The organism is Arenicella xantha (genome assembly GCF_003315245.1).
GTDB classification, from domain to species: Bacteria; Pseudomonadota; Gammaproteobacteria; order Arenicellales; family Arenicellaceae; genus Arenicella; species Arenicella xantha.
The window spans coordinates 234,916-292,586 of record NZ_QNRT01000002.1; the positions used below are offsets into that span (position 1 = coordinate 234,916).

Annotated in this window: 53 protein-coding genes (2 of these 53 only partly in view); 15 read left to right on the forward strand and 38 right to left on the reverse strand. The window is 47.6% G+C overall.

Annotated features, from left to right (window positions below; translation table 11 throughout):
- Nucleotides 1-1,560, forward strand: partial view of a polyphosphate kinase 1 gene (ppk1, locus tag DFR28_RS06975; RefSeq protein WP_113953621.1) — the 3' portion only. 540 nt of this gene lie to the left of the window's left edge; only the last 1,560 of its 2,100 coding nucleotides appear in the window; its start codon lies off the left edge, out of view; it ends in the stop codon at nucleotides 1,558-1,560.
- Between the two features lie 73 nt (nucleotides 1,561-1,633).
- Here the strand turns inward: ppk1 and DFR28_RS06980 are convergent, their stop codons facing one another.
- On the reverse strand, nucleotides 1,634-3,223 hold the full coding sequence (locus DFR28_RS06980) for a Ppx/GppA phosphatase family protein (protein WP_211316919.1): 1,590 nt from the start codon (nucleotides 3,221-3,223) through the stop codon (nucleotides 1,634-1,636).
- Nucleotides 3,224-3,462: 239 nt separating this feature from the next.
- Between DFR28_RS06980 and DFR28_RS06985 the strand changes: the two genes are divergently transcribed.
- Together DFR28_RS06985 and DFR28_RS06990 are read left to right on the forward strand one after the other, a co-directional pair.
- On the forward strand, nucleotides 3,463-4,113 hold the full coding sequence (locus DFR28_RS06985) for a c-type cytochrome (protein ID WP_113953622.1): 651 nt from the start codon (nucleotides 3,463-3,465) through the stop codon (nucleotides 4,111-4,113).
- 133 nt (nucleotides 4,114-4,246) lie between these two features.
- Nucleotides 4,247-4,591: a hypothetical protein gene (locus DFR28_RS06990; RefSeq protein ID WP_113953623.1), complete on the forward strand. Its 345-nt coding sequence runs from the start codon at nucleotides 4,247-4,249 to the stop codon at nucleotides 4,589-4,591.
- Between the two features lie 175 nt (nucleotides 4,592-4,766).
- Here DFR28_RS06990 and DFR28_RS06995 read toward each other — a convergent pair whose 3' ends face one another.
- Both DFR28_RS06995 and DFR28_RS07000 read right to left on the reverse strand, forming a co-directional pair.
- Complete coding sequence (locus DFR28_RS06995) at nucleotides 4,767-6,512, reverse strand: phosphoenolpyruvate carboxykinase (GTP) (protein ID WP_113953624.1); 1,746 nt, start codon at nucleotides 6,510-6,512, stop codon at nucleotides 4,767-4,769.
- A gap of 252 nt (nucleotides 6,513-6,764) precedes the next feature.
- Nucleotides 6,765-8,624: a LysM peptidoglycan-binding domain-containing protein gene (locus DFR28_RS07000; RefSeq protein WP_113953625.1), complete on the reverse strand. Its 1,860-nt coding sequence runs from the start codon at nucleotides 8,622-8,624 to the stop codon at nucleotides 6,765-6,767.
- A gap of 415 nt (nucleotides 8,625-9,039) precedes the next feature.
- Here DFR28_RS07000 and DFR28_RS07005 point away from each other — a divergent pair, with 415 nt between their 5' ends.
- Nucleotides 9,040-9,567, forward strand: a complete 528-nt coding sequence (locus tag DFR28_RS07005) for a DUF2878 domain-containing protein (RefSeq protein WP_113953626.1) — start codon at nucleotides 9,040-9,042, stop codon at nucleotides 9,565-9,567.
- Nucleotides 9,568-9,651: 84 nt separating this feature from the next.
- Nucleotides 9,652-10,725, forward strand: coding sequence for a 3-deoxy-7-phosphoheptulonate synthase (locus DFR28_RS07010; RefSeq protein ID WP_113953627.1), 1,074 nt, complete (start codon nucleotides 9,652-9,654; stop codon nucleotides 10,723-10,725).
- On the opposite strand, the gene DFR28_RS07015 is transcribed toward DFR28_RS07010, so the two are convergent.
- The 5 genes from DFR28_RS07015 to DFR28_RS07035 form a co-directional block, all read right to left on the reverse strand.
- Nucleotides 10,706-12,043, reverse strand: a complete 1,338-nt coding sequence (locus DFR28_RS07015) for a sodium-dependent transporter (protein WP_113953628.1) — start codon at nucleotides 12,041-12,043, stop codon at nucleotides 10,706-10,708. The genes DFR28_RS07010 and DFR28_RS07015 overlap by 20 nt on opposite strands.
- 78 nt (nucleotides 12,044-12,121) lie before the next feature.
- The gene (locus DFR28_RS07020; protein ID WP_113953629.1) at nucleotides 12,122-13,318 is read right to left on the reverse strand and encodes an amino acid aminotransferase; all 1,197 of its coding nucleotides are present in this window, start codon (nucleotides 13,316-13,318) and stop codon (nucleotides 12,122-12,124) included.
- Nucleotides 13,319-13,367: 49 nt separating this feature from the next.
- A complete protein-coding gene (gene yjgA / locus DFR28_RS07025) occupies nucleotides 13,368-13,904 on the reverse strand; it encodes a ribosome biogenesis factor YjgA (RefSeq protein WP_113953630.1) in 537 nt (178 codons plus the stop codon).
- 146 nt (nucleotides 13,905-14,050) lie between these two features.
- Nucleotides 14,051-15,394, reverse strand: a complete 1,344-nt coding sequence (locus DFR28_RS07030) for a sensor histidine kinase (protein WP_113953631.1) — start codon at nucleotides 15,392-15,394, stop codon at nucleotides 14,051-14,053.
- Between the two features lie 194 nt (nucleotides 15,395-15,588).
- Entirely contained in the window at nucleotides 15,589-16,278 is a 690-nt protein-coding gene (locus DFR28_RS07035) for a response regulator transcription factor (protein WP_113954528.1), read from the reverse strand.
- Nucleotides 16,279-16,336: 58 nt separating this feature from the next.
- Between DFR28_RS07035 and DFR28_RS07040 the strand changes: the two genes are divergently transcribed.
- Nucleotides 16,337-16,837: a BPSL0067 family protein gene (locus tag DFR28_RS07040; protein WP_113953632.1), complete on the forward strand. Its 501-nt coding sequence runs from the start codon at nucleotides 16,337-16,339 to the stop codon at nucleotides 16,835-16,837.
- A 39-nt stretch (nucleotides 16,838-16,876) separates the two neighbouring features.
- Here DFR28_RS07040 and DFR28_RS07045 read toward each other — a convergent pair whose 3' ends face one another.
- From DFR28_RS07045 to hrcA, 7 genes are all read right to left on the reverse strand, one after another.
- Nucleotides 16,877-18,232 carry a sensor histidine kinase gene (locus DFR28_RS07045; RefSeq protein WP_113953633.1) on the reverse strand — a complete coding sequence of 452 codons (1,356 nt, stop codon included), beginning with the start codon at nucleotides 18,230-18,232 and terminating at the stop codon, nucleotides 16,877-16,879.
- A 61-nt stretch (nucleotides 18,233-18,293) separates the two neighbouring features.
- Entirely contained in the window at nucleotides 18,294-18,971 is a 678-nt protein-coding gene (locus DFR28_RS07050) for a winged helix-turn-helix domain-containing protein (protein ID WP_113954529.1), read from the reverse strand.
- Nucleotides 18,972-19,096: 125 nt separating this feature from the next.
- Nucleotides 19,097-20,719 carry a DegQ family serine endoprotease gene (locus DFR28_RS07055; RefSeq protein ID WP_113953634.1) on the reverse strand — a complete coding sequence of 541 codons (1,623 nt, stop codon included), beginning with the start codon at nucleotides 20,717-20,719 and terminating at the stop codon, nucleotides 19,097-19,099.
- A 270-nt stretch (nucleotides 20,720-20,989) separates the two neighbouring features.
- A complete protein-coding gene (locus DFR28_RS07060; protein ID WP_113953635.1) occupies nucleotides 20,990-22,165 on the reverse strand; it encodes a saccharopine dehydrogenase family protein in 1,176 nt (391 codons plus the stop codon).
- 72 nt (nucleotides 22,166-22,237) lie between these two features.
- Entirely contained in the window at nucleotides 22,238-22,660 is a 423-nt protein-coding gene (locus DFR28_RS07065; RefSeq protein ID WP_113953636.1) for an MAPEG family protein, read from the reverse strand.
- A 22-nt stretch (nucleotides 22,661-22,682) separates the two neighbouring features.
- Nucleotides 22,683-24,875: an FdhF/YdeP family oxidoreductase gene (locus DFR28_RS07070; RefSeq protein WP_113953637.1), complete on the reverse strand. Its 2,193-nt coding sequence runs from the start codon at nucleotides 24,873-24,875 to the stop codon at nucleotides 22,683-22,685.
- A 148-nt stretch (nucleotides 24,876-25,023) separates the two neighbouring features.
- On the reverse strand, nucleotides 25,024-26,070 hold the full coding sequence (gene hrcA, locus DFR28_RS07075; RefSeq protein WP_211316920.1) for a heat-inducible transcriptional repressor HrcA: 1,047 nt from the start codon (nucleotides 26,068-26,070) through the stop codon (nucleotides 25,024-25,026).
- A gap of 259 nt (nucleotides 26,071-26,329) precedes the next feature.
- Between hrcA and DFR28_RS07080 the strand changes: the two genes are divergently transcribed.
- The 4 genes from DFR28_RS07080 to DFR28_RS07095 all read left to right on the forward strand — a co-directional run bounded on the left by DFR28_RS07080 (nucleotide 26,330) and on the right by DFR28_RS07095 (nucleotide 29,886).
- A complete protein-coding gene (locus DFR28_RS07080) occupies nucleotides 26,330-27,208 on the forward strand; it encodes an NAD(+)/NADH kinase (RefSeq protein ID WP_113953639.1) in 879 nt (292 codons plus the stop codon).
- Between the two features lie 30 nt (nucleotides 27,209-27,238).
- The gene (recN, locus tag DFR28_RS07085; RefSeq protein ID WP_113953640.1) at nucleotides 27,239-28,924 is read left to right on the forward strand and encodes a DNA repair protein RecN; all 1,686 of its coding nucleotides are present in this window, start codon (nucleotides 27,239-27,241) and stop codon (nucleotides 28,922-28,924) included.
- An 18-nt stretch (nucleotides 28,925-28,942) separates the two neighbouring features.
- On the forward strand, nucleotides 28,943-29,410 hold the full coding sequence (locus DFR28_RS07090) for an N-acetyltransferase (protein WP_113953641.1): 468 nt from the start codon (nucleotides 28,943-28,945) through the stop codon (nucleotides 29,408-29,410).
- A gap of 80 nt (nucleotides 29,411-29,490) precedes the next feature.
- Nucleotides 29,491-29,886 (forward strand): outer membrane protein assembly factor BamE, encoded by a 396-nt coding sequence (locus tag DFR28_RS07095; protein WP_170132006.1) that lies wholly within the window; start codon nucleotides 29,491-29,493, stop codon nucleotides 29,884-29,886.
- 120 nt (nucleotides 29,887-30,006) lie between these two features.
- On the opposite strand, the gene DFR28_RS07100 is transcribed toward DFR28_RS07095, so the two are convergent.
- The 11 genes from DFR28_RS07100 to DFR28_RS07150 form a co-directional block, all read right to left on the reverse strand.
- Nucleotides 30,007-30,720 carry a DUF1499 domain-containing protein gene (locus tag DFR28_RS07100; protein ID WP_113953643.1) on the reverse strand — a complete coding sequence of 238 codons (714 nt, stop codon included), beginning with the start codon at nucleotides 30,718-30,720 and terminating at the stop codon, nucleotides 30,007-30,009.
- Nucleotides 30,721-30,752: 32 nt separating this feature from the next.
- Nucleotides 30,753-31,790 (reverse strand): beta-N-acetylhexosaminidase, encoded by a 1,038-nt coding sequence (gene nagZ / locus DFR28_RS07105; RefSeq protein ID WP_113953644.1) that lies wholly within the window; start codon nucleotides 31,788-31,790, stop codon nucleotides 30,753-30,755.
- Nucleotides 31,791-31,795: 5 nt separating this feature from the next.
- Entirely contained in the window at nucleotides 31,796-32,287 is a 492-nt protein-coding gene (locus DFR28_RS07110; protein WP_113953645.1) for a L,D-transpeptidase, read from the reverse strand.
- Entirely contained in the window at nucleotides 32,280-32,762 is a 483-nt protein-coding gene (locus tag DFR28_RS07115) for a low molecular weight protein-tyrosine-phosphatase (protein WP_113953646.1), read from the reverse strand. Before DFR28_RS07115 ends, DFR28_RS07110 begins: the two co-directional genes overlap by 8 nt.
- A gap of 89 nt (nucleotides 32,763-32,851) precedes the next feature.
- A complete protein-coding gene (gene kdsB, locus DFR28_RS07120; RefSeq protein WP_113953647.1) occupies nucleotides 32,852-33,583 on the reverse strand; it encodes a 3-deoxy-manno-octulosonate cytidylyltransferase in 732 nt (243 codons plus the stop codon).
- A 12-nt stretch (nucleotides 33,584-33,595) separates the two neighbouring features.
- Entirely contained in the window at nucleotides 33,596-33,766 is a 171-nt protein-coding gene (locus DFR28_RS07125) for a Trm112 family protein (RefSeq protein WP_113953648.1), read from the reverse strand.
- A 3-nt stretch (nucleotides 33,767-33,769) separates the two neighbouring features.
- Complete coding sequence (lpxK, locus tag DFR28_RS07130; protein WP_245941740.1) at nucleotides 33,770-34,708, reverse strand: tetraacyldisaccharide 4'-kinase; 939 nt, start codon at nucleotides 34,706-34,708, stop codon at nucleotides 33,770-33,772.
- A gap of 65 nt (nucleotides 34,709-34,773) precedes the next feature.
- On the reverse strand, nucleotides 34,774-36,591 hold the full coding sequence (gene msbA, locus DFR28_RS07135) for a lipid A export permease/ATP-binding protein MsbA (protein WP_113953650.1): 1,818 nt from the start codon (nucleotides 36,589-36,591) through the stop codon (nucleotides 34,774-34,776).
- Nucleotides 36,592-36,606: 15 nt separating this feature from the next.
- Nucleotides 36,607-37,041 carry an ExbD/TolR family protein gene (locus tag DFR28_RS07140; protein ID WP_113953651.1) on the reverse strand — a complete coding sequence of 145 codons (435 nt, stop codon included), beginning with the start codon at nucleotides 37,039-37,041 and terminating at the stop codon, nucleotides 36,607-36,609.
- Nucleotides 37,041-37,640, reverse strand: coding sequence for a MotA/TolQ/ExbB proton channel family protein (locus tag DFR28_RS07145; protein ID WP_113953652.1), 600 nt, complete (start codon nucleotides 37,638-37,640; stop codon nucleotides 37,041-37,043). The genes DFR28_RS07140 and DFR28_RS07145 overlap by 1 nt, the downstream gene beginning before the upstream one ends.
- Nucleotides 37,641-37,751: 111 nt before the next feature.
- The gene (locus tag DFR28_RS07150) at nucleotides 37,752-40,151 is read right to left on the reverse strand and encodes a DNA internalization-related competence protein ComEC/Rec2 (protein WP_147250948.1); all 2,400 of its coding nucleotides are present in this window, start codon (nucleotides 40,149-40,151) and stop codon (nucleotides 37,752-37,754) included.
- A gap of 448 nt (nucleotides 40,152-40,599) precedes the next feature.
- Between DFR28_RS07150 and DFR28_RS07155 the strand changes: the two genes are divergently transcribed.
- Nucleotides 40,600-41,133 (forward strand): DUF2062 domain-containing protein, encoded by a 534-nt coding sequence (locus tag DFR28_RS07155; RefSeq protein WP_113953654.1) that lies wholly within the window; start codon nucleotides 40,600-40,602, stop codon nucleotides 41,131-41,133.
- 115 nt (nucleotides 41,134-41,248) lie between these two features.
- Here DFR28_RS07155 and lolD read toward each other — a convergent pair whose 3' ends face one another.
- From lolD to rnd, 11 genes are all read right to left on the reverse strand, one after another.
- Entirely contained in the window at nucleotides 41,249-41,932 is a 684-nt protein-coding gene (lolD, locus tag DFR28_RS07160) for a lipoprotein-releasing ABC transporter ATP-binding protein LolD (protein ID WP_113954530.1), read from the reverse strand.
- Nucleotides 41,933-41,945: 13 nt separating this feature from the next.
- Nucleotides 41,946-43,199, reverse strand: a complete 1,254-nt coding sequence (locus tag DFR28_RS07165) for a lipoprotein-releasing ABC transporter permease subunit (RefSeq protein WP_113953655.1) — start codon at nucleotides 43,197-43,199, stop codon at nucleotides 41,946-41,948.
- Between the two features lie 8 nt (nucleotides 43,200-43,207).
- The gene (gene lysS, locus DFR28_RS07170) at nucleotides 43,208-44,725 is read right to left on the reverse strand and encodes a lysine--tRNA ligase (RefSeq protein WP_113953656.1); all 1,518 of its coding nucleotides are present in this window, start codon (nucleotides 44,723-44,725) and stop codon (nucleotides 43,208-43,210) included.
- A 48-nt stretch (nucleotides 44,726-44,773) separates the two neighbouring features.
- Nucleotides 44,774-45,869 (reverse strand): peptide chain release factor 2 gene (prfB, locus tag DFR28_RS07175; RefSeq protein ID WP_113953657.1). Its coding sequence is split into 2 segments (ribosomal slippage): nucleotides 44,774-45,796 and nucleotides 45,798-45,869, totalling 1,095 coding nucleotides; the frame shifts between segments, so codons are not numbered across the junction.
- 316 nt (nucleotides 45,870-46,185) lie between these two features.
- The gene (locus DFR28_RS07180) at nucleotides 46,186-46,524 is read right to left on the reverse strand and encodes a P-II family nitrogen regulator (RefSeq protein WP_113953658.1); all 339 of its coding nucleotides are present in this window, start codon (nucleotides 46,522-46,524) and stop codon (nucleotides 46,186-46,188) included.
- A 97-nt stretch (nucleotides 46,525-46,621) separates the two neighbouring features.
- Complete coding sequence (locus tag DFR28_RS07185; RefSeq protein WP_113953659.1) at nucleotides 46,622-47,581, reverse strand: NAD(P)H-dependent flavin oxidoreductase; 960 nt, start codon at nucleotides 47,579-47,581, stop codon at nucleotides 46,622-46,624.
- 242 nt (nucleotides 47,582-47,823) lie between these two features.
- Nucleotides 47,824-49,167 (reverse strand): ATP-binding protein, encoded by a 1,344-nt coding sequence (locus DFR28_RS07190; RefSeq protein ID WP_113953660.1) that lies wholly within the window; start codon nucleotides 49,165-49,167, stop codon nucleotides 47,824-47,826.
- Nucleotides 49,168-49,185: 18 nt separating this feature from the next.
- Entirely contained in the window at nucleotides 49,186-49,869 is a 684-nt protein-coding gene (locus DFR28_RS07195; protein WP_113953661.1) for a response regulator transcription factor, read from the reverse strand.
- 26 nt (nucleotides 49,870-49,895) lie between these two features.
- Nucleotides 49,896-50,180, reverse strand: coding sequence for a PepSY domain-containing protein (locus DFR28_RS07200; protein WP_113953662.1), 285 nt, complete (start codon nucleotides 50,178-50,180; stop codon nucleotides 49,896-49,898).
- A 101-nt stretch (nucleotides 50,181-50,281) separates the two neighbouring features.
- A complete protein-coding gene (locus DFR28_RS07205; RefSeq protein ID WP_113953663.1) occupies nucleotides 50,282-50,908 on the reverse strand; it encodes a glycine zipper 2TM domain-containing protein in 627 nt (208 codons plus the stop codon).
- A gap of 183 nt (nucleotides 50,909-51,091) precedes the next feature.
- Nucleotides 51,092-52,198, reverse strand: a complete 1,107-nt coding sequence (gene rnd, locus DFR28_RS07210) for a ribonuclease D (protein WP_113953664.1) — start codon at nucleotides 52,196-52,198, stop codon at nucleotides 51,092-51,094.
- Nucleotides 52,199-52,301: 103 nt separating this feature from the next.
- Between rnd and DFR28_RS07215 the strand changes: the two genes are divergently transcribed.
- The 4 genes from DFR28_RS07215 (at nucleotide 52,302) to ppnN (ending at nucleotide 56,452) form a co-directional block, all read left to right on the forward strand.
- The gene (locus DFR28_RS07215; protein ID WP_113953665.1) at nucleotides 52,302-52,850 is read left to right on the forward strand and encodes a hypothetical protein; all 549 of its coding nucleotides are present in this window, start codon (nucleotides 52,302-52,304) and stop codon (nucleotides 52,848-52,850) included.
- Nucleotides 52,847-54,208, forward strand: a complete 1,362-nt coding sequence (gene mpl, locus DFR28_RS07220; protein ID WP_113953666.1) for a UDP-N-acetylmuramate:L-alanyl-gamma-D-glutamyl-meso-diaminopimelate ligase — start codon at nucleotides 52,847-52,849, stop codon at nucleotides 54,206-54,208. Before DFR28_RS07215 ends, mpl begins: the two co-directional genes overlap by 4 nt.
- A gap of 111 nt (nucleotides 54,209-54,319) precedes the next feature.
- Nucleotides 54,320-54,979 carry a thiol:disulfide interchange protein DsbA/DsbL gene (locus DFR28_RS07225; RefSeq protein ID WP_170132007.1) on the forward strand — a complete coding sequence of 220 codons (660 nt, stop codon included), beginning with the start codon at nucleotides 54,320-54,322 and terminating at the stop codon, nucleotides 54,977-54,979.
- Nucleotides 54,980-55,111: 132 nt separating this feature from the next.
- Nucleotides 55,112-56,452, forward strand: a complete 1,341-nt coding sequence (ppnN, locus tag DFR28_RS07230; protein WP_113953668.1) for a nucleotide 5'-monophosphate nucleosidase PpnN — start codon at nucleotides 55,112-55,114, stop codon at nucleotides 56,450-56,452.
- Between the two features lie 211 nt (nucleotides 56,453-56,663).
- On the opposite strand, the gene dnaJ is transcribed toward ppnN, so the two are convergent.
- A protein-coding gene (gene dnaJ, locus DFR28_RS07235; protein ID WP_113953669.1) for a molecular chaperone DnaJ crosses the window boundary here: on the reverse strand, nucleotides 56,664-57,671 show its 3' portion. It continues 135 nt past the right edge of the window; only the last 1,008 of its 1,143 coding nucleotides appear in the window; its start codon lies off the right edge, out of view — the gene reads right to left on this strand; its stop codon occupies nucleotides 56,664-56,666.

A 57,671-nucleotide genomic window follows, 5' to 3' on the forward strand; every position in this document is an offset into this window, starting at 1 on the left:
GATGAAACACATAATATTGCGATTGTGCCCGCGCCAAGAGCGCTCCCGCGCTACATTCGACTTCCGCCAGAGCTGTGCATTAACGAATACGAATATGTCTACTTATCATCAATCATTTCAGCCAACGTGGGCCGCCTATTCAGCAACGCTGAGGTGCTAGGTTGTTACCAGTTCAGAATTACTCGTAACAGCGATTTATACGTTGACCTTGAAGCGGTCGAAGATTTAGCGCGCACACTTGAAGGCGAGTTGCCACGGCGTCTCTACGGCGAAGCCATTCGGCTAGAAGTCTCAGAAAATTGCCCCAAAAAGATATTAAACTTTCTCAAAGAACGTTTTCAAATTAGCGACGACTACATATATGCGGTTGACGGCCCAACCAATTTGAATCGCTTGATTACACTACCCGACTTGGTCAATCGCCCACATATTAAATACCAAGGCTTCACGCCTTCAGCGCCAGATAATTTAAGTCAACAAAATAATATTTTTGACACAATCAACAACGCTGACGTACTGCTGCATCATCCATTTCAATCATTCGCACCGGTCGTCGAATTATTGCGTCAGGCAGCTAATGACCCAGAGGTCCTTGCGATTAAGCAGACGCTGTACCGCACCGGTTCAGACTCAGTCATGGTTGAATATTTAGAAGATGCCGCACGCGCTGGCAAGGAAGTGACTGTAATCGTAGAGCTAATGGCGCGCTTTGACGAACAAAACAATTTGGATACCGCGCAAAAACTTCAGTCTGCTGGCGCGCATGTGGTGTATGGCATGGTCGGCAAGAAAACTCATGCAAAGATGTTACTCATTGTACGCCGAGAAGGTAAAAAGCTCCGTCGCTATGTACACTTGGGCACCGGGAATTACCATCAAGGCAACACTCGCGTATACACCGATTACGGCCTGCTAACCAATCAGCGTGAAATAACCCAAGACGTGCATGAGCTATTTATGCAGCTGACCACGCAAGGCTCCAACCCAACGCTGATTCGCCTATTCCAATCACCAATGGGCATCAGCGACATGTTGGTGAAAAATGTACTCCGCGAGGCTGACAATGCGCGCGCTGGCCGGCCAGCGCATGTTATCGCCAAGGTAAATGGTTTATCCAGCCCAGCCGTAATCAACGCTTTATACGAAGCATCTCAGGCCGGCGTCAAAATAGACCTTATCGTGCGTGGCATATGCTGTTTACGCCCCGGTATCCCTGGCTTATCCGAAAACATTGAAGTCCGCTCCATTGTTGGCCGTTTCCTCGAGCATGGCCGAGTATTTTACTTTTTAAACAGCGAAGCAGAAAGTGAATTATTCCTATCGAGCGCAGACCTGATGCCGCGCAATCTTCGCAACCGAATTGAACAATGCACACCGATTCTTGATTCCAATATCAAAGAAACCATCTTGGCAGATCTGCACGTGTATCTTGCCGACAATCGAAACTCATGGTTAATGCAAGCCGATGGCCGGTATGTGCAGACGATCAAGAAAACGCCGGACGAGCCCGATCTAAATGCGCAGCAAGTTTTACTAGAAGCCCATGCCGACACCTACTAAAGTATTATTAGAGCACTCTTAAAGACTCTGCTAGCACACAACTAAAAGCGGTGGCGGCTTAAGCTGCCATACGTTATCGAAAACTAAGTTTAAGCCCTATCGATTTAAGCCAAATTCGCTCTTGGCGAAGATCTGCTTCGGTCAACGGGTTACTCTCAAGCCAGTTCGGCTCGAATTTGAGAACGATTTGCTGCGCCTCTACGCTCATATCAATTGAGCTTGGCACATGGCTGCCTCTACCTCGATGCAACAACACCGCCAACCGCAGCACGACGGCAACACGCTTAGCCGGCGTAACCATCGTGGACGGCAGATCCTCAAAGGTGTCCGATGGGAATTTACGTCGATGGCCCCGCACTAAGGCCGCAAGAAGCAATTGATCGCGGCGCGCAAAACCAGCAAGGTCCGCATTACCCACTAGGTACGCGCCATGTTTGTGATATCCGTCATGACTAATCTGTAAGCCAACCTCGTGCAATTGCGCCGCCCAGCCCAAAGCTGACCGAAACAAGCTGTCACGAATATCCCAAGCCGAAGCGACTTGATCATAGAGATCAATCGCGGTATTTCGCACGCCAGTGGAATGCTCGGTGTCGACCGACCATCTCAACAACATTGAAGCCACGGTCGTGTCGCGAATATCCTCCGCGGCGCTACGCCCAACCAAGTCGTACAACACACCTTCACGCAGCGCAATATCAGAAACCATCATTTCTTGGATATCAAACAGCTCGAACAATGCGAGAAGAATAGCCAATCCGCCGCCAAACACTGGCAAACGGTCTGAATTCACGCCAGACAAATTAAGTTTATCCACATGACCAGCCTCAATGGCATGATCACGCAGCCGGAATAAGCCTTCGCGATTCAAGCGATCTTTTGACCAGCCTCCTTGGATTACCGCCTCAGCCATTGACTTCATGGTTCCGGAACAGCCGATCACCTGAGTCCAACCGTGCAAACGAAACTGTTCGACCACGGGTTGAATGGCCAATTCAGCCGCCAACATCGCGCGCTTAAAGCGTCGATTGCTCAGCTTGCCTTCGGAAAAGTACTGCCGACTTAACACCACACAACCAACTTCGAGACTCTCGCGACACACGGCCGACTCACCACGACCCGCAATAATCTCGGTGCTACCGCCACCGATATCGATCACTAAGCGAGATTCGTCGCCGTAAGCTGACCATTTAGAAACCCCGAGATAAATGAGTCGGGCCTCCTCACGACCAGCAATAATTTCAATATTATGGCCAATCGCCGCTTCAGCTCGCTCCATGAAGCCTTTCTTGGCATTCAATCGGCGTAACGCATTGGTGCCAACCGCACGCACATTGGCCGGCGGCAGAGTTCTTAACAATTGACCAAACCGAGACAAGCAATCAAGCGCACGCTGCGCAACCTCTTCGGACAAATTATTATTGTCATCCAAGCCCGCCGCTAGACGTACCACCTCTCGCTGCCGGTCTAGCACCACAAATTCGTCGTGAACATATCGCGAGATCACCATATGAAAACTGTTTGAACCCAGATCAACCGCCGCATAGCAATCATCGCCTAGACCACCAGCGCCTAGCGACAAGCTGCTGCCCGCCTCGGTGTTAAAGGGGTTTACTGTCTGGTCGCCGACAATTGACGCGTTACTACTAGGTTGATCTGACAATCTGTTTTTCTCGTAGGCTATTGAGTTAGCTATTGTAACTAAGTTTACGGCACTCGGCGAACTCTGAGTTTAATCTATGCTTAGGAAGCAATTGCGCAGCAACAAATTCCAATTAATTCCCGAAATTACTTGAGTTTGGCGCCAACCTTCCTTAAAGTCCGCCTAGCATTTTCAAACAGTCGTTTGATCCAAACCCGTGATCGAGAAATCGTTTTTCACTGATTCAGCGTGCTTTACTTATGTCGAATAATATTTGCAAATCTATCTTATTAGTAATGACCTTAACTGGCATTTTCACTTCACCTGCGTGGGCCGAAGGCGATCCCGTACGAGGTGAAAACCTAGCGCAGACCTGTAATGGCTGTCATGCTGGTGAGGGTTATCGCAACCCCGGCCCAGTCTATAACATCCCCAAAATTGGTGGTCAACACGCTGAGTACCTAGTGTCTGCGCTAAAGGCTTATCGTTCTGGAGAACGCTCACATGGCACTATGCGCGCTCAAGCTGCCAACTTATCCGATCAAGATATTGCTGACATCGCCGCGTTTTACGCTGCCATGTCTGGCCACAAACGCTCAGCGGTAGTCAACAAAGCGCAGGCAATGAAAGGCCAAAAAGCTTCAGCAACATGCGCGACGTGCCATGGAGCAACTGGTGACGGCGACCAACCTAGTTTTCCAAAGCTAGCTGGTCAGTACGAGAGCTACCTTGTTCAAGCACTTAAAGATTACCGCGCCGCTGCAACATCTGACGGAGCTACCGGCCGCAACAATGCTGTGATGAAAGGTTTCGCCTCAGGGCTCAGCATCGAAGACATCGAAGCACTTGCGGCATGGTTTGCATCTCAAGACGGTGAACTTTCCGCGCCAGGGGTTAAATTGTTCAAATAGTCGAACAATTGCTCAGTCTGTATAAAAAGGCTCGCCCAGTGCGAGCCTTTTTTATTGATTTGACAGACCATCGCACAATGATCACAATTGCATTAGTATCTAATTATCGCCATAACTTCTGACCATCAATACCATGACTAAAAGACTCTCTATTCTTACTGCTATCTTACTCACATTAACTAGCCAAGCATCTATTGCTGAGTGTATTGCGCCTACTAACACACCAATTATCCCGGATGGCCACGTTGCTAGCCAAGACGAGCTAATTGCTGCGCAAAACGCGGTTAAGGCGTTCCAAGAACGAAACCTAAGCTTCTTACTTTGCCTTGATGAACAGCGCGCGGCATTGACCCCAGAAGCCGAAGGCAACGAAGAAAAAATGGCCGCATTTAAACAGGCTGAAGATGACGCAATTGAACTCGAAAAGTCAGTTGCGAATGAGTTCAATACGGCGCGTAAAGCCTTCATGGCGCGTTAAAGGTAGTTATGCTAATAGGTAGGTAAGGTAGCTCGTTAGGCGATCGCCCTACCATCAGTGGACTAGCCCCGATTAACAATTTAAAAAGGCGTACCGTGATTACGGTACGCCTTTTTTTATACTACTGATAGTTAACATCGTTGAGATAGCACTGCCTCAACGATGCTAGCAACTACTAGCTCGCTAAAGCAGCCTTAACAAGTTCATGCTGCGCTTTGAGCTTAGCCGGCAAACGATCGCCAAAGCTGGCCAAATACTCGCCAAATTCATCCATTTCTTGTCGCCACTGCTCAGGCTCGATCGAAATCAGCGACTGCCAGACGGCTGGGTCGATACCTAAATCATCAATATTCAGCCCTTCAGCGTTCGGCAAATAGCCAATAGGTGTTTCGTCTGCATCGACTTCGCCCTTGCAGCGCTTAATAATCCACTCAAGCACGCGCAAATTATCACCAAAACCAGGCCAAAGAAAATCACCGTCCTCATTCTGCCGAAACCAATTCACGTGAAACACCTTTGGCAATTTATCTAGGCGCTCAGAGAAACTCAACCAATGCCCCCAATAATCAGCGAAGTTATATCCACAAAACGGTTTCATCGCCATCGGATCACGTCGCACAACACCAACCTTTCCAGTCGCAGCCGCAGTCGTTTCTGATGCCACGCTGGCACCGACTAATACGCCGTGCTCCCAAGATTTAGCTTGATAAACAAGCGGTGCAAGTTCGCGTCTACGACCGCCGAAAATAATCGCGGATATAGGCACGCCATCAGGTGCTTCAGCCAGCGATGAATAGGCTCGATTTTCAGTCGCGGCCACCGTAAAACGTGAGTTTGGATGCGCCGCAGGACCATTGCTAGATTGATAGGCATCGCCCTTCCAGTCAATGCTTGGCACGCCCTCTTTCTTGTCTTCCCACCAAGGTTGACCATCTGCGGTTTGCGCCACATTGGTGAAAATGGTGTTTCGTTGAATCATGTCGAAGGCATTGCGATTAGTCTTGGCATTGGTACCCGGCACTACGCCAAAATACCCAGCCTCTGGATTAATTGCGCGCAACTGACCATCGTCACCTGGATGCAACCACGCAATGTCGTCGCCCAATGTCCAAATTTTCCAATCCTTATATTCCTCTGGCGGAATCAACATGGCAAGATTGGTTTTTCCGCAGGCTGAGGGGAATGCCGCTGCAATATAGTGAATCTCGCCGGCCGGGCTTTCTAAGCCCAAGATCAACATATGTTCGGCTAACCAGCCTTCGTCTTTAGCTTGCCAACTAGCGATACGTAAGGCGTGACATTTCTTACCAAGCAATGCATTGCCACCATAGCCCGAACCATAACTCATAATGCTGAGTTCTTGCGGGAAGTGCATGATGAAACGGCGCTCTGGGTCTAACTCACCGATAGAATGCAAACCTTTAACAAAGCCGCCCTCTTGCTCGATTCTGGCTAACGCCGCTGCGCCCATCCGAGTCATCAATTTCATATTGATAACGACGTAAGGACTGTCGGTTATTTCAACACCGCAGCGCGAGTAAGGTGAGTCAATGGGGCCCATACAATACGGCACAACGTACATCGTTCGACCCTGCATACAGCCGTCGAACAAAGCATTCATTTTCGCCTTTGCATCGGCAATCGGCATCCAGTTATTGTTGTCACCAACAGTGTCTGGCGCGTCAGTACAGATATACGTAAGATGTTCAACCCGCGCAACATCCTGCGGGTCAGAGAGATGTAGATAACAATTTGGATGTGTCTCAGGGTTAAGCGACGACAACGTGCCGTCTTCCAACATCATATCAATAATATGTTGGTACTCTGAATCACTGCCATCACACCAAACAATTTCTTGCGGTTGTGTTTGCGCAGCAACGGTAGACACCCAATTTGCCAATTCTTGATTTTTCGTGGTCATAATCAGCGATTTGGTTGGGTTTCAGGATTGTCTTGGTACGCTTTTTTTACGCGAACAATGCTCCCACTAGAGGGGATCCCGAGGAAGTGATATTCCTTGCTGGCACGTGTTGGTTGCCGAGGATTGCACAAAGCTGACGTTGTACCTATTTTTGTCAGCAGGAGTCTAACAATCAGGCACGTCGTTGCCTAGTGCTAAGCGCAATTACTCGGTATTCATCCTAAAAATTCGAGGCACCGCAGGCACCAGATACTAATAACCTTTGCTCGGTACCCGCAAGCGCTGTCCAACCTGAATAATCGACGAGCGTTGCAGTCGATTTGCATCCAGCAACGCACTGCATCGAACACCGTATATATCGGCAATTCCGCAAGGAGTTTGACCTCGCAATACAGTGTGCCAACTATTAGCTGAACTAACACGAACTTGTTGGCCCACCTTAATCACACTGCGAGTTGTTAAACCGTTAACCGCGAGAAATTCCGCGCAACGCATTCCAAACCGTTCAGCGATAGCACATGACGTATCCCCTCGCTTAACGCGATAACTCTGCACCTTGGCATCACTTGATGCGGATGCCGAAGACGCCATTGTCGATGACGTCTCAACCGCGGGAGACCTAGATGATTTAGCCACTGAAATACCGCCGGTTGCGGTAGGCACCTTAATTCGATCACCGACATAGATAGTGCCCATTTTGTTTAGCCGGTTTAACTGCACCAACTTGCGACAGGACGCTCGATATTGCTCAGCAATACCACAAGCCGTTTGCCCGCTGCGAACCCGATGCCAGACGAAACCGGGCCGCTCAGTCTCCCTAGGCAACGCATTCATCTTATCAATTGACGCCGTCCAATTCGCATTAGTGTTCGGTAAACGTAATGGATACCCTTTAGGTATCAACGCTTTGTGCTCCCAAATTACTCTTTTTAGCGCCGGATTCAACTTTTTCAGCGTAGCCGCATCAACGTTAAGCTGTTGAGCCACGCGTTTAACCGAGGTAGCTCTCGTAAGCTCAACTGTACTAGAAGCTAGATCTTGGTCGGAATCAGGCGCTTGAATAACACCAAAGAATTTTTCACTATTTTTTGCCACATGACGAGCAGCTAAAAAGCTCGCATAAAAATTCTTAACCGCGGTTTGAAAACTTGGCGATTTATACTCGACCAATAGTCGCTCGTAGTCCAGCCCGACTTGCTTAATTGCCCGCTGCATTCCGCGAACCCCATAGTTATAGGAGGTAATGACGAATGGATTCAGGTCTTTCGCAACTACGCTGTGACCGTTCTCAAAGGCTGTCTCACTTAAGTTGTCAACGCTGTTACGAAAACACAAGGCTGCCGCAAACGTGGCGGCAGTCGGGTCATAGCGTTGATCTACCTTGGCATCAACAGTAAGGCCGAGCGTACGCCCCGTGCTTGGCATAATTTGCCACAATCCAGCGGCGCCAACGTGCGACAAAGCTTCAGGATTAAAAGCCGATTCAACAAACGGTAGATATTGCAGTTCAGGAGTCAGGTTCTGCCCCTTTAGAGCCTCTAATATTGTCGGCTGATATCGAACGTACTGGGTTAATGCTTCGCGCATTCTGTCTTTGTTACCAGACTGACAACGAATCCGCCCTGCCGCTGCACGCACTTCGCTAACCGACTCTCCCACAAACAACGAGTGTAAGAACTGCTCGCTGTCGCTCAAGGTTTGATCTTTGCTTAATTTGCTTGCCAAATTCTCAAGGTCGCGTTTTAACCTGCTCCGTTCTCGATAAATAGAGTCCCCTTTGCGCGAGCGCCTGCAGCCCTCCTCACGCTTAACAGTCGAGTAAACTCGATGTGGATTGTCTTTATCGTGGAACACGGCGGTACCTGTATCCCAACGACTAAATACCTCAACCCAAAAGGCCACACGAGGCATTAGCGAAGTTGGGCAGGAAAAAGTTTCATCACACTGTAATTCATACACGCCAACTGGAGTAAGCAGTGGCGTTGATGCGCGTGCAGCACTAACACCAAACAACACCAATAGTGTCGCGGCGGCAAGCGTGATGATGGCAGATGGGCTTGGAGCAACAGGCTTCGCGCACCGCACTCTTTGAACTACTTGTACTACTCGCACCAATTACTCCGCCTCATTCTATTGTTTTAATTTTTCTAGGTTAGTAATTTACCAACCTGACCTTGCGCAAAATATGTGCGCTAATTTGCACCATCCGAGTGCGCTTCGATAATACCCATAGAAGGCCGACGTTTACATCATTATTGCTAACAATTTAACCAAGATGACGTTAATCGAAAAATGTGAGCTTACCGCTTAATCAATATTCATCAGCATCACATTTAGCACTATGGCGCCTGATAAAATAGCTTTCTGATGCGAGCCTGACACAACACACCGCATGAAGATCGTGGCGATTATCCGTATCAGCGCTCTCCGCCTGAGTAAGCGCTATTACAGTGAGTGGCGAACCTGTAGTTAGGGTCGATCAATCAGGACTTTACAAACAAGCACACGCTAAATAGGACACACCACAATGAACAACTTATTTCGATGGTCCACGCTGATTAATGCCAGCCTATTTCAAGCCACTTGGTTTGCCTGTGTTTTGGGTAGCGCTAAAGGTCTATTGTGGCCAGCTTTCGCATGCTGCGCTGCACTCGCCTCGTATCAATTGCATAATAAACGCCGAGTTGAGAGCGACCTGCAATTGGTCGCGCTAAGTGTCTTACTCGGGTTGATGGTGGATACCTTGTGGCTTCAGCTAGGGTTCTTACAATTTACCGACCCACGCCCTGTCACGGCCATGTCGCCGGCCTGGATTATGCTCTTGTGGGTTGGTTTTGCGCTGACCATCAATCACTCTTTGTCGTGGATCAACGCTCACCCTTTACTCCCGGCGGTGTTAGGCGGGATCGGCGGCCCGCTCTCGTACCTTGCTGGTGAACGACTTGGCGCAGTGACATTCACCACCAATGTTACCGCCTTAATGATCTATATCGGCATTGCTTGGGCTATTTCCTTAACTTTGTTAGCGTTGGTAGCAAAAGACAAACAAAATTGACTATGTCGCCGGCTTGCTGTGCCATCACACAACATTCTATGGTTAAATAGCAGCAAGTAGTCATCCTAACCCCCTGCTGGACCCATGAGTCTCGAAAACACAAATATCGCCAACCTTGAACGGTTGGTTACTCCCGTTGAATTTAAAAAACGGTTACCTCTTACCCCGCAAATTGCGTCACATGTTGAAGCCAGTCGCCAGACTGTTCGAGATATTTTGGATCGCAAGGATCAACGACTGTTCGTGGTAGTAGGCCCCTGTTCGGTGCACGACACGAAGGCAGCTATTGAATATGCCTCACGCCTTAAGCTTTTGGCTGACGAATTAGCGGACGATTTATTTATTTTGATGCGCGTGTATTTCGAGAAACCGCGTACCACCGTTGGTTGGAAAGGTTTGATCAACGACCCCTATCTTGATGGCAGCTTTCAAATCGAAAAAGGCATGTCCATAGGTCGCGAGTTGATGTTAAAGATCAATGAAATTGGTTTACCCATAGCTAACGAAGCACTCGACCCTATTTCACCGCAATATATGCAAGACCTAATTACTTGGTCGGCAATCGGCGCGCGGACTACCGAATCACAAACTCACCGAGAAATGGCCAGCGGCTTGTCGGTGCCAATTGGCTTCAAGAATGGTACCGATGGCTCGCTCGGCGTGGCAATTAATGCTCTGCAGTCAGTCAGTAACGGCCATAGTTTTTTAGGTATTGACCCAGAAGGTAAGGTGTCGATCGTGCACTCCTCAGGCAACCAGTATTCACATATCGTGCTGCGAGGCGGTGGCGGCAAACAAAACTACGACTCAGTCAATGTACGGTTAACCGAACGAGCTTTACGCGAAAACCAACTTCCGATCAACATTATGGTGGATTGTAGTCACGCGAATTCGAATAAAGACCCTGAACTACAGCCATTAGTACTGGACAATATTACCCAGCAAATTCTTGAAGGAAATCAAAGCATTGTGGGAGTAATGCTGGAAAGCCATCTAATCGCTGGCAGTCAAAAACTCGGTGACGATAAGTCTCAACTCGAATATGGCAAGTCCATCACTGATGGCTGTATCGGCTGGGAAACAACCGAAGAGTGCTTAAGGCAAATGGCGCAGAAGCTGCGCCATTTCAAAAAGTCAGTTAGCCAAAACTACGTATAAGCAGCGCAACCACAATAAGCGGACACACGAATCGCACGTAGTTAGGCCAAATTTTCCAGAACAGGGTACGCTCCAGATGCGGGCTACCCTGTTTAAGTTCGGTCAAAAGCTGGTCACGACGCCAAATCCATCCGACGAAGATACAAAACAATATTCCTACCAATGGCTCACTGAATTCAGTCGCAATTCGTACTACCCAGTCGAACAACCAAGAAGCGTTCAACACAATCACAACGCTAAACGCAAAGATTGCCATTCCGACGACCCAAGCGGCTTTTTTACGATTCATGCTACGACTATCAGTGGCGTATGCTACCGGTACTTCGAGCATCGAAATTGATGAAGTTAAAGCGGCGATACTCATTAAGGCAAAGAACACCAACGCCACCATAGACCCAGCACCGCCCATCGTGTCGAACAGAGAAGGCAGCACGTTGAAAATGAGACGTCCACTTTCAATCAGATTACCCGCTTCGTCGTAAATCACCACGCCATTATGCTGCGCTACATACATGGCCGGAATAACCAACATGCCAGCTAACACCGCGATACCGATATCCATACCAGCCACCGTTGCACCAAGCTTTGGCAAGTTTTCAGTCTTACTTATGTAAGATCCGTAAACCATCATTGTGCCAACGCCCAGTGATAACGAGAAGAATGCTTGACTAAGCGCATCCATCACTAAGCCGGGCTCTAGAACCTTGGAAAAATCAGGTTGCAGATACACTTTCCAACCTTCAGCGGCACCTGGTTGCATAGCGATATAGACAATCAACGCCACGATCAGGAGAATCAATACGGGCATTAGTCGAGTAGACCACTTTTCAATACCGCTAGCCACGCCGTTGGCGACAATTCCTATTGTCAGCACATAGAATACAGCACTAAAAAGAACGCTCCGAGTTATAGACTCGCTCACCAACCATGAATCAGAGACACCGATGATTTGCGCGGCAGCACCAACCCCATGAGCAATCATCCAACCGGCGACAATGGCGTAAAAACTGAGTATTAAACTAGCAGTTAACATTCCCCAATAGCCGGTCATAAACGCCAAAGGACGAAATGCTGAAGAGCTGACCGCCGCCACTGACCGAACCGTATCAGCCTTCGCGTAACGACCAATAACCAGCTCTGCCATCAAAATGGGATACGCTAATAAGAAGGTAAGAATGATATAGGTGAAAACAAATGCTCCACCGCCATTCGATGCAACTTTAATTGGGAAGCCCCAAATATTCCCCAAGCCAATTGCCGAACCAGATGCGGCTAATACAAACGCTGTGCGTGAACTAAACTCTCCTCGTGCAGCCATCTTCTCTCCTAAATCATTCTTATTGTAATTGTAATTTTTCTCTCAGCTAGCGCCCAGCGAGTGCTGCATAGTTAATCGCTAACGAGACAAGACTTCGGATACCCGATCAATAATTATCGGAAGGTTTTCTTGTGATAATCCAGCGACATTGATACGTGTACTGTCGAGCAAATAAATACCGAATTCTGAGCGCAACGCATGCACTACCTCAAGTGGTATGCCCAGATAACAGAACATGCCTTTGCTCTCAGCCACAAAGCTAAAATCAATACGCGACTGAGCCTGATTTAAACCTTCGGCTAGCTCAAGACGCAAGCGATTCATTCGCAGCCTTACCTGCTCTAATTCAGTCTTCCATTCACTGGTAAGTTCGGGGTCACTCAATAATAGTCCAACAATTCCGCCACCATGGTACGGCGACATACTGTAAGAACTGCGCGCTGCAGTAAGAATATGAGATTTGGCCGCTAAGGTGGTCTGTGGGTCTTGTGTAATGACCATTACCGCGCCAATTCGTTCACGATATAACCCAAAATTCTTCGAACAAGATGCCGCTACCAATACCTCGGGTAAGCGCTTAACCGCTTCGCGCACGCCATAAGCATCCTCGGCTAAGCCATCACCGAAACCTTGGTAGGCCACATCAATGAACGGTGTTAATTGACGCTCGGCGAGAACGCTAATTACTTGATCCCATTGCGCCGGACTTATGTCCGCACCGGTTGGGTTATGACAACAACCGTGCAACAGCACCACATCGCCCACCGGGATCGCCTGAAGCGATTCCAACATAGCCGTGAAATCAACTGAGTGGGTCTCGGCACTGTAGTAGCTATATTTCTCTAATGTCAGGCCAGCGCTTTGCAGCAACGGATAATGATTAGCCCATGTCGGATCACTAACCCACAACGTGACATTTTGCTTGGCATGACTCAATAACTCAGCGCCCATTCGTAATGCCCCACAACCACCGGGAGTCATGACAGCTGCAACACGGTCTTGTAATTGCTCGCTAAGCTCATCGCCGAGCAACAGTCGTGTCATGTGCTCTAAAAATGATGGATCACCAGCCTGCGGGGCATATGATTTAGTATTCTGAGCGGCTAATAACTGCTGCTCAGCTTTTTTGACTGCGGTGAATATTGGCGTCAAACCTTGGGCATTCTGATAGACACCAATCGACAAATTAATTTTGTCTGCATTGTCGTCCTGCTGAAAAGTCTGATTGAGTCCAAGTATCGGATCGGGCGGCAATATATCTAGTTGTCCAAACATTGTTTCAGTTGCTCAAAGGAAAAAGTATAAACAGGAAACCGTCTACGTACTACGCAGACGGGTTAGCGGGCGGATCAGTCTCGTCGGTTGGCGTGGTCCGTTTTATCTCGGAAAGATACTTAAACAGCAAGCGAGCCGACTTGGGAGTTGTATTTCGTTTTAATTCGGCACCGGCATTGCGCACAAGCTGACGAATATGTTGGCGGTCAATGACCGGATATTGATCGATCAATTCGGTCAGCAATTGTTCATCGCCGCCGATCAGTCGATCACGCCATTGCTCCAACTGGTGGAGTTCGGCAGTTTGTTGTTTTGTGGGCTGCTTCTGACGCGCAAGTTCGAGTTGAATCGCATCAACGTCTTCATATTGCATTAACGACGCAATACGACGCAATTGCCGCTGTAGAGGACCGCGCTGAAAGCGTTTGCCATCTTCAATTGCGCGCAGCATATTGTCGCTTAAGGGAACTTTTTTCAGTGCCGATGGCGGCAGAGAAATCAACTCTTGACCCAAGTGATTTAACGCTTTGATCTCTTTTTTAAGTTGTGTTTTATTCGGCCGGACGGCGTATTCCGATTCAGTCATCAGCTTATCTAACACCGACGGATTAACATCAGCGCGCTCGTAAATATTAGAAATTGTGGTATCGGGTTTAGGCTCGGAATTATGCGCTTGCTGCCCTCGGTTTACCAGCCCCGATTTAATATTTACTGCTACTGCAGCATTGGGCGCTATCTCTTATTACGTCTTTTTTTTAGGAAATTGGGGCGCGACGACTCATCGAAGATACATTCTATTTTAGTGCCAACGTTTACTTCGCTCTCAACTTCGACGATCCAGTTAAACCGATTTGATAAACGTTTAACGATGGTTAGCCCTACTCCGTAGCCTTTACGTTCTGTTTTACCTACCTGATCGGCACGGTAATAAGGTTGGAAAATTTTCTTAGTTTGCTCTTCGGTCATACCAATGCCCGTGTCTTCTATGACCACAGAATGCTCCTTAATGGTGACCTTGACGGTGCCCTCATTGGTATACAAAACAGCATTACGAATCAGATTCCCCAACACAATAGACACAACTTTACGCGCCGTGTTCAGCTGCAATGGAAACTGCTCATCCACTTCGATTGTAATGGGCTTATCGTCTAAATATATTTCGGCATCTCTAATCTCACGTTCAACGATATCAGCAATCACCGTATGCTCGTCTTCGAACTCTTTATCGGTTTCACGTGCCAAAATCAAAAACGCATCAATTAGCTCCTCCATGTCCCGTGCCGCACCTTTGATACGAGTCACGAATTTTTTTGAATAGGCGTCTAAGTCTTGCTCGGCTAACAGTAGATCTGATGCCATTTTTATTACGGTTAACGGAGTACGGAACTCATGACTCGCGTCACGCGTAAATGCCCGCTCACGCTGAACAAAGCGCTGTATCCGGCGCGAATAAGAGCTAAACGATGTCACCAACTTCTCAACCTCCCAATCTACGTCACCAGGGATATCGGAGAGGTCTTTAAGACTAGCACTGGCATGTGCCGGATCAAAACGGTCGAACTTATTGGCTAGCCAGACAATCGGGCTCAATAGATGATTTGATTCGCGATAAACCCACCAAGCGGCAACGTAAATCAACACCAAGCAAATGGTTAACGGAAATATTCCAAAAAACAGCGCCAAACGCAGCACGCTCTCGCCATCGAATAACAAATGCAGGCGCTTACCGTCATGTTCACTGGTATAAAGCAATGAATGCGCGGTTTGACCATGCATTTTATGGAACCCTAAACCATAGCCTTTTAACTCTTCCGGCACACCTTCTTGAGAATTAGCGACAGTCAAATAGCCTTTAAGGTTGTCAGTATTGGGCGGGGGAAAACTCGGATCGACATTGTAGGTCTCCCAAAAATGCCGCGACTCTCCCGTGAGCGCTTGCTTAACTAAAAATTGTTCGATAACCACACTAGCAAAACCAATACCAAGCACCGCTACTAACGCAATCAAACAAGCTTGCAGCGTCATTTTTCGACTCAACTTGCTGCGAATAATCGATTGCCTAATGTCTCCGTGCATAACTATATAGTCTCGGTTTTCAATAGCTGAGTGGTTTATTTGAAAGTTGCATCGTATCGAGCTAACTAGTCACTAGCAAGACCGCGCCCAGAGTTCCGTCGACTTGCAGCCAATTAGCAAGTTGATCTTTAGCAAGCAGCGCCGTCATTCATCAAGGCCAGTGGTTAACCGCCTTGTGATCAAGCAATCCTTATCTACGGCGCATCACCAATACGATACCCACGTGACTGTATTGTTTGCAGTAGCGGCTGCGCGAACGGCTTATCAATCTGTTTACGCAGATTATACATATGGCTCCGCAAGGTATCACTGTCCGGCAAAATGTCGCCCCAAATTTCATGCTCTAATTGATTGCGACTTACGACTTTAGGCGACTCTTTCATTAAGATCGTCAGTATTTTCAAGCCAATCGGCGACAGGTAAATTGATTTATTAGAACGACGAACTTCAAGCGTGCCAGTGTCTAATTCCAAATCGGCCACCGTCAAAACTTCCTGTTGCGCTATCTGCCCCTTGCGTCGCATGAGTGCCTTTATACGCGCCTCAAGCTCCAATATTTCAAACGGCTTGACCAAATAGTCATCTGCGCCGGTCTCTAGGCCAATGACCTTGTCTTCTAAGGTGTCACGAGCGGTTAACATCAATATTGGCGTATACACCTTGGACTCTTCGCGCAGCTTTCGACACACATCGAGGCCGTCCATCTCGGGCAACATCAAATCGAGCAGAATAATATCGTAGTCATTTTGACTGGCAAGATTAAACCCCATGCGACCGTCGCTGGCATAATCCATCTCATAATCCCGACGCTCAAAATAGTCATAAAGCATCTCAGCGATGTCTTTGTGATCTTCAATAATTAAAACGCGTGTAGTTTGTGTCATAACGAGTAAGCTTGTCTTTATAATAGAGCGATAGTAGGCAAACAACGGTGATTGCAATGTGAATGAAAGCATCGAAAAAATACGCAAGCTGAAGGCCCACTCAACACTTATCACGGCTCTCTTGTTGTCGACACTAACGGCCTGCGTGTCAAACCATCTGGCTGAAAAAACGCGCGACTCGGGCTGGCTAGGCCAAACGCAATTACACTGCACTGACGCGCACACTTATCGTGGGCGAGTTGTCGGCGACGGACATTGTGTGTCGCTGATTAAGCGCTGTAGCGGCGCGCCCAATACAGACCAGTGGCTACCTGGCGAACCGGTGCTTGACAATACCATTCAACCGGGAACTATCATCGCCACCTTTAAGAACGATCGCTACCCAAGCACACGAGGCCATCATGCCGCTATCTATATAGAACAAGATGATCAAGGCATTTGGGTATGGGACCAGTGGGTTGGCAAACCAGTACATCGACGATTAATTCGCTTAAGCAGCAAAACTACCCTCGCCAGCAACACTGCAGGGGCTTATCGCGTGGTCACGGTTAAACGATAATCTGCGTACCAGTCATAGCATCAAGCAACGCTGCCGAACCTAGACGCTAGACCGCACCTCATTGACTGTGCGTTCCAACTCACTGATCTCACGTGGGTTAGCACTAATGATTACCTTTAAGCCCGGATGGTTATCTTGAAACGCCAAATCCAATTTGTGCACCTTCAACACCGCGAAAACTAAAGCCAATCCCAAGCCACTCCCTGGCGTGGTGCGGCTCTGATCCAAGCGATAAAAACGCTGCACTACTTTCTCATATTCTGATTCAGGAATACCCGGTCCGTTATCTGAGATCTCGACTTGCCATTGTTGCTCGCTTTGAAACGAACGAATAACAATTTGACCATTTTGTGGCGTGTATTTAATCGCATTGTCGAGCAAGTTAGCGAAGGCTTGAAACAACATATCTCGATCAGCGAACATTTCCATCGGCGTACCAATTTCAACCGACAGAGTCTGCCCCTTTTCCTCGATCAACGGCTCATAAAGATCTTCTAGGTCATACAAAATCGAGTTGATATCAACCTTCTTAAACCCCTTTCTTTGCTCACTGTATTCAATACGCGCAATTCGTAGCAAGGCATTAAACGTGGCAAGCAAGCCGTCCGCTTCAAGAATTATCTGATCGACCGCTGCTTCTTCCTCACTGCCCTGCTCAACTCGCATTTTGAGTACTTCAACACGGTTTTTTAGGCGCGCCAAAGGCGTCTTCAAATCGTGTGCAATATTATCCGAGACTCGACGAACGCCTTCCATACCGTGCTCGATCTGGTCAAGCATACTATTTAAATTTACCGCTAGCTCATCAAATTCATCGCCGGTGCCGCGGGTTGCGATTCGTTTCCGCAAATCGCCCTGCATTATTTTTCGACTAGTGAGATTAATTGCACCTAAGCGACTTTTCAGCGTTTGCCGCATCATGAAGCCACCGATAATCCCGAGCGCTAGGGTTAAGATCAAACCCAAAATCAACGCCCTTCCGACCAATGCCTTAAGCGTCGTCAGATCCTTCATTCCCTGACCGACCAACAAGTTAAACCGATTCTCGACAACGAAGGTCTTCGCCCGAGCGGTAAACTCACGATCACCGCCTTGGCGTTCATCAGCCTCCAATTGAAATTCGAGCCAACCTTCCTTAACGTCGCGAGCAACCTTCGGCCACGGCGCAATATTTCCGACTAATGGCTGATAGCGATGATCGGTAAGTAGGTACAGGGTCGGATCGCCGGGGCGCAATCGTTCGATACGCTCCGACAGCAATACCACCAGCCCAGGGTAGCCTTTGTCTTCATAGACTTTGGATAACTCCAAAATCTCGGCATTAATGTCATCATCGGTTTGCTGTGTCTTGTAAACAATCGTTGACCAGTATATAAAACCGAGAATAATTGACACCGAGATCCCGAATAGGACTAGGTATACGAGCGTTATTCGAAACGCTGAACTTTTAAATGGACTAATCTGGTTCACTCAACATGTAGCCCGCGCCGCGCACGGTGTGAAGCAGGGACACATCAAACTCTTTATCAATCTTGCCCCGCAAACGACTGATATGCACATCAATTACATTGGTTTGTGGGTCGAAATGATAATCCCAAACCTTTTCAAGTAACATGGTGCGAGTAACCACTTGACCACTATGACGCATTAAATACTCTAACAACCTGAACTCTCGTGGCTGCAAATCAATTTTTTCATCAGCCCGACGCACTTCACGCTTCAGCAAATCCATTTCCAGATCGGCAACCTTGAGTACTGTATCCGGCGACTCAGGCTCAGCCCGACGAACCAGTGCTTCGATACGAGCTTGTAACTCAGAGAATGCGAAAGGCTTAACTAGATAATCATCAGCACCGGCTTTCAGACCGACAACGCGATCGTCAACGTCACCAAGGGCACTGAGCATTAGAATTGGTGTGCGATTACCACTGCCACGCAAAGTCCGTGTCATCGTGACACCATCAACTTTGGGCAACATACGGTCAGCCACGATGACTTGGTAGTCAGTCGAATCCGCCATCAACAGCCCTTCGCGACCGTCGGCAGCGTGATCCGCAATGTGCCCACATTCCGTCAAGCCTTTTACGATATAGGCTGCGGTCTCTTTGTCGTCTTCAACGACGAGTACTCGGATCATATTTTTTTTAGTCATTTTTGGTTTCCGTTAATTTTACGCTATTTAGGAAGCAGCTCCCAGCATTAGAAGCTGGGACTGCTTACGATTGTTGGTTTTAAGTTCGATCAGTGGTGAAATTGCCGCTATTTCAACTTAAATGCTAGAAAACCAGGAATGCCGCGCCGATTCAGTAGCACTGCCACCGATCCATCGCCGGATTTTTTGGCTTGTTTGAGCGCATTAATCACGTCTTCCGGCTTGCTGACTAGGCGGTTATCGAACTTAGTAATTACATCACCAAGTCTTAAACCGTTTTCAGCCGCCAAACCACCACGCTCAATAGCGGTTAGTAATACCCCTTTGGTGTCCTCAGAGATGCGATAACGTGACCGTAGCTGATCATTTAACTCACTCAACTCGGCGCCAAGCAACTCATCACTTTCTTGTTTAACCGGAACATCGGGCTTAGTTTCAGCCCCCGCTACGGCATCATCTTCTGGAAACGCCTCAGTAGTAATTTTGATCGTTTTACGCTTACCGTCACGCCAAATAACCATGTCATAGGCTTTACCAACGGTGGACTGCGCCACGGTACGCGGCAAATTACGCATTTCTTTAATATCCGTGCCATCGAAAGACAACACGATATCGCCAGCCACTAGACCAGCCTTATCTGCCGGCGCGCCTTTCAACACCTGTGAAATTAGTGCCCCTTCCTCGTTGTCTCGTCCAAACACCTCAGCTAGCTCTTCAGTAATCGGGCCAATCGACACACCTATCCAACCACGTTCGACTTCGCCGGATGCGCGCAATTGATCAATGACACCTTTCGCCATATGTGAAGGAATGGCAAAGCCAATACCGACGCTGCCACCGGAAGGCGAATAGATCATTGAGTTAATACCGATGACTTCACCGCGCATATTGAATAATGGCCCACCTGAATTACCACGATTAATCGCTGCATCCACTTGAATAAAATCATCATACGGGCCCGCATTAATATCACGGCCTCTTGCCGAAATAATACCGGTACTAGCCGAGCCACCGAGTCCAAACGGGTTACCAATTGCCAAAACCCAATCGCCAACTCGCGAAGCCTCATCATCGCCCCACGACAAATACGGCAGATTGCTAGCATCTTTAAGCTTTAACAACGCCAAATCAGTTTTAGGATCGCTGCCTTTTATTTCAGCTTCATATTCAGTGCCGTCAGGTAACGTCACCATAATTTCATCAGCGCGATCAATAACATGGTGATTGGTTACAACATAACCGTCTGCACTAATAATAAACCCCGAGCCAATACCGAGAGGCTGGGTTTGCTTCTCCGCGTCGCTATCTGAATCGGGCTCATCTGGCTCAATTTGGTTTGGATTTTGCGGAAATTGATCGCCGAAAAAATCTTTAAAGAAATCTTCAAAGCCGCGCGGCCCCCTAAATTGCCGCATCGACGGATCATTGCCAAGACGACGACGTTGAATAAACCCAGCGGTTGCGACATGAACCACTGCAGGGCTAACGTCTTCAACCAGATCAGCAAATCCATCTGACGGACTCCATGACCTTTTCTGCATCGAATCCGAGGTAATTTGTGCGGCTGGCACAATGTCTTGCGCTCTGATTGCTGAACTCACAGCATTTGAGGCGTCGGCTTTTGGACCATCAGCACTGGCTTGAATCGAAATTACGACAGTGGCAGTGGCGACCACCACAGCGCCCCACTTCATAATCGACACCAGCGAATTTGTATATTGTTTTGTCATTTACGTCTCCGTAGGAATAAGTCTGAACGAAATCTCTTGGCAGCTTATCGACAGAGCAAACATTACTTTTACGACAAGTGATAAGAAACCAATTTGATAACTTGATAGTAAGGGCGTGCTAATTACCCTCAAGTGAACAGGGGATTACGTTTTAGTAATAGGAGTAGGCTAAAACGAGATTTGACGCTGGTTACAGATCAAGCGTCCACTATTGAAGTGCTATTTTTAAAATTGATAACAGGCATTCCCTTGCCCGTTCAAAATTGGAGACTAACTTTCGAGTTTAAAAGTTAGTCCGGCATTGGCCTCGAGACGCGTAATCAGCTTATCGCCCATCGCCGGTGCCGTGGTCCATAAGCCGCCCGCCGTGTCACGAGCATCTTTGACTAAGCAAATAGCGCTTTCGGCAATCATCTTACAGGTCGACCCATATCCAGGATCGCGATCACCGGTTACCGCCAATGTCATTTTGTTGCCATCGGGCAACTCTCCAATATACGCAATATCGTAGAATCCAGCTTCGCGTTCAGCCTTACTCGGGCCTTCGCCAGGCTTCGGTGCATCTGGCCCCGCCAAACTGCGATCGTTGGCTACGTGGTTTGCTATCGCTTCACCTTTTTCGCCATCGCCAGTTAGCAACATTTCATCATAGGTAAAGTCAGCTCCATACGCATGACCCAACAAAGCATTACTGCGATGGACATTGCGCGTATTGATTGCCGCCATTACAAACGGTGCAACCCAACTTTTAAGCTCTTCCGAATAAATAACTCGGTCACCATTAGGCTGCTCAACACCGACAAATCCAGGTACTAACGCGTAGGGATTTACGGCGAGCTTTAAATTTTCCGGATCGGTCTTGGCGGCCTTTAACGATGCTTGCAGACTTGCTGCGGTGCCGCCAGAGAACGTGCCTTTCAAGCCACGTACTCGACCGCTAATGTGTTGGCACACTTGACCAGTTTTCTGTTTAGCAAGGTTTTGTAGACGAAATATGCCAAGATCAGACGGGATCGAGTCAAAACCGCATGAGAATACAATTCTTGCTCCAGTTTTTTGCGCAGTCTCTTGGTGTGCGTCAATCATATGCCTCATCCACACAGACTCACCGCAAAGATCCACGTAATCGGTGCCCGACGCGGCACAAACGGCCACGAGTTTTGAGCCATACAACTGATAAGGTCCGACAGTTGTTAGAACCAATTCGGTGCTATTCACCATGGCTTGCAAAGAAACATCATCTGACGTGTCAGCAACAACTAACGGGGTATCTTCCGGCAACCCCATCTCATTTCTGACCGATACGAGTTTGTCTTGACTACGACCTGCCATAGCCCAACGTATTTCATCGCCGTTACCGTAGCGTTGCTGTAAATATTCAGCGACTAATCGTCCAGTGAAACCAGTGGCGCCATACACCACAATATCAAATTTTTTCTCAGACATATTTTCTTCAGATTTAATGTTTTGTTTTTATTGAAAGTGAAGTCTACGCGAAGCGCAGTGAGGCTTAGGTCACTATGCACTATGCGCGAGCAGCACCATAACGACATGAGCGAACAACACCAGCAATGCGATGCAACTTAAACCGAATAAGCTTAGGCGGTAGGTGATCGTATTGGATGTGACGTGAACCAGCGCATGCCCCCAGCGAGCGAGCGCAAAAAACCAAGCCACGATCAAGGCAAAAATGCTCACCGAACCGAGTTGGGCTAAAATCAAACACAACACGTAGAATACAATCGGAAACTGGAACTGATTTTCTAAAGCATTAGAAGTCAGCACAACCGGCAGCGGCCAGCCTTTGTTATTAATAGCGCTATCAGCATGCTGTTCGCCAGACTGCCGAGCAGCTTTTTTGCGCAATGCGTTGAGTAATAATACCCAAATTGGAATCAGCAACACCGCTAAAATCGGCCAATAAATAAGCATAGTTTTCATGATTTAATTTCCGTGGCTGGGGTTACTTTTGAGTGGTCTGCTTAATGCTGACGGCAACTGACTTAAATGCAGGAGTCTGACTACGCGAATCACGGCTCAAACCAATAAGAACATTTGCCTCTGGGTAATAGGCCATCGCATTGCCACGTGGTAAATCGAATGGATAAACGCTGACTGATCGCATTTCACCAGCGTCCGAGGTGATGTCTACTTTATCGCCCTCGACTAAACCCAAGTGGTCGATGTCTTTTGGATTAAGTAACACTGTCCATCTGTCCTTAGTTCCGCGATAGCTGTCTTGCTCTTCGTATATGATGGAATTGAACTGCCCTTCACTTCTCACACTCATCAGAGTAAACGGCCTTAGCGCTGCCACCGACGGCGTTGCGGAATATACAAATCGCGCCAACCCATCTGCGGTATTGAATTGCGGGACATGTTTTAAGCGATTAGCGACATGGAATTCGCGTTTGCTTTGGTGAATACCGGAAAGCTCACTCAGTCCAGGAATAGTCTCGGCAATCAGCTCTCTGACCGCTTGATGGCTTTGCAATGAGCTAAAGTCAACCTCATCAACAATTCCATCCGCCAGTTCCGCCAAAATAGCTGTTTCAGAGCGTGCCGACGCGATACGTTGTATGCCGCCGTCGCTTAATCGAATGTAATTAAACATCGATTCTTGAGTGGTCGGTTCCGGCTCCTCATCACGTGCTGCCACCGGCAATATCAGCATCTCTGCCCCGTCGCAGCCGTCGACATGGGAAGCATTGAGGGTTGTGGTTAGGCAAACCTTAAAATCAACCTTGCTAAGCGCACTTCGAGCCCAAGTCGCGTTGGGGGTCGCCGACAATAAATTACCGCCGAGCAAGATCGCTGCATCCATTTCGTTGTTATCAGCGGCTTCAAGACACGCCAAAGTGTCCATCCCAGGAGATTGCGACTGACTCGGCAGGCGAATTCCGAGCTTGGATTCTAACGCTGCCAAAACCGTATCATCGAGCTTTGGCTTTACCCCGATAGTACCCATACCTTGCACATTACTATGCCCACGCAGCGGCAACAATCCGGCACCAGGCCGCCCCACCATACCTCGCAACAAACACAAACTAGCAATGGCTTCAACCGTTTCGACCCCATGCAAATGGTGGGTTACGCCCATTCCCCAAGCAAAAATAGCACTTTTTGACGAGCCGTAGGCTGACGCTACCGAGCGAATTTGAGTTTCTGACAATCCCGTGGATGCCTCGATACTCGACCAACTAAGCGAGCCTAGCTGTTGTTCATAGTGTGCAAAATCGTTAGTGTGGCTTTCAATAAACGCCTGATCCGACTGCTGGTTCTCGAACACGGCCTTAGCGATACCGTTAAGTAAGTCAGTGTCGCTACCGATACGCGGTTGCAAGTAATGGCTGGCGATCTCCGAGCCACCGATTAACAAAGATTTAGCGCTTTTAGGCAGCGCAAACTTAACCAAACCAGGCTCCCGTGCTGGGTTAATTACAATGACCTGCCCACCTCGATCACGGCACGCCTTGAGTTTATGAATAAATCTCGGATGATTTGACGCCGGGTTCGCGCCGATAACAAAGATGCAATCGGCTAAATCTAAGTCGGCTAACTCGACCGTTGCCGTACCAGTTCCTAGTGTCGATGACAGCCCAACACTGGTTGCTTGATGACAATAGTAAGAGCAGTTATTGACGTTATTGGTACCAAATGCTCTGGCTAACAATTGAAAAACAAAGCCCGCCTCATTCGAGGATCGACCTGAGCTATAAAAGAAGGTTCTCTCCGGTTGCAATGATCTGAAGCGCTGAACAATATGTTGCATAGCCCACTCCCATTCAACCGGTCGATAACACTGCTCTTTAGCGGACTTATATATCGGCGAACCTAGACGCCCCAAATGCTCTAACTCATGCGGCGTAAGTGCGCGAAAATCCTCGAGCGTGAAATCAAATAGGGCTTCAGGGATTGGCGGTTGGATATCAGTAGACTGAGCTTGAATACTCTTATTGCAGACCGAAGGGAAATCACCTTGCTCATTGGTCATGCCCCCAGCCTGCCCGCCCATTCCGAGTCCACACGCTTTACAAGCATTGTTTGAGCGCAGCGCTTTATTGGAATCGAGCAAGCCTATGCGTTGCATCGTTCGCAACGCGTAGATAATCTTTTTGACACCGCCACCAACGGTTTGTTTTCCAAGTCTATTCATTGTCGATTACCGGAGAGTTAAGGTGGTCGTCGAAGGTTGGGCTTTTGATGTGCTGAGGACTTTTTACCCTTAGTAAGCTGAGGGCTCATTGTAAGCTGAGGGCTCATTTAAGCTGAGGGCTCATTATAAGCTGAGGGCTCATTTAAGTTTAAGCGCGTGACGACTTAGTTAACGCTTGGCTTAGTAATTTTGCGGTAATATCCACCACCGAGATAACTTCCGAGTAGGCCATACGGGTTGGTCCCACCACGCCTAATGTGCCGAGCACCTTGCCATCGACTTGGTACGGACTAGCAATTACGCTGCACTCCCCTAAGGCGAGATACCCCGACTCCTCCCCGATAAACACGCTAACCCCTTCCGCCTTTAAACTACGATCTAGCAAATCTAATAAGTCGCGTTTTGTTTTAAACGCATCAAACAAGCGCTGCAAAGTTTCTATTTGGCACAAATCGGGAACATCTAGCAACTTTTGCTCACCGCTTAACACTACGTCTTTTTTGTTTTTATCTGACTCTTCCTCAGATATTACGCGACTTGCAGCCTGCATTGCAGTGCGATTAATCGTATGCATTCGATCGTTGTCTTTATGCATATCTTCGATCAATAATCGCCGTACATCATTGAGCGTATTGCCTTTATAGCGACTGTTGAAGAAATTCGCTGCCTCTACCAGCTCGGCATCGCTGAAGGACTCTGAACTGGGCAAAACACGATTTTGCACGCGTCCATCCTCAGTGACTAAAATAGCCAACACACGCGCTTCGCTTAAGCGCATGAATTCTATTTGGTGAAAGCGCGCTGCTGCGTGATTAGGTAACACCACAACACCGGCAAAATGACTGAGCTCCGACAGCACATCAGACGCATGCGACAACAAAGCATCTGGGTCTGACTCATTATCAAATCGCTCGGTTAATTGCTTAATCGCGGACTGCGTGAATGGCGACGCCTTGATCATACTATCGACAAACAACCTATATCCCTGTGCAGTAGGAATGCGCCCAGCGGATGTGTGCGGAGAGGTAATCAAGCCCAACTCTTCGAGGTCCGACATGACATTGCGAACCGTAGCAGAGCTTACGCCTAGCTGAGGGAGTTTTGAGAGCGTACGAGAGCCAACTGGTTGACCTTGTTGAATATAGGTTTCAACCAAGTTCTTTAATACATTTTCCGCACGTGGATCTAGACTCATGAAATTTTCTAACAGGGCTATTCTGTGGTGTTAATTTTCATTCAACGTAACCATACACTGAATGTATTTAAGCATTCCGGATTAGTATCAAAAAATATCAACATTTAATTGCAAGTCAGGTTTAGCAATCTAGTACCGCTGGTTTTACTAGTCGAATCACTGAATGCTCGACATATGCCAGCAATCCGGCGTCGTCGCTGGACAAGCTGAAGGTAAATTGGCGACAATGGACCGCGGTCAATCATAATTCAATTATTGCATGTTTAAAACTATCGGCGTATTCGGAAAATATCAAGATGCCAGTGTTGAAGAGCCCGTTAAAGCGCTCACTCAGCACCTCGAAAAAAAAGGATTACGTGTCAAACTAGGTCATACGACTGCGGCGGAAATTATTCGCGACCTACCGCAAGAATTATTGCATGACGCCGTACACCTAGATATAGATCTAGCCGTGGTTATCGGTGGCGACGGCACTATGCTGCATGTGGCACGTCGAATGGCGGAAGCCGAAATCCCAGTCATCGGCATTAACCGCGGTCGACTAGGGTTTCTGACTGATATTCCTCTGGCCGATATGCTCGAAGAGATAGACATGATCTTAAACGGTGAGTTTACCGAGGAAGACCGCATGATGCTGGATGTCACTGTTTACCGTGGCACTGAAGTGCTTTATCAACAAACCGCATTAAACGATATTGTTATCGGCCGCCATGCCCTAGAAAAGCTCATCAGTTGGGAAGTCCAAGTCAATGATCAATTCGTCACCGCCGCGCGTTCAGATGGGGTAATCATTTCCACGCCAACGGGCTCGACTGCCTATGCTTTATCTGCCGGAGGCGCCATTATGCATCCAGGCACTGACGTAATTTCCGTAGTGCCAGTGTCTCCGCACACCTTGTCAAATCGCCCAATTACCCTACCCGCGAACAGTGATTTAGCATTTACAATTCAAAACCGAACTAAAAATAGTGCGCATGTTTCGTCCGATGGTTTGATCGGTTACAGCTTAATTGGCGATGAAACGGTTAAAATTGCTCGATCCAAGCACGTAGTAAAGTTACTACATACGAAAAACTATAACTATTTCGCTATGTTACGAGCAAAATTAGGTTGGGGACGAACACAAGAAACACGCTAGTTTTTTCAAAATAATTGCTATACTGCGAAAATGGCTCTACGCGAACTTACTATCCGAAACTTTGCAATCATCAAGCATCTTGAAATAGAGATCGATGATGGCTTAACTGTCGTTACTGGCGAAACCGGCGCCGGCAAATCAATTCTGCTCGATGCCTTAGATTTGTTACTTGGGTCAAGGGCCGAAAACGAGATGATTCGTCACGGCGAAGAGCAGTGTGAAATCACCGCTATTTTTGAAATTAAGGGCTTAACAGAAGTACAAGAATGGCTTTCTGAGCACGACCTGTCCGGTGATGATGAAGGCCTATGCTTGATTCGTCGAGTTCTGCGCAAGAGTAAGCCGACCAAATGCTACATAAATGACCAGCCCACTACCTTAGCTAGTCTGCGCGAATTAGGTTACTTGTTAGTTGACCTGCATGGCCAACACGAGCATCAAGCCTTATCTCGAAGTGCCGATCAACGGCGCGTATTAGACCAATTTTCAGGTCACGGCGACGCCATCAAAGTCATGGCCAAACTAGCTTCGAAAATTCGACGCTTAGAAAAAGAACTTGGTTCAACCACTCAAGTACGCAGTGACAATGCCGATCGCATTGAATTAATTGAATTCCAAGTTAGTGAGCTCGATGAAGCTAACGTGGTTGAAGGCGAATTCGAAGAGCTCGAGATTGAATATACTCGACTGAATAATTCGCAAGAGTTAATCGACGGTATTGAACTGGCCATCGACTCATTGTTTGAGAACGAATCGTCTAACTTGACGTCGGAACTGGGTCGTCAAATTCACTCACTTAGCGATTTACAGGAATTCGACCCAAGCATTACTCCTGTTAACGACCTCCTTAACACCGCTCTAGTGCAAATTGAAGAAGCACAGTCATTGTTGAACGCGGTGCGGAGTAAAATAGATCAGGACCCCGAGCGCTTACGCGAAATTGAGCAACGTCGAGACACGATTATCAATTTGGCGCGCAAACACCGCTGCCGAGAGAGCGAATTACCCGGTCGCCATCAGGCTTTGCATGTAGAGCTAGAAGAACTGAAAGACAGCAGTTCGCAACCAGAGAAACTACAACGGAAGATTAAAGAAGCAAAAGCTAGCTACTTCAAAATTGCCCAAGCAATTTCTGAGAAACGGCAATTAGTAGCGGAGCAACTATCTGAAGAGATCACTCGCCAGATGCAGGACTTAGGTATGCGTGGCGGCGAACTAGCAATTGTAGTAGAGCCACAAATAAGTGACGACATTGTGGTCACTGACCACGGGATTGACCATATTGAGTTTATGGTCAGCACCAACCATGGGATGCCACTAAAATCACTAAATAAAACAGCCTCAGGCGGTGAACTGTCACGAATCAGTCTTGCGATTCAAGTAATTACAAGTCAAAAACTCGATACACCGACCATGATTTTCGACGAAGTTGATGTTGGTGTCGGTGGTCGCGTCGCACAAATTGTCGGCTCACGCCTTCGCGACCTTGGAAAACACGCACAGGTAATCTGCATAACGCATTTACCGCAAGTTGCTTCGCAGGGCCAGCAACATATATTTATTGACAAAGTAACAACCGACTCAGAAACTTACTCGAACTTGGTCAAACTAGATGCTGACGGCCGAACCACTGAAATAGCTCGCATGCTCGGCGGCGAAGTAATTACCGAAAGAACTCGAGCGCATGCCCAAGAAATGTTGGCAGCCGCCAACTAAAGAGTACAACCCTTTAAGATGCCTCATAATTCTGCGCAGGTTCGACCTGCAACGCACGTCGATGTCCAAGCAATCCAAAAATTGCTAAATCACTACGCCTCAATGGGCGACCTGCTACCCCGTACCCGCGATGACATTCTAAAAAACTTAGAACACTTCCGAGTTATTGAACAGCAGGGAGATATCATCGCCTGCGGATCACTTGAAAATTTCACCGACGAACTCGCCGAGATACGCAGCCTGATGGTTAGGACCGACATCAAAGGGAGTGGCCTAGGCCGCGAGATTGTGCAACATTTAATTGAAATGGCTCAAGCCAGACAGGTCAAACGACTAATGGCGTTGACCTACGTACCGATCTTTTTTCACAAATTAGGTTTCAAAACGGTTAATAAAGAGATATTTCCCGAGAAAATTTGGGGAATTTGTGTAAACTGCTACAAATTCAAGAATTGCGACGAAATAGCCGTCCTGATGGAGCTGTGATGACAGCGCACAATAAAACCATGATGACAAAATTAGCGAAAACAAAACCGTGCTTGACCCTTCTTATATGCGCCACTGTTATGACTGGCTGCATTCGTCCGTATCAACCGGATATTCAGCAAGGGAATATAATCAATAATAGTGACTTGCGAGAAATTCGCTATGGAATGACTAAACAAGAAGTCTTGTTCATTCTTGGCACGCCAATGGTAATTGATCCGTTTAATGAGCAGCGCTGGGACTATTTCTATTCCAAACGGCACCAAGCTAAAAATCAAACGTCGCAACGTTTAATAACGGCGCTATTTGATGGCAACAAATTGGTCAAACTCGAAGGTGATGTCGACTTAGCCAACGTTCAATTACTCGAGCCAAGCACCGAAGACAAACAGCACGGCGGAACGGTAATAACCAAACCGACCCAACGAGAAAAAGGCCTGCTAAACCGTCTCGGTATCATCAAGGGAAAGCAGTAGCTCTCCCCTTCCCCTGTCCGCCCAAAAATCTTATAAGCCACTGTGTTACAGTGGCATATTGAACGGAGTTGCATCGCAGCTTAGCTCGCAATGCACTCCGCTTTTCTAATACTGATTAGCCTAGTTTGTCGCCACAAACTTTTCCAGAAAAGCTTCAATTCGCTTAGCATTTGCACCTAAATCACTTATACCAATCCGCGACACTGAACGCAGATCAATGGCGGTTTTATCTCCTTGCTGCGCCACTCTAATCACCACATCATCTTTAAAGCCCCATAACATGGTAGTTTGCGTGGCTTCGATTACACCAGCTTCGGCGTTTACATTAACAATTTCCCAACCCAATGACTTTGCCACCGACAGCGCTCGGTCAAAAGCCGCTTGCGTCGGCACGTCAGTCAACAAGGTCTTGACATTGGGATAAGCTGATACCTGGGCACTTGCTAAGGTTTCAGCGTCGTAGTTAAGTGGATTATGATGCTCTGAACGTATGCCGGCAATTTTATCAAACGCTGGAGGATTAGTAACATCCGTCGATATATTGTGGATTGGTGGCACGTTGTCAGCGGTTAACTTTAAATACCCCATCCCGATAATTGGAATCATAACGAGGTACGCTGCAGTTCGTGCAGCTTTAGCCATTGCCGGATTCGATCGGCGCTTAACAAAGGTTATGACCATTGATAGGAAAAACACCGCAACGGAAAGGACGACCGTGTAGGTAATAATCGTCGCCGCCACAGAAAACGGATAAAGGCTCATCCGGTAACCAATCACTGCGATCGGGAAGCCCAGTAGTGCTAATATTGCAACTGGTTTAAACAGCTTGATCATATTGAAGTCCTCTATGTTCTTTCAGTAGTGAGTTAAATGTTCGATTCGCGTGCGCTAAGCCGCGAGAGTTTAGCAGATAAGGCCTCGTTAGGTTCAAACTCTAAACCTTCGAGCAATTCATCCGCCAAATCGGGGCGATTACAGACTAAGACCATATCGCATCCAGCGTAGATAGCGCGTTGAGCGCTCTCCACGATTGAACTACTGGCTATTGAGCGGTCATCCACCGCATCCCTAAACTTATCTTGCGAAGCGCCACCAGGCACTGCATCAATTGCTCCTTGCATCGTAAGGTCATCGCTAAAGATAACCCCTTCGAACGCCAGCTCTTGTCGCAATACCGTCTGCAACCAAAAGTCAGAATAAGTCGGAATCGAGTCATCGCAGGCACTGAATAGAACATGAGCAGTCATAACCCCGGCAATTTCATTAATAAGCTGCTGGTACGGGACCAAATCACGCTTTGTTATTTCCTGTATTGCTCTGGGGTCCGTGGGCAAACAATGATGCGAGTCGCCACTAACACCGCCATGGCCAGGAAAATGCTTTGCAATAGCGACCATACCCGCCGCATGCATGCCATCAATGTAGGCGCCTAAAAGCTCGGCGGCGACCATTGGATCCGCATGAAAACACCGATCACCAATCACATCGCTGGCTTGAGAGGTCACATCAAACACCGGCGCAAAACTAAAATCTACGCCAACATCGATAAGTTCACTTGCCATGGTAAACGCTGATTCAAATGCCTTTACCGGCGCAGACTGACAATCCTCTTGCCATAACTTGCCGAATTCATCGGCAGCTGGCAATCGGGTAAACTGGTCTTGAAAGCGTTGAACCCGACCGCCCTCTTGATCAACCGACACCAACAAGGCAGGATGACGCAGCGCCTTAATCTCCTTGATCAACGCCCTAACTTGATCTCGACTTTGGTAGTTTCTGGCAAATAATATCACCGCCCCAACGCTAGGATGTAGCAAGCGGTCACGTTCATGCTGCTCCAGCGTTAATCCTGCCACGTCGACCATCACTGGGCCAAGCGGTAAATGATGTTCAGAATAAGTCATAATATTTATTGTATAGATACCTTTGTGCCGATCTCAACTCGATCGAAGAGTCGCACAATATCGTTATTTCGCATCTTGATGCAACCATGTGAACTCGGCACGCCCATTGAGTGCGTGTCAGGTGCGCCGTGTATGTATATATAACGCCGCTGTGTATCAACTGACCCGCCGCGATTAAACCCTGATTGATTACCACATAACCACAGAATGCGTGTAAGTATCCAGTCACGCGTAGGGAACCGCTTAAGCAACGCGTCAGAACATATTTCACCAGTTGGTCGGCGCGCTATGAACACCGAATTCAACGGTTGTCCAGCACCAATTTTAGCGCGAATTCGATGCTCACCAAGCGGTGTGCACTCACTCCCCATCATTTGGCCCACGCCATTACTGGCGGTCGAGATCGATGCTCGATACACAGCATTACCGGCGTCACAGAAGCCCTCAAGGGTTTGCTCGCTGGTATCGACGATAATGTGCACTATGTTTTTAGGCATCGAGAATATGCTCTAGTAAAGCATCACAGCCTTTATCGACTAAATCGAACACCTGCTCGAAACCGGACTCGCCACCATAATACGGGTCTGGCACGACCAACTCGTCAATCAACCCCGCTTGGTTGGCATACGACAGAAATAATGCGACTTCAGCCTGGTGACCTTGTGGTGCGTAATAATTGACCAACTCTAGATTATCGTGGTCCATCGCCAGAATGTAATCATATTCATCATAATCGAGTATCGAGATTTTCTGGGCACGGATAAACTCCATATCAACGCCTCGTTGAGCAGCGGCCTGCCGAGACCGTGGGTCGGATTTTTCGCCGACATGATATGCATGAGTTCCGGCTGATTCAATATGGAAACGCTTTGCCAATCCTCGCTCCGTCACCTTCGCCTGCATTACACCGTGGGCAGTCGGCGATCGACAGATGTTCCCCATACACACAAACAAAATTTTAGTCATAGCCATATTGTCTTTACCTGCGCGCCTGCATTAAGTAGTTAATAAAATTATACGGCGGAATGAACGGACTCTTATTACATGCTCAAGTGCGCAAGTTAACGGGCAAAGAGCTTTCGAGCATTTTCTAAGTCTTCTGGAGTATCGACGCCAACGCCGGTCTCATAATCGACCGTTTCGACCACAATTTTGTAGCCGTTGTCTAATACTCGCAACTGTTCTAAAGACTCGGTCAGCTCCATATTACTGGGTAACAGATTGTGGTAACTGCGCAAGAAACCCGCCCGATACGAGTAAATGCCGATATGGTGCCAAGCACTAGCCTGCCTGTCATTACGCGCATAGGGAATCGGCGCTCTAGAAAAATAGAGCGCGTCGCCGTTTTGCGCAAATACCACTTTCACCACGTTGGGGTTTATGATTTCCTGCTCGTCCACTAATGGCTTTGCAGCCGTAGCCATTGCCGCTGTAGAGGATTGACTCAACGCATTAGCAACTTGATTGATAAGTTGACTAGGCACGAACGGCTCATCACCTTGAACATTAACAATAATGTCTTGATCCGAAAAGTCTAGAGTCTGAACCACTTCCGCCAATCGGTCGCTACCACTTAAATGATCTGCACGAGTCATGCAGACTTCACAGTCAATCGCTTCAAGAGCATTAGCGATTCGCTCGTCGTCAGTCGCTACCACGACACGTGTGGCCTCTGACTCATTAGCACGATCAACGACATGCTCAATCATTGGCTTACCGCCGATATCGGCCAGCGCTTTGCCGGGCAATCGAGTCGATGCGTATCGGGCCGGAATTACTACAGTAAAAGACATACAAGCTTCGCCCTAGTCCACTTCGAGTTCACGTGCTTCATCTTCCAACAGAATGAGAATGCCATCTCTGATTGGATAAGCCAACTTCGCTGATTTAGAAATCAACTCATTCTTTTCAGCGTCAAATTCAAGTGACCCTTTGGTGATCGGGCAACACAGAATTTCCAATATTTTTTGATCCATAATCTAGCTCACTACCTTGGTTAATAACGCGATTACTTGTTCATCGAAACCTGTTGATAGTTTAGCACTTACTGGCAAATACCAGTGTCGTGCGTCAGCAAATTCTTGGCATTTCACCGCATCTTTTTCGGTCATTAGAACAATTCGATCACCAAAATCAATGTCACTTTTGGAAAACTGATGATGATCTGGAAACGGTTTGGATTCGAACGTAAACCCATATTCTCGACAAGTATTAAAAAAGCGATCTGGGTTGCCAATGCCGGCTACCGCGACAAACGGCTGACTCGCGTTAAACTCCGCTCCCTCTGCGCTAGTGGCGGTCACAAGGGGCGATGGCGACGTCGCCTCGAGCTGCATCGTAATCCCCTGCTCTTCACTGCCACCATGGTGCACCACAATGTCACAAGACGACGCACGCATGAGCGGTTCCCGAAAAGGCCCAGCGGGTAATAAATGTTCATTTAGCATCGGCGATGTCTGATCCAGCAAACATATTTCAATATCGCGCTGTAAAGCAAAGTGCTGCAAACCATCGTCGCTAATAACGACATTAATGTCGTGGTTATCCAGTAAACACTCAATGGCGGCTTTACGATTGGAATCGATGCATAAAGGTACGCCGGTTCGACGCACAATCAACGCCGGCTCATCGCCCGCTTGCTGAACTGGAGTCTGTGGCGATACCAGCAAGGGTCCGGCATGTGCTTGACTGTGGTAACCACGGCTGATTACCCCAGGTTTAAACCCCTGAGCAGTCAATAGTTCAACCAAGTAAATCACCAGCGGCGTCTTACCCGTGCCCCCAACGGACACATTTCCCACCACAATCACCGGCACTGGCGCACGGTACACAGACTTCAGTCCACATTGATACAAGCATCGATTGGCGGCAAAAAGTACTCGGTAGAGCACGGACAACGGCCATAGTAGAACAGTCACATAATTAGGCTTATGCCAGCTCTTTAATAAACTATTGCGGATGCTCATAACACGCTATGACAGAGCTAGCGATTCCAGAAAAAGAAGCCTTTTTTGCCCGGGTTTTTCGACTGAGCGCGATGCAAATCGGCATAAACACCGCCTTGGCGTAATAACTTTTTATGCGGTCCCTGCTCAACAATCCGACCATGATCCAACACCACGATATTGTCAGCGCTTTCTATCGTGGATAACCGATGTGCGATCACCAAAGAGGTTCGCCCCTTCATTAAGGCTTCAAGCGCATCTTGAACATACCGTTCTGACTTATTATCCAACGCTGAGGTAGCCTCATCAAGAATAAGGATCGGTGAATCTTTATAGATCGCGCGCGCAATTGCAATTCGTTGACGTTGGCCACCAGATAACCGCAGGCCATGTTCACCAACAACGGTTTCGAGTCCAAGCGGCAACTCATGCAAAAATTCATCGACATGCGCGGCTTTTATTGCAGCATTCAACCGAGCTTCATCATAGGTATCGAGCATGCCGTACATAATATTTCGGCCAATAGTGTCGTCGAATAGCGAGGTTTCTTGACTCACAAGACTGACTTGATCACGTAGATCGCCCAATACCAGATCATTCAAATCATGGCCGTCCAACCTAATCACGCCAGACTGAGGCCGATAAAACCGTAATATCAATGACGTAATGGTCGACTTGCCACTACCGCTCGGCCCGACCAATGCAACTCGCTCACCTGGCTTTATTTCAAAATCGATGTTCTGCAAAACTGGCTGATCATCATCCTGCGCATAACAAAAAGAAACATCGTCAAACCGTAAATGCCCTTGAGTCTCTGAATAATCAACCGTGCCGGTATTTTGTTCTGGCTCGGCATCAATAACACTAAACACACTATTAGCTGCCGTGACGCCAATCTGGATCTTTTCGTTCACCTTAGCGAGTCGCTTTAACGGACTCATCAACATTAAACAGGCCATGATATACGACACAAACGCCGCGGCAGACTCCGGACCTTCTCTGAGATAATTTAAGAAAATATACAGGATCAATGCCAAGATTGGCCCAACCAACAATAAAGTCGAGGGCACTATGCCAGCCGATACTTTGGCGCGTTTCAGGTTCTGCTGTAAATTAAATCGATTCGCATTGGTGAAATTTTCAAACTCCTGCTCTTGCCCACCATAGACTTTGATCACTTTATGGCCAATAGACGCCTCTTTCACGGTATCGGCGATGCCGCCCATCGAGTCTTGAATTTCCTTACTGGTGCGTCGAAAGCGCTTATTAGCGTAACGAATAATGCCAATAAGAAACGGAATTGTGAGTAAGAAAATCAGCGTCAATCGCCAATCTTTATAAAACAGCCAGCTCACTAAACCAATGGTGACTACCGAGTCTTTGAATAAAATCGATAAGGTGTCAGTGGTTGCAACAGCGGTAGTCTCTACATCGTAGATTAGCTTTGAGACGTTCTTAGCCGATGAATTTTGATCAAAGTAACGCGTTGGCAATCGTAATAAATTATAGAAAATATCTTGCCGAATTTCGTAAATCACCAAACGGCCGACTTTCGCCATTGTATAGTTGGCGATAAACCCAAAAATCGCGCGAGCGAACACCACGACCATCAGCATAATACCCGACCACTTAACAAACCATTGGTCGCCAGTTAAAAAGCCATTTTTCAAAACTTTTTCAATAAAAGCCGCGACCGAGGCCTCAATAAGGCCGGTCAGCACCATGAACCCAACGGCCAGCGCCAACAAATGCCCGTGCCTAAATAGGTAACGAAGTAGCCGTAAAAATACAGCACGAACATCGAACGCACTGGCGTCACGCTTGTCGGTAGCTATCGATGTATTGGTTTCTATCATAGTGTCAGCCGAGCATTATTCGGTGAACTGCTTGGTTGCGAAGGTAAGATTAGTTAATCCCAACTCCTGTGCCACATCCATAACCTTAATAACAGATTCGTGCGGCGCTTTACGGTCGGCGCGAATAATCAATAATAAGTTAGGTTGCGATTGAAATTCACTCAGAGCTCGCTTGAGCGTATCTCTATTTGAATTCAGCAATGGTTGTGAGGCGCCATCGGAGCCCACCACAATAGCGTACTCCGATTCCGCACCAATTTGCACTTCAACGCTAGCTGGTGCTTGCACCGTTTGCTCACCGGACGACTGAGGAAGGTTAATCTTCAGTGAGGTTTCTTTGGTAAACGTTGTTGAGATCATGAAAAATATCAGCAGCAAAAACACCACATCAATCAGTGGCGTTAGCTCAATATTGGTTTCATCTTGATCTTGATTTGAGCCGAAATTCATTATGCTTTCTGCGTATCAAGTAGTGCCAGCGCGTTTTCTTCAAGCAAAACGGCTAATTCGTTAATGCGGCCACGAAAGTGCCGGTAGAACATCAAGCACGGAATACCAACAGATAAACCAGCGGCAGTGGTAATCAATGCTTCGGAGATGCCTCCCGATAAAACCGTTGGGTCACCGACGCCACTGGCCGTGATCGCCGTAAACACTTTAATCATGCCGATTACAGTCCCGAGCAAGCCGATTAATGGCGTTATCGAGGCAATCGTACCGAGTGTATTCAAGTAGCGCCCCAATCGATGCACTACTTGCTTACCCGCCTCTTCTAGGCCTTCGCGCATAGAGTCTGCACCATACGGTAAGTTATCTAAGCCGCTAGCAAAGACAGCGCCCAATGGAGAGTGCTGACGTATTACATCAATTTTTTCTTTTGTTACGCGTCCGGTTCGAACTAAATCGAGAACTTGTTGACGTAGACTGGCCGGTGCAACTTGCTTTTTACGCAGCGTCAGAAGGCGCTCAAATACAATCGTAAGCGCTACCAGCGAGCAAATAAGAATGATCCACATGAGCGGACCGCCCGCTTTAAACAATTCAAACATTGGGTTACCCGTCGCTATTTTAAAGGCTGGATTTATGATTATTGTCGGCGAGCATCCAGCATCACATGGTGCGCGGGGAGGCTCGAACTCTTGTGCCGAAAGTCTACCAAACTATCTGGCTCTATTGGATACTTTTTGGTAATGCCAGAATCGTTGCGCCAACTGGCGATAACTGCTAACTCGCCAATCGTCATTATCAATTTCTAGCAATATTGAACCACTCTCGATTGTAGACATTACCGACACTTGTCGCTCGTAGTACCGCTCTAAGACCGTGGCATGTGGATGCCCATAGTGATTCAAGTAACCGGCCGCGACCAAGGCGAGTTGGGGGTCGACAGCATCGACAAACTCGCGAGTTGATGAAGTTTTGCTGCCCTGATGCGGCACCAACATAATGTCGGCCGATAGATCTGAATCAGGTTTACGGAAAAGGTAACGTTCAACCTGCTTCTCTATGTCACCAGTCAGCAACACGCGCACACCGGCATGTTCAAGCATCAACACACAAGAACGGTTATTGCTGCCTACGGGCGTGCCAGCATCAGGACTCAAAAAACGTAGCTGAGTAGCGCCCATTGACCAAGAATGACCAGCCTCACAGGGTTGCGACGCGGGAACCTTGTCCAGTCGACTAGTATAGGTACGGTGCACCGGAAATGCTTCCAGCAGGTCGCCTAGACCACCAATATGATCCATGTCAGCATGACTTATAATAAGCGTATCGATTGCGGTAATACCTCGATATCGTAAATACGGCAACAAAACTGCATCAGCGGTACTAAACCCCGAGGAGTATTTTGGCCCGACATCATAGACTAAGACTTGATCGTCACTCTCGACCACCAACGCCAAACCCTGCCCCACATCAAGTAATACCACTCGCAGTTTATTAGACTCGCCGAATGACGGGTTGAATATAATGGCAAGCACTAATGCCGCGGCCAGCCATGGTGCGCACCATGACCTTAAATAGGACGCGCCGATCAACAAGCCGACTAGGAGCCAATGCCAAATAGCCAATGGTGGTGTGAAGGCGCGCGCAAGAGCCAAACTCGCAACCCATTCCAACCCCTGGTAAATCTGTTGATACACGATCGCCAGAACACCTAAGGACCATGCCGCAAGCGATTCAGCACCGATAGAAAGCAGACAGATTGCGATCAAGGTCAATGGAATCAATACAACACAGAAAACCGGCACCAACACTAAGTTCACCATCGGTGACACCAAGGAAACTTGCCCGAAGAACAGGCTCGTTATCGGCATCATTCCGATCCACAATTTAGGCTGCAACCAAATTAGCGACACGTTCGCATGAGGCTGCGTCGAAATAGCAATTACCCATACAGCACCGCAAGACAACCAAAACCCTGTATCGAGCACTGAAAAAGGATCTAGCAACATCAATACTGCAATCGCCCGCAACAGAACCTGCGTCAAACTAAGACGTCGCACTAACAGTCGACACAAAACATAAACCAACAACATTATGAGGGCTCGCTGAGTAGACACCGCAAACCCCGCCAACGCCGAATACATAATCGCAGCAGCCATCGCCGGCCACATCACCAAGGACTGCCGAGGCACTCGAATAAACACGCGCGCGAATGGCCACAATACCCATGCAAAGAGCTGACTAGTAAACATAAATACGAGGCCAACATGCAGACCTGAAATCGCCATCAAATGCGCAACGCCTGAGGTCTGAAGAGTCTGACGCTGTGTTGCTGAAAAGCTCGATTTGTCGCCTAACGCAAGGGCAAGAATCATACTGCGTCCAACGCCGGGTTCTATATGCGCCTCGAGCTGCTCTCTAAGCCGCTCTCGCCAACCGTTTACCGAGCGCCCCAAAGTGCCGAGAAGCTGAGCTTCGGAGGATTCTCGAACATACCCCCGCGCAACCAATTGATGCCTAAACTGGTATTTTTGATAATCGAAAGCGCCCCAACTTGCGTAACCATACGGTCGTTTTAAACGCACCGTGAATTGCCATCGCTGGTCTGCTTTTATGGTTTTCGGACAGCGATAACAACTTAGTTGTATTTTACGACCGATTAACTGGCTTAACGGCAAACTCGACGCAATACGATTAATCTTTAGCTCGAATTTGATATCAGCCCCACGCTGCTGAGGTAAACCAACGACCTCGCCAATCACTACAAAATCGACGTTTTGATATTCTCGCGGCAACATCGCTTCGCCATGATCTGAAAAATGCATGACCGCCCAAAAGAATCCAAGCGACAAGCTGAGCAATGGTCGAATAAACCAAAACCGAACACTCAACAACAACGGCACAAGAAGCAAAACCCCAACAAATCGCCAATCGAGTAGCGGTAGTTGACGCAAAGCGAGTGTGGTGGACACGCCCAGAAAGAAAAGCACCAAGAAGCATGGTGCACTCAGCACGCCCTGTTTAAAGCGAAAAGAAGCCGTCGGCCGAAACTGGCGCGCAAATAACAACATATTGCTGTGCGCCTGCCGACGCAGATATTGGAAACTGATCAAAACAACTCCTTTGCTTTGAATGTGGCCTAGTTAGATAGGCGCTAAAATAAATATCGAACAGAAAATCTAAAAACTAACTGACGCAAGGCATGATTAATCGCGCCTTGGGAACTGCATTAAGTGTGTAGATCGCCAAGTCCTTAGCGCTATCTACAAGACTAATTCAATAACAATGCCTTTCGACCTAGCATCACAAAAACCAATGACGCAGCGTGTTCTCCGACGAGCTTACTACAGGGTACCTCAGCGTCCGTTATTGTGCTCGTTCCTAGACCTAGCTTTTGTTGCCAATAGCGATAGTCAGCACTATGCCAACACCACTTCAGCAACATGAACCAAAAAACTCGGTCACATCGATTACATAACACTAAGGTATAGTAACACTCTGACGCGTAAAGGCCTATAATGCAACGGCCGTTCCCGCTATGTTGTTGAGCATCACACTGCTGTGAAAATATTTACCTATCTCCGAAAGTATCTACCTACCGTTAAAGATATCCAACAATACCGATATCTACATATATTCGGCGACTCACTTAAACAACAAGAACTTTGGAGTTTCAACCGACAAAGCACCGCCAAAGGTGTGGCGATTGGTCTATTCTGCGCTTTCCTTCCGATGCCGTTTGAAATGGTTCCTGCCATTTTTCTCGCAGCGCTAATGCGCGGCAACTTACCGTTTGCCGTCGCCGGCATCTGGATTTCAAACCCGCTAACATGGATACCGCTTTATACGCCCTGCTATTTACTTGGAGCAATGATTATTGGTGTTGAGCCGGTGGCGCTACATCAAATAACCATATTTCAGCTGGGTTGGCACTATGTTGCGCTCTGGCTAGGATGCTTGATTGTGGGGATTGTTATAAGCGTAAGCGTGCATTTTATTATAAGCGCCGCATGGCGATCTCAAGTACGACAGCGCTGGAAGCGACGCAAACAAATTCGCCTAACCCGCGGCAAAACAGATACACCTGCCAAGTAATTGATAGCATACTGAATTATTCCGAATGCAGAACAAGTGCTTATAAATACCGCCGAAAGCAACGGCTAGCGGTTGTAACTTAGCAATTTAGCATAACTAAGCCAACCAGCTTGCCCTAAGCCGATGTTAGGGTTCCGCGCTCTAGATGTAGCACTGTATCCATTTTATTCGCTAAGCGCGTATCATGGGTAACCATGACCAGCGCTGTTCCGATACGCGAATTCAATTCCATCATCATATCGAACACGCCTTGCGCGGTTTTCTCGTCCAAATTTCCGGTCGGCTCATCCGCCAGCACGATCGCCGGTTCAGTTACCAATGCACGAGCAATAGCAGCACGCTGACGTTCTCCACCAGAAAGCTCAACCGGTCGATGCTCCAAGCGATGAGACAATCCGATCTCATTTAATATTTTAGCAGCCTTTGCTTTGGCAACCGCCGTGTCAGTACCGCGGATCAACAACGGCATAGCCACATTTTCGAGCGCGGTGAATTCTGGCAATAAATGGTGAAATTGATACACAAAACCTAGGAATTCATTACGCACTAAACCACGCTTCTTATCAGACAGCCCTGACATTTCCTGACCGTTAACCCACACCGACCCAGTAGTCGGTAAGTCCAGACCACCAAGCAAATGCAGTAACGTGCTCTTGCCCGATCCTGACTGCCCTACGATAGCAATTCGCTCGCCTGGCTCAATATGCAAATTGACCGACCGTAGCACCTCGACATCATTTGGCCCTTCGGTATAAGTCATACCTAATTGCTGACAATGTAATATCGCTGTATGGCTCATACTCACGCTCTCACTATTCATAACGAAGTGCTTCTGCCGGTTGCGTACGAGACGCCTTCCATGCCGGCGGCAGGGTCGCCACCATACTAATAATGATCGACCCGATCACCGTTAAAGACACATCGGCGAAACGTAATTCAGCCGGAAAATCAGTGACCATATAGACACTCGATGGCAACAATTCGTAGCCGATCAGACTCTCAATAAATACTATGATCTCTGCTAAATTTAGCGAGGTCGCGATACCAGCAGCAGCACCAATCAGGGTTCCGACTACGCCGGTAGTAACGCCTTGCACAAAGAAAATGCCCATAACTCTGGAAGGAGACAGGCCCAACGTTCGCAAGATCGCAATATCTGCACGCTTCTCAGTAACCACCATGATTAAGGTCGATACAATATTGAACGCGGCGATAATAATAATCATAAATAAGGTGATAAACACCATCCGCCGTTCGACATTCAGCGCCCGAAAAAAGCTTTCATGCTGAGTCGTCCAATTGTCGACGTGATACTTATAATTGAGTTCGGTAGCAAGTAACACCGAGGCTTCACGAGCTAAATATGGATCATCCAAGGTCAGTCGAATACCGCTCACTTGCTTGTTAGCCTTATATAAACGAGCCGCGTCGTTCATATGAATATACGCCAGTGCACTGTCGAATTCGTCAGGGCCAAAATCACCAAACACGCCGACTACATCGAAGCGTCGTTGACGAGGCATCAATCCAGCAGGAGTCGATTGGCCTTGAGGGGAAATAAAAGTAACCTTATCGCCCACACTAGCACCGATTTTGTAAGCTAAACCCTCACCTAGCACTACACCGTATTTACCGGATTTAAGCGCAGCAAAGCTACCCTCTTGCATATGCTCAGCAATTGCCGACACCTTAGATTCTTCTTCAGGAACAACACCTTTCACCAGCGCACCAGTCACTGAGCCATTCAACGTAACTAAGCCCTGCGCGTAAATATAAGGTGCGTAACCTTTAACACCTTGCACCTTATCAAGCGCAGGCGTTAAGCCTTGCCAATCACTCAACCAACCACCTTGCCCGGTCACTGTTACGTGGGGCGCGACATCCAAGACGCGACCGCGCAACTCCTTGCCAAAACCATTCATTATTGACATCACGGAAATCAATACCCAAACACCAAGCGCAACGCCGAGTATCGAAATCACTGAAATAAATGAAATGAATCCATTGCGCCGTTTGGCACGCGAATAACGCGCGCCAATCATTAGCGGTATATTAGTCTTGGCCATGCGCCGCTCTAGTCTGCTTCAGGACGCATATGCGGAAACAACAACACATCTCGTATCGACGGCGTGTCAGTGAACAGCATCACTAAGCGGTCAATACCAATGCCCTCGCCTGCGGTTGGCGGCATTCCATACTCCAATGCTCGGATGTAGTCGGCATCGTAATGCATGGCTTCATCATCACCGGCATCTTTCTCAGACACTTGGTGTTGAAAACGCTCAGCTTGATCTTCAGGGTCGTTTAACTCTGAAAAGCCGTTTGCGATCTCACGACCGGCAATAAATAATTCAAACCTATCGGTCACGAACTCATCGTCGTCATTACGTCTGGATAGCGGTGATACCTCTACCGGATATGCAGTAATGAAAGTCGGTTCAATTAATTGCTCTTCAACCGTTTTCTCGAATATCTCGATTTGAACTTTGCCTAAACCATAAGAGTCCTTGATATGTACTTTCAACGTTTTAGCGTAGGCCACCAGAGCGTCACGATCGAGCAAATCAGCTGCCGACAGACTTGGATTAAAATGTAAAATCGAATCTGCCACACTAAGACGTTGAAACGGCTTGGTAAAGTCGATCTCCACACCTTGATAATTGATTACGCCACCGTCGGTGACCTGACTTGCGATCCCTTTGAACATCTCCTCGGTGATATCCATCAGGTCAGTATAGTCGGCATACGCTAGGTAGAATTCCAGCATAGTGAATTCTGGATTATGGCGAGTACTTAAACCTTCGTTACGAAAATTCCGATTAATTTCAAATACGCGCTCAAAACCACCGACAACCAAACGTTTGAGATAAAGCTCAGGTGCAATTCGCAAGAATAACTTCATGTCCAATGCATTGTGGTGAGTCACAAATGGTCGCGCCACCGCGCCGCCAGGAATAGACTGCATCATTGGAGTTTCAACTTCCATGAAATCTTTATCAATCATGAAGTTACGTATATAACTTATGATTTTAGATCTTGTCTTAAAAACATGGCGACTGTCAGCATTCATAATCAAGTCGACGTAGCGCTGGCGATAAGAGGTTTCTTTATCGGTTAAGCCATGAAATTTTTCAGGCAGCGGACGAAGTGACTTAACTAACAACTCGAGTCGATCGACTTTAACACTCAACTCACCATGATTGGTTTTAAACAACGTTCCTTCGGCACCGACAATATCGCCGATATCCCACTTTTTAAATTGCTCGTTGTACAAACCTTCTGGCAACGCATCCCTTGCCACATATAGCTGTAGGCGGTCAGTTCGATCTTGCACGTGAGCGAAACTCGCCTTACCCATAATGCGCCGACTCATCATTCGACCAGCGACCGAAACTTTGACGCCTTTGGCTTCTAATTGCTCCTTGTCGAGATCACCGTATTCCGCAAGCAATTCGCTCGCGAGATGTTTCGGCCGAAACGTGTTAGGAAAGGCCTGACCGTGTTCTCGCCATGCATCGAGCTTTTCTCGGCGCTGTTGGATCAATTCGTTTTCATCGACCTGCGGGGTATCTTGATTGTCTTGCTTGCTCACTGTATCTCGGCTTGGATTTTAATAACGTTAGTGTTGCTATAGATAGCGCTATAGTCCCTGTTTAAGACTCGCTTCAATAAACTGATTGAGATCTCCGTCAAGTACCGCCTGGGTATTACCAGTTTCTACACTTGTACGTAAATCTTTAATTCTAGATTGGTCTAATACATAGGAGCGTATCTGTGAGCCCCAACCAATATCAGACTTTTCTTCTTCGACTGCTTGCTGCTCAGATTGACGCTTCTGCATCTCATGCTCGTACAACCTAGCCTTCAACATAGACATTGCAGAATCTTTATTGCGATGTTGTGATCTATCACTTTGGCACTGCACCACAATACCTGTCGGCTCATGTGTTATACGAACCGCAGAGTCGGTCTTATTGACATGCTGCCCACCGGCACCACTGGCCCGATAAGTATCAATACGAAGATCTGCTGGATTAATTTCCACGTCAACATTGTCATCGATTTCAGGGTAGGCAAAGAGTGATGCAAACGATGTATGACGACGACTTCCCGAATCAAATGGGGATTTCCGAACTAATCGATGTACACCAGTCTCGGTTCTCAAAAAGCCAAATGCATAGTCACCAGCAACCTTAACTGTGGCACTTTTTATACCGGCGACCTCGCCTTCAGACAACTCAATTATTTCGGTTTTAAAACCTTGTGACTCGGCCCAACGTAGATACATGCGCAGCAACATATTAGCCCAATCTTGAGCCTCGGTACCGCCTGAACCAGATTGAATATCAATAAAGGCATTATTGGCATCCATTGGGCCAGAGAACATTCGTTGAAACTCTAACACGGCAAGCTCTGTCTCAATGTCGGTGAGATCGTTACGAACCTCATCAGCCAACGACTGATCGCTCTCTTCGGCCGCTAACTCGAGCATTTCAATGCCATCAGCAACGCCATTTTTAACACGATCCAACGTCGCGACAATTTTTTCGAGAGAGACTCTTTCCTGCCCTAACTTCTGCGCAAACGTCGGATCATCCCAAATACTTGGGTCTTCCATCTGCCGCAATATTTCCTCTAAACGCTCCGCCTTTGAATCGTAGTCAAAGGTACCCCCTGAGCAAGTTTCCTCGCTCTTCGAGGTCTTTACCTAGTTCGAAGATGGGGTTCAATTCCATAGTAATATGCTTTCTAGAGCTAAAGTGACAAGATCTGGCCGAACTGCTTAAGGCAATCGCCATAATTGGTTCGAAAGATACCTCATTGAGCTTCAATTTAGTACTAAAAAATCAGCAACAATCAGGCTATATGCGAACTAGATCAAAGTTAATTGGCAACACAATTGCCGTTACGAGTCAGCGTGCGCTCACCACTCTGTCGAGACCACCAATTGCCGCGCTAGCAAAGCAGACCAAGCGGAGGCAAGAACTACCTCCGCTTAAATTTCATACAAGAATGCTTTTCAAATACTGAAGAGTTAACAGATCAACGAAACTAAATAGCTTCTTGCCCGATTTCACCGGTTCTGATTCGAATTACATTCTCCAAATCTGTAACGAATATCTTGCCATCGCCGACTTTGTTGCCTTTAGCTGACTCAACTATCGCGTCAACTACCTTATCCAACACATCATCAGCGATTGCTACTTCAATTTTAGTTTTTGGAATAAAGTCGATAGCGTACTCGGCGCCTCGATAAATTTCGGTGTGGCCTTTTTGACGCCCAAAGCCTTTGACCTCAGATACCGTCATGCCCATGACACCGATTGCGGACAATGCATCCTTAACATCATCCAATTTGAACGGACGAATAATTGCCGTTACTAATTTCATGCCTAACTCCTACGCAAGGAAAGTGGTTGACCGATTTGCCAAATACTAATAAATCGGCCTTAAAAAAGATAGCGCTATAACGACCTAATTAGCGTTACTACAACGCTAACCTGGTTCTCGCAGCCTGATACTCTGCATGCAATTGAGACACTCGATCTGCAACAGATTGCACTTCATCGATCGCGCCAATGCCCTGCCCGCAACCCCATATATCTTTCCACGCTTTGGCATCGCTCTGCTCATCAGTTAGCTTTTGCATTGCGCTGATATCACCTTTTGGCAGATTGTTTGGGTCCATACCGGCAGCAGCAATACTCGGTTTCAAATAGTTACCGGCCACGCCCGTAAAGTAATCCGAGTAAACAATATCGTCGGCATCGCCATCTACGATCATCTGTTTATACTCTTTCGCCGCATTTGCCTCCGCGGTGGCGATAAAAGCCGAGCCAATATATCCGAAATCAGCGCCCATAGCCTGCGCCGCCAAAATAGAGTCACCGGTTGCAATGCAGCCAGATAACGCGAGCGGCCCATCAAACCATTCACGGGTCTCCTGCACGAGCGCAAATGGACTTTGTGTACCAGCGTGGCCACCAGCACCAGAAGCCACCGCAATCAAACCATCAGCGCCTTTGGCGATTGCCTTACGCGCGAAACGTTGATTAATCACATCGTGAAAAACAATACCACCGTAGGAATGCGCGGCCTCATTTACCGCCTCATTAGCGCCTAGCGAAGTGATGATAATTGGCACTTTGTATTTTACACACAAAGCCATATCCTCTTCTAATCGGGCATTACTTTTAAACACAATTTGGTTAACCGCAAACGGGGCTGCTGGCTTGTCTGGATTCGCCTGATTGTAACGGTCCAACTCTTCAGTAATTTCAATCAACCATTTTTCGAACTCGCCCTCACCGCGCGCGTTCAAGGCCGGAAACGACCCAACAATTCCAGCCTTGCACTGAGCAAGCACCATTTCCTTGCCTGAAACAATAAACATTGGTGCCGCAATGGCAGGAACGGTTAGATTTTCTAGAATTTTTGGGACTGCCATATTGTTCTCTCACTTGAATTAGTTTTATTAGGGTTATCAAACGTAGATAAACGCTCGACCTGTAGCACCATAAATCACGATTGTGATAATGGCATGAGACTACGAGCATTTGCTATTAGAACGCGAATTTATCACTGTGCCAAGTGGCGGCCCATGATACACACTATTCAATCAGGCAATATACAATGGTATCGACTCGACTAAGCGAATCAGCGTTTAGATAACGACGGAACCAGTCTAACTTAGGGTAACTCAACGACGAAACGAGCGCCTCCTTGGGGTCGGTTCGCGACACTGATATGCCCGTCATACGCTGCCACAATACCCTTAACTATGTGTAAGCCCAAGCCGTGCCCAGGCGTTTGCGAGTCTAGCCGAACTCCACGCTCCAAAATCATATCTTGTAGCTCAGCATCGACCCCAGGGCCATCATCCTCGACAACTAGACAAACCCCATTGCGCTGCACCTGCTGGCCAATTGGTTTCAGCTCAGTCACCGCTATTTTCACTTCTCGACGAGCCCATTTATAAGCGTTATCAGCAAGATTGCCGAATAATTCCATCCAATCCCCTTGGTCGCCAAAGAACTGTAGGTCAGGGTCGATACTAAGCTGCAGAACAATATTCTTGTCGGCATGCAGCTTGGTCAAACTAGCGGTTATTGATGCCGACATTTCGGCGATCTTGATCGGCGTGCTAAAACGCCTGCGCCCTACCGCTGATGCACTTTGTAGCTGGTAATCAATAATCGATTGCATCGCACTCAGCTGCTTACGTACATCGGCGTCGCTGCGCGGATCGTAGTGTAATCCCGACAACACCGCAATTGGGGTTTTTAAGCTATGCGCGAGATTGCCCATCACTTCTTTCTGACGATCGATACGCGCCGATTCATGATTAAGAAGCTGATTAAGATTCTGCGTTAAGCGATTGACTTCTAACGGATAATTCTCATCAAAGCGTTGCTTTTCACCACGCTCTATTTGCCCGACTTGAACAATAACTTTGCGTAGAGGGTTCAACGCCCAACCCAGCACCACCAATAATAGAGTCAACAAAACTGCTCCAAGACCAAGCAACCAAAACAGCAACTGCTGCTGATATTTGGCAATTCGATCTAGGTAAACTTGTGCGAATTCAGCAACTTCGATGGTAAGCCGAAGGTCGCCGGAGTCGGTCTCCCAAGCCACTGCCAAAGACTGCGTAAATAACCGAGGATGCTCAAGCCAAGCGGTGTCCGACGAAAACTCGAACTCACCAAGCTCAGATGCTAAACGCGGCAGTGATTCACCGAGCAAAGAGCGCGACTGCCAAACCACTTGACCGTCGAAGGAGCGGATCTGCGCAAACAATGACGAGTCGGTTTGTGATAAGCGAGGCTCTGGCAACGATTCCGGCATCGACACTTGCCCATCGACCACTTCTAAATTAGCGATCAACAACAAAATTTGATTGCGCAAAGCCGCTTCAGCATTACTCATAACGCTCTGCTCAAACGCGCGCCCCAAACCTACACTCATCAGACTCAGAAACACAACCAACACGATACTGGTTGCAACAAGCAGCCTGCGACGAAGTGAAATCATGGTCGACGAGTGCCCTAGCTAAGTATTATTCCGAGCCAAACGAAAGCGATACCCACGACCGCGCTGAGTCTCAATCGGATTTAGTGTGCCATCAGGGTCTAGTTTTTTGCGTAACCGACGGATAAACACTTCGATGGTGTTGCTATCGCGATCATCGTCTTCTTCATAAATATGATCAACCAACTCGCGCTTAGAAAGCACCTTACCGGTGTGCATCATCAAATACGACAAAAGCCGATATTCGAACGCGGTAATGGTTAGTGATTCGCCATCTAGAAACACTTGCTTCGACGACGTATCAATTTTCACTGGCCCACACTCCAAACTATTGTCAGCAAGGCCCACCGAACGTCGGAGCAATACTTTTAAACGAGCCGATAACTCTTGAGGATGAAATGGTTTGGTTAAGTAATCATCAGCACCAGCCTCCAAGCCTTCAACCTTTTCTTGCCATCGACTACGAGCCGTCAAAATAAGGATCGGATAACTGTGCCCGCCTGCTCGGACGCGCTTAATTAGCTCAACACCGTCTAATTTTGGCAAACCGAGATCAATAATGGCCATATCAATCGGGTATTCTTCGGCAAAATACAGCCCTTCCTCGCCATCACTCGCAACGTCTACCACATAATCTTGCTCGCGCAGACTATCAGCAAGCTGCTGCTGCAAATTGACTTCGTCTTCAACGATTAAAATACGCATACTCGGGCCTCGGCTTGGGACAACAACTAGCGGCTAGCACGAATCGACAGATCGCGAACTTTGCCGTTGGGCATCAGAACCCTAACCTTATAAACACTGCGATCCTTATTTAATTGAATCCGCAACACCTTCGCGTTATAGCGATCCTTAACCTCTTGCACCACCTCGCTACGTGAACGAATGCCATTACTCTGAGCAATATAACGAGATGCGCTTGGAAACGCGTCAAACCTAGACTGAGCATTGACCGGTGCGCCCGACATTAGGGCTATCGATAGACCGGCAGCAAGAATGAAAAAGGTTCGAATCATGGTGTTTAGTAGTCGTTCCGCTGAATTAATAACAATAAAATAATGGAAAGTCGCGTTTAGCTAAATGCTGGGCGGCGAACAAGGCGCGCCGCCGCTTCATTTTATACCGGATCGATTGCGATCTTTAACTTAATTTTATCACCAGGATGATGCCCCATTTGAGTGTGAAAGACACTACCTCGGTATTTGTATGCAACATCATACGCGACTACTTGCTCGCGCGTCACGAAGCTCTCTTTTACTTCACAACGTTGAACCGTTTCATATCGTACGGACTCATAACGGCCCGCTTGGCCACCGCGATAGCGATTATTATTGTCGTGCTTAATATCACGCGCAATCGAACCACCGAGCACTGCACCAGCAACGGTGGCAACATCTCGAGCCTTACCGCCACCACGCTTACCAACCTGATTGGCAATAACGCCACCAATTATAGCACCCAGAATCTCCGGTGTTTTACTGGCTTTTGCGCGCGGCTGCTTATATCCGTTAGACTGGTATCTCACCGGCACACGTTCGTCCCAACATTGCTCAACAGGGTTGCTCACTTGATATGTCTCTACGATCGGTGAAACATCGACGACAGTGGCATAATCGTATAATTCGCCCGAATAATTATCGTACCCCTGCTTTGCCGAAACCGGCGCAGCAATCAATCCAGCGACGGTGGCTGCGATCACTGAACGAGTAACGGAAATTCTGGCTTTTTTGGTATTGAGTTTCATAGTGTGACTCCGGTTTAGTACCCATTGGTAGTTTCAATGAAGTCACTTTAAATCACCGAGCCTGAATAGAAACTGAACTGGCTAGGTATTCGGCTCAAAGCAATCTATAAGTGACTCCTAGAGCGCCCTTTCCCTTTAAATAGTCGTAACACAAATAATCGCAACCCAGAATCGCTCAGCGATTTAGGCTTTGTGTTCTTTTAAATAAGCAAGCAGAGGCTCACCAACCGCACTCTTGCGCCAGCCGTTCATTAGTTTTTTAGACTGACGATACCGAAATAAGTGCTCCATATCCTTACGAGTACCCAGCAGTGCTTGTGCTATTTCCAAATGCTTTGCGCGCTTGGCTAGATGTCGCATCATACCGCTACAAAGGCTTTTCTCCGGCTTGGTGAGAGGTTCAGCCTTACGCCAAATTCGTTCTTCCCCAACGACCACCGATTGAATCACTTCCAGCGCTTGGGGAGCAAGATAACTACCTGACTTGCGTCCAAATACGCCCATTGATTTAATCTGCTCTTCGTTACTCGGCTGCTGAGTCGCCAAATCAAACAATTTCTCATCACGCATTACCCAAGTACGTGGAATATCGCGAGCTTGCGCACTCACTTCGCGCCAACTGGCTAATGCCTTCAAGATATATTGCTGCTTAATGTTCAGGCCTCCGCCCGATAAGCGCTGATAAGCCACTTCAGGGTCAATTACATACTTATCAAGATCATAATAAGTTTCTATCTCTTCTAGATACCAATGGTGTTTGTCGGCATCATCCAAACGCGCCTTAACATCAAGGTAGATAGCTTCTAAGTGTTCGACATCTTCACCGGCATATTTTATCTGCTCAGCGCTAAGCGGACGCCGAGTCCAGTCAGTTCGTGATTGCGTCTTAGGCAGTTCCACACCAGTCACTTCTTCCACTAACGCACCGTAACCTATCTGCATATCGGCGCCACAGAAAGCAGCTGCAAGCTGGGTATCAAAAATAGGTCTCGGCAAAACTCCTAAAGTCTGGTAAATCACTTCCATGTCTTGCCGAGCGGCGTGAAATAACTTGAGGACTTTGGTATCCGAGAACAACGCTTTAATTGCTCCTAGGTCGTCAATCGCCAGCACGTCAATACAATACTGATGCTCGCCAATACCAAGTTGAATTAGGCACAACTTGGCGCTGTATGTTTTTTCACGAAGAAACTCTGTATCAACCGAAACCACACCGGATTCGGCTTGGATCTGCGTGAGGAGAGGCTCTAGGTCCTTGAGCTGGGATTGCTCCTCAATTAAAAAATTCATTGATCTATTTTTGCCGTCGTTTTTAGTATACTTAATCGCTGATGCTACCACGGTGTTCTGTCAAACACCCAATATTCTGCTTAACCCAACCCGTAATTATTGAATGTCAATTGTCCAACAAATTCTGCAAATATATACCTTACGGCGTTCACCGAAGGATATTGCGTACCATCCACCAGCAGCGCTACTATTATTTTTTGTAGCGATTGCGCTGTCGACGATACACCTTTCAAAAACGCCGATTTTTTATTTTCCGACGTTAGCATCGGCGAGCCTATTGGCGGTTGGTGTATCAATTGATTTCCTGATCCTGAAAATTCACAACAAGGCAAATCGCTTTGTCCAAATGACTACCGCCTCGCTTGGTATCGCTTGCCTGACCACGATCATACTAATTATTGCCACCAACGTTAAAGAACTGACTCTACCGGCCTTTGTGGCGCAATTGTGGGGGTTCTACTTGGCCATCATCATTCTCCGCGACGCGCTAGAGTGCTCATTCATTAAATCACTTTTAATCACCATTGCCGCATACTTGGTTAGCGCTAGCTTTATGATTAATCTCTTTCTTGATGTCGATGCTTTCAAAGTACTGCAAGCTCAATCTATGGCTGAGTTGCAGCAAACAACAGAGCAAATCAAAGCGCAATGAAACTGCATATTATTGGAATTTGTGGCACCTTTATGGGCGGTGTGGCACGCCTTGCTCGAGACCTTGGTCATATTGTTACCGGCTCAGACGCCAATACCTATCCGCCAATGAGCACTCAGCTCGAATCACTGGGAATCACCTTATACGAAGGCTTTGCTGCAGAGCAAATTGACCACGACATAGACATTGTCGTCGTCGGCAATAGCATTTCACGCGGCAACCCTGAACTTGAACACGTACTAGAGCGCGGTTTGCGTTACACGTCTGGCGCGCAGTGGCTTGGTGAACATGTATTGCAAGACCGCTGGGTTTTAGCGGTTGCCGGCACGCACGGCAAAACCACAACCAGCAGCATGCTAGCGTGGATACTCGATCAAAATGATCTAGCGCCGGGGTACTTGATCGGCGGAGTGCCGGAAAATTTTGGCCAATCAGCCAGATTAGGCAACACACCTTTTTTTGTGATCGAGGCCGACGAATATGACACCGCCTTTAGCGATAAACGGTCTAAATTTGTCCATTACCGGCCTAGAACATTGGTTCTCAACAACCTTGAATTTGACCATGCCGATATATTTGCTGACTTGCACGCAATCCAAACTCAGGTTCATCACCTAATTAAAACCATTCCAAGCCAAGGCCAAATTATCCATAATCGCCATACCCCCGCACTCGATGAACTACTCAAGTGGGGCGTTTGGAGCGAAACCGCGCGCTTTGGCAGCAGCGATGCAGAATGGGTTGCAAGCAAAACGTCTGATGACGGGTCTAGATTTGAGATCAACCACAAAGGCTCTGCCCACGCAGTTGCTTGGGATCTCATTGGTGACCATAACGTGATGAACGCCTTAGCGGCCGTCGCGGCAGCACACCATGTTGGGATTCGCGTAGAACATGCGGTTGAATCACTCTCTACATTCAAATCAGTTAAACGGCGCATGGAGAAAATTTATGACAACAATGGCATTCGTATTTTCGATGATTTTGCGCATCATCCGACTGCCATTAAAACAACCTTAGAGGGTCTGCGGCATCAAGTTGGCAAGCAAGCGATTATCGCTGTACTTGAGCCCAGATCAAACACTATGAAGCAAGGCATACATAAGCATCTATTAAGCGACGCGTTAAGTGCCGCTGACGCCTGCTTTTTATATGCTAACGGAGATGTCAATTGGGATATTAGCGAGCTCGAAAACGAGCAGATTAGCACTCATCACACCGTTGACTCGCTACTCGAAGCACTTATCTCCAAAACCACACAGCTCGGCGACCAAGCGATCAATGTGGTCGTCATGAGTAACGGAGGCTTTGAAAACCTCCACCAGCGCCTTATTAGCAAATTACCGACACCGTGTTAAGTTTACGTTAACATTCATAATGTTATAAATCCCGTAAAATAGACGAACACGTCATCCGCTTGTGGCTCTAAAGCCACTCCCAATTGAATCCGTAAATTAATGAGAAATACCATGCTTACACACAGTTCCTCCCTCACACAAACACTACGTTCTAGCGCTTTCGTGCTGTGCGCCGCCTTATTGATGGCGTGTCAAGGCGAAACCGTTGCGCAAGAAGTTGATGCTTCAAAATACGAACCTCTTAGCTCACCAATGAAAGTTTCAACCGGAGAGAAGGTTGAAGTTATCGAACTATTTTGGTTCGGATGTGGTCACTGCTATAACCTTGAGTCCTCAGTTAAAACATGGTTGCAAAACAAACCTGAAAACGCAGAATTCGTAAAGGTACCTGCACTATTTAGCAAACGTTGGGAATTTCATGGTCAGGCCTATTACACCATGCAAGCACTGGGCGTTCCGCAACAAGCATACGATGACCTGTTCGCCGAAATACACGTAAAACGTAGCCGAATCGATACATTACCAAGCTTGGTCAAATTTCTTGCGGCATTTGACAAAACCGAAGAGCAAGTAACTTCAGCATTCAACTCTTTTGAGATCGACAGCAAAATGCGATATGCCCGCAAAGTCACTCGTGACTCAGGCGCCACAGGCGTGCCAGCAATCATTGTTGATGGGAAATACCGAACATCTGAACAACTTGGCGGCAAAGGACTACAAATGTTTCAAGTAGTTGATCAATTGATTGCCAAAGCGGCCGCTGAACGCTAAGCTCATATAAATCCATTGAGAAAAGGCTGTCTACGGACAGCCTTTTTTATGGCCAGTTTTGGTTTCAAATCGCTGTTTAATTCACAGATCAACTGTTCGCAAACAGCCAACCTAGTTAGGATGTAGTAAAAAATGGTTAACGCAATAATTACCCCACACGGACACTTAGATGTCTTATCAAAAAGTGAAATCGCTGAGCTACATCGCTCCAGCAACAATGTCTACCAAACCCTATTCCGCAATTGCGCACTAGCCGTTTTAAGCACCGGCGCTAATAGCGACGATGGTCATGAGCTACTCGCAGCCCACTCTGACTTCGATATTGAAGTAATGAGCTCAGCACGCGGCGTTAAACTCAAACTCATTAATGCTCCGGCCAACGCTTTTGTTGGCGGCAGCATTATCGCGGGTATTAGAAATCATTTGTTTGCAGTATTACGAGACATTGTATTCCTACAGGACCAAGTTGAAGTGTGGGAGCAACGTGGCGAGACAATCACCGACATGGTGTTCAAAACGCTGCGCAATGCTCGTGCATTAAAACCACGCAAACGCCCAAATATGATCGTTTGTTGGGGCGGTCACTCAATCAATAAGACTGAGTATGATTACACCAAAGAAGTCGGCTATCGACTAGGCTTGCGAGAGCTCGACATCTGCACCGGCTGTGGCATCGGCGCTATGAAAGGCCCCATGAAAGGAGCGGCAATAGCACACGCTAAGCAACGCATTTCAGATCCAAGATATATTGGCATTACCGAACCAGGAATTATCGCGTCCGAGGCTCCAAATGCCGTGGTCAATGAACTTATTATCATGCCAGACATCGAAAAACGCTTGGAAGCGTTTGTGCGCATGGGACACGGCATTGTGGTATTCCCAGGTGGTGCCGGTACCGCCGAGGAGATTCTGTATATTCTCGGCGTTATGCTGCACGAAAAGAATCGCGGTGTGACCTTGCCACTAGTTTTCACCGGGCCAGCCGAAAGCCGCGCCTACTTCGATCAAATGGATGCGTTTATTGGCGCCACCATAGGACCCGATGCGCAATCACTCTACCGCATCGTAATCGATGACCCCATTGAAGTTGCTAACCATATGGCTCGGCAGATGAAGAAGGTATACAAAAACCGTCGAGCACTAGACGACGCGTTTTTCTATAACTGGTCATTGACCATTGATGAGTCTTTTCAGCATGAATTTATCCCTTCTCATGCAAATATGGCAGCACTGAACCTAAAGAAAGATCAGCCAGCTGCGCATCTTGCCGCCGATTTACGACGCGCCTTCTCAGGCATCGTTGCTGGCAACATTAAGCCTAATGGAATAGACGCCATTGCCAAAAATGGCCCGTATCAATTGGATGGTGATCAAGAGATCATGAGCGCTTTAGATGCCCTGCTTGCTAGCTTTGTAGAACAACGCCGCATGAAATTATCCGGCGAGTACACACCTTGTTATCGCTTAAAGTAATCCACTGAAAATAGTCGGTTGACCGATATTTAATCACAGCGCTATTACAAACTGAGCGTTGTATAACATTATAGAAAATTTAAGAACATTCTTTAAATATCAAACTCTTAAGAAAACAACTTAAAGTTTTTACGCATTTATTATCAAATAAAAAGCCCGTCAATTGACGGGCTTTTTAATGAGTTTAGTTACTCAAATCACACAGCCGCTTTTAGGTGACTAAATCATCAAAAAACGATTTAATTTTGTCCGACCAAGAGTTTTCTTGCGGACTATGCTTACTGCCACCATCATGTAGCGTTGCATCGAACTCTTGCAGTAATTCCTTCTGACGCTTAGTAAGATTAACCGGGGTTTCAACAACCACCTCACAGTATAAGTCGCCGACAAATCCGGCGTTGCGAACATTTTTAACGCCTTTACCGCGTAGACGAAACATCTTTCCAGATTGCGTTCCTGCTGGCACTTTCAATTTAGCTCGTCCAGCTAAGGTCGGCACTTCCAACTCACCGCCGAGCGCCAAGGTAGCGTAGCTAATCGGCACAGTGCAATGCAGATCAACGCCCTCACGAGTGAAAATCGCATGCTTTTTGAGCACAACTGAAACATATAAATCGCCATTAACGCCACCACTACCGGCGCTCTCACCTTCACCAGAGAGACGAATCTGATCGCCTTCATCCACACCAGCTGGGATTTTTACTGACAGCTTCTTGTTTTCCTTAATTCGGCCTTGTCCATGACAGTCGCCACAGGGATCGCTGACCACTGTGCCTTTGCCGTGACACTGCGGGCAAGTTTGCTGTACTGAAAAGAAACCTTGCTGAATTCGAACTTGGCCTTGCCCATGACAAGTACCACACTGGCTTGGTGAACTGCCGGGCTTAGCGCCAGATCCCGAGCAGGTTTTACAGTTCGACATTCGCGGAACAGTAATATTAACTTCAGTACCTTTGACGGCGTCTTCGAGAGAAAGCTCTAAGTTATATCGCAGATCGGCACCGCGACGTTGGCGCTGACGACCACCGCCGCCTCCACCAAAAATATCGCCAAACATATCACCAAAAATATCACCGAAGCCGCCGGCTCCACCGCCAAAACCGCCAGCGCCACCACCGCCCATACCACCTTCGAACGCAGCATGACCAAACTGATCATACGCAGCACGCTTCTCACCATCAGAAAGTACTGTATAGGCTTCCTTCGCTTCTTTAAATTT

What these genes read in the sequence shown, in the direction of transcription:
- DFR28_RS06985 (WP_113953622.1), top strand. Translation starts at nt 3,463, where the DNA reads ATGTCGAATAATATTTGCAAATCTATCTTATTAGTAATGACCTTAACT.
- DFR28_RS06990 (WP_113953623.1), top strand. Translation starts at nt 4,247, where the DNA reads ATGACTAAAAGACTCTCTATTCTTACTGCTATCTTACTCACATTAACT.
- DFR28_RS06995 (WP_113953624.1), bottom strand. Translation starts at nt 6,512, where the DNA reads ATGACCACGAAAAATCAAGAATTGGCAAATTGGGTGTCTACCGTTGCT.
- DFR28_RS07005 (WP_113953626.1), top strand. Translation starts at nt 9,040, where the DNA reads ATGAACAACTTATTTCGATGGTCCACGCTGATTAATGCCAGCCTATTT.
- DFR28_RS07010 (WP_113953627.1), top strand. Translation starts at nt 9,652, where the DNA reads ATGAGTCTCGAAAACACAAATATCGCCAACCTTGAACGGTTGGTTACT.
- DFR28_RS07015 (WP_113953628.1), bottom strand. Translation starts at nt 12,043, where the DNA reads ATGGCTGCACGAGGAGAGTTTAGTTCACGCACAGCGTTTGTATTAGCC.
- DFR28_RS07020 (WP_113953629.1), bottom strand. Translation starts at nt 13,318, where the DNA reads ATGTTTGGACAACTAGATATATTGCCGCCCGATCCGATACTTGGACTC.
- yjgA (WP_113953630.1), bottom strand. Translation starts at nt 13,904, where the DNA reads ATGACTGAATCGGAATACGCCGTCCGGCCGAATAAAACACAACTTAAA.
- DFR28_RS07030 (WP_113953631.1), bottom strand. Translation starts at nt 15,394, where the DNA reads ATGCACGGAGACATTAGGCAATCGATTATTCGCAGCAAGTTGAGTCGA.
- DFR28_RS07035 (WP_113954528.1), bottom strand. Translation starts at nt 16,278, where the DNA reads ATGACACAAACTACACGCGTTTTAATTATTGAAGATCACAAAGACATC.
- DFR28_RS07055 (WP_113953634.1), bottom strand. Translation starts at nt 20,719, where the DNA reads ATGACAAAACAATATACAAATTCGCTGGTGTCGATTATGAAGTGGGGC.
- DFR28_RS07060 (WP_113953635.1), bottom strand. Translation starts at nt 22,165, where the DNA reads ATGTCTGAGAAAAAATTTGATATTGTGGTGTATGGCGCCACTGGTTTC.
- DFR28_RS07065 (WP_113953636.1), bottom strand. Translation starts at nt 22,660, where the DNA reads ATGAAAACTATGCTTATTTATTGGCCGATTTTAGCGGTGTTGCTGATT.
- DFR28_RS07070 (WP_113953637.1), bottom strand. Translation starts at nt 24,875, where the DNA reads ATGAATAGACTTGGAAAACAAACCGTTGGTGGCGGTGTCAAAAAGATT.
- hrcA (WP_211316920.1), bottom strand. Translation starts at nt 26,070, where the DNA reads ATGAGTCTAGATCCACGTGCGGAAAATGTATTAAAGAACTTGGTTGAA.
- DFR28_RS07080 (WP_113953639.1), top strand. Translation starts at nt 26,330, where the DNA reads ATGTTTAAAACTATCGGCGTATTCGGAAAATATCAAGATGCCAGTGTT.
- recN (WP_113953640.1), top strand. Translation starts at nt 27,239, where the DNA reads ATGGCTCTACGCGAACTTACTATCCGAAACTTTGCAATCATCAAGCAT.
- DFR28_RS07090 (WP_113953641.1), top strand. Translation starts at nt 28,943, where the DNA reads ATGCCTCATAATTCTGCGCAGGTTCGACCTGCAACGCACGTCGATGTC.
- DFR28_RS07095 (WP_170132006.1), top strand. Translation starts at nt 29,491, where the DNA reads ATGACTGGCTGCATTCGTCCGTATCAACCGGATATTCAGCAAGGGAAT.
- DFR28_RS07100 (WP_113953643.1), bottom strand. Translation starts at nt 30,720, where the DNA reads ATGATCAAGCTGTTTAAACCAGTTGCAATATTAGCACTACTGGGCTTC.
- nagZ (WP_113953644.1), bottom strand. Translation starts at nt 31,790, where the DNA reads ATGACTTATTCTGAACATCATTTACCGCTTGGCCCAGTGATGGTCGAC.
- DFR28_RS07110 (WP_113953645.1), bottom strand. Translation starts at nt 32,287, where the DNA reads ATGCCTAAAAACATAGTGCACATTATCGTCGATACCAGCGAGCAAACC.
- DFR28_RS07115 (WP_113953646.1), bottom strand. Translation starts at nt 32,762, where the DNA reads ATGGCTATGACTAAAATTTTGTTTGTGTGTATGGGGAACATCTGTCGA.
- kdsB (WP_113953647.1), bottom strand. Translation starts at nt 33,583, where the DNA reads ATGTCTTTTACTGTAGTAATTCCGGCCCGATACGCATCGACTCGATTG.
- DFR28_RS07125 (WP_113953648.1), bottom strand. Translation starts at nt 33,766, where the DNA reads ATGGATCAAAAAATATTGGAAATTCTGTGTTGCCCGATCACCAAAGGG.
- msbA (WP_113953650.1), bottom strand. Translation starts at nt 36,591, where the DNA reads ATGATAGAAACCAATACATCGATAGCTACCGACAAGCGTGACGCCAGT.
- DFR28_RS07140 (WP_113953651.1), bottom strand. Translation starts at nt 37,041, where the DNA reads ATGAATTTCGGCTCAAATCAAGATCAAGATGAAACCAATATTGAGCTA.
- DFR28_RS07145 (WP_113953652.1), bottom strand. Translation starts at nt 37,640, where the DNA reads ATGTTTGAATTGTTTAAAGCGGGCGGTCCGCTCATGTGGATCATTCTT.
- lolD (WP_113954530.1), bottom strand. Translation starts at nt 41,932, where the DNA reads ATGAGCCATACAGCGATATTACATTGTCAGCAATTAGGTATGACTTAT.
- DFR28_RS07165 (WP_113953655.1), bottom strand. Translation starts at nt 43,199, where the DNA reads ATGGCCAAGACTAATATACCGCTAATGATTGGCGCGCGTTATTCGCGT.
- DFR28_RS07180 (WP_113953658.1), bottom strand. Translation starts at nt 46,524, where the DNA reads ATGAAATTAGTAACGGCAATTATTCGTCCGTTCAAATTGGATGATGTT.
- DFR28_RS07185 (WP_113953659.1), bottom strand. Translation starts at nt 47,581, where the DNA reads ATGGCAGTCCCAAAAATTCTAGAAAATCTAACCGTTCCTGCCATTGCG.
- DFR28_RS07190 (WP_113953660.1), bottom strand. Translation starts at nt 49,167, where the DNA reads ATGATTTCACTTCGTCGCAGGCTGCTTGTTGCAACCAGTATCGTGTTG.
- DFR28_RS07195 (WP_113953661.1), bottom strand. Translation starts at nt 49,869, where the DNA reads ATGCGTATTTTAATCGTTGAAGACGAAGTCAATTTGCAGCAGCAGCTT.
- DFR28_RS07200 (WP_113953662.1), bottom strand. Translation starts at nt 50,180, where the DNA reads ATGATTCGAACCTTTTTCATTCTTGCTGCCGGTCTATCGATAGCCCTA.
- DFR28_RS07205 (WP_113953663.1), bottom strand. Translation starts at nt 50,908, where the DNA reads ATGAAACTCAATACCAAAAAAGCCAGAATTTCCGTTACTCGTTCAGTG.
- rnd (WP_113953664.1), bottom strand. Translation starts at nt 52,198, where the DNA reads ATGAATTTTTTAATTGAGGAGCAATCCCAGCTCAAGGACCTAGAGCCT.
- DFR28_RS07215 (WP_113953665.1), top strand. Translation starts at nt 52,302, where the DNA reads ATGTCAATTGTCCAACAAATTCTGCAAATATATACCTTACGGCGTTCA.
- mpl (WP_113953666.1), top strand. Translation starts at nt 52,847, where the DNA reads ATGAAACTGCATATTATTGGAATTTGTGGCACCTTTATGGGCGGTGTG.
- DFR28_RS07225 (WP_170132007.1), top strand. Translation starts at nt 54,320, where the DNA reads ATGCTTACACACAGTTCCTCCCTCACACAAACACTACGTTCTAGCGCT.
- ppnN (WP_113953668.1), top strand. Translation starts at nt 55,112, where the DNA reads ATGGTTAACGCAATAATTACCCCACACGGACACTTAGATGTCTTATCA.